This is a genomic window from Streptomyces sp. NPDC020884 (assembly GCF_044333935.1).
GTDB lineage: Bacteria > Actinomycetota > Actinomycetes > Streptomycetales > Streptomycetaceae > Streptomyces.
On record NZ_JBIRRY010000007.1, the window covers coordinates 211,525 to 268,738 of the forward strand.

The following is a 57,214-nucleotide window of genomic DNA, read 5'->3' on the forward strand; positions in this document are numbered from 1 at the left end:
CGGCTCGCGGCTCGCGGCTCGCGGCTCGCGGCTCGCGGCTCGCGGCTCGCGGCTCGCGGCTCGCGGCTCGCGGCTCGCGGCTCGCGGCTCGCGGCTCGCGGCGATGGTCGACTTATCGCATCTCAAGTTGTGCTGCAACCTTTTCGGGGCGAACGGGAGCGCAGGGCGGTCGTATTGTACGGGAATCATCACGGGTCGGACCGTGCGACGAAGCGGACGGGCGCCCGGAAACGGGCCTTGCGGGCGGCCCGGCGGAAGGTGGTGAGGACGGCGGGGCCCGCCAGCAGCACGCAGACGAAGTTCGTGACGGCGCGTCCGGTGTCCCAGCCGAGGGACGTGGCGACGTCGAACGCCAGGTAGCGCTGCCACTGCTCGGTGAAGGGGAGACCGGGGAGGTAGGCGATCGAGCTGTTCGGGTCCACCGCGAACGGCCAGAAGGACAGGTTCAGCAGAAAGCCGAAGAGGTAGCCGGAGAGCGAGCCGTAGACGGCGAGCATCAGGACCTCGCGGCGTCCCGTGGCCCGGGGCAGCAGGCCCGCGAGCATGCCGACGAACGCGCAGCCGAACATCTGGTACGGCATCCACGGGCCGACCCCGCCGGTGATCAGCGCGGACGCGAACAGCGAGGTGCAGCCGAGCGTGAAGCCGAAGCCCGGACCGTAGACGCGGCCCGCCAGGACGAGAACGAAGAACACCGTCTCGATGCCCGCCGTCCCCGCGCCGAGCGGGCGCAGCGCCGCGTTCACGGCGGAGAGCACCCCGAGCATCGCCAGGGCCTTGGAGTTGATGCCGCCCTCGGCGATCTCGGAGATCACGACGCACAGGACGAGGACCAGCAGCACGCCGAAGATCAGCGGCGGTGCGTAGTTCGCGCCCAGCCGGCCCGGGGCGACGACGAAGGGCCAGAAGAAGGCAATCAGGCCGAGGAAGGCCGCCATGGCGATCACGACTCCGGCGCGCGGCGCTATGCGGATGGCCCCGGCGGAGCGGTCTGCGAGCTCCTTCACGCGCCCGCCTCCTCGCGCGGGAGCACCGCGGCCACCTGGTCGACCGTCAGGTACGGCAGCGGCGACAGGATCTTCGCCACCTGTGGGGCGAAGACGGGGGAGGCGACGATCACCTCGGTGGTCGGGCCGTCCGCGACGATGTCGCCCTCGGCCAGCACCACGACCCGGTCGGCGGCCCGCGCCGCGAACTCGACGTCATGGGTGGAGATCACCACCGACCTTCCCTCGGCGGCCAGTTCGTCGACCATGGCGATCAGCTGGGTCTTCGCCCGGTAGTCGAGACCGCGCGTCGGCTCGTCCAGCAGCAGCACCCGGGGCGCGGCCGTCAGCTGGATCGCGAGGACCAGCGCCAGCTTCTGGCCCTCGGAGAGGTCGCGCGGATGCGTCGCACCGTCGATGCCCGGGGTCAGCCGGTCCAGGATCGCCCGAGCGGACGGCCCCGTGGCCCCGGTCGGGCCCCTGTCGTCGCCCCCGGTCGCGGACTCGGTGTCGGCCTGGTCGAGTTCCTGCTCGACGCTCTCCAGGTACAGCAGGTCGGTCGGGGTCTGCGGCACGAGTCCGACCAGCCGTCTGGCCTCCGCGGCGGACACGCTCTTCGGATCGCGGCCCTTCGCCGGACCCGGTTCACCGGACCCGTCCCGGCCCACCCCCACCGTCCCGGACGTGCGGGGCCCCGAGCCCTGGAGCGCCCACAGCAGCGACGACTTGCCCGAGCCGTTGCGGCCCATCAGAGCCGTGACCTCACCGGCCCGCAGATCGAGGTCCACCTCCCGCACCGCCGGTACGCCCCGGTAGGCGACCGTGACTCCCCGGGCCCTGAGCAGGTCCGGCCCCGGTGCGGCCGGAACCGGCCGCACCGGCGGGGGCGCCGTGGCCTCCAGCGCCGTCCGCAGCGGGCGGGCGGCGCGCCGGGCGTCGCGTACGGACAGGGGCAGGGGCGACCAGCCGGCCGCCCGGCCCAGCTCGACGATGGGCGGGGCGATCGACGACGCCGTGAAGATCTCCGACGGCGGGCCCGAGACCACCCGGCCGTCGCCGGGCAGATGGATGACGCGGTCGGCGTACTGCACCACCCGCTCCAGCCGGTGCTCGGCCAGCAGCACCGTCACTCCCAGGTCGTGGACCAGCCGGGTCACCGCGGCCAGCACCTCCTCGGCCGCCGTCGGGTCCAGCGCGGACGTCGGCTCGTCCAGCACCAGGACCCGGGGATGGGCGGTGAGCACGGAACCGATCGCGACACGCTGCTGCTGCCCGCCGGACAGCTCGTACAGCGCCCGATGGCGCAGATCCGCGAGCCCCAGCAGGTCGAGCGTCTCCTCGACGCGCTTGCGCATCACCGCCGGCGCGATGGCCAACTGCTCCATCGCGTACGCGAGTTCCTCCTCGACCGTGTCCGTCACGAAGCCGTCCAGCGGATCCTGTCCCACCACGCCCACGACATCGGCGAGTTCGCGCGGCGGGTGGCCCGCCGTGTCGCGACCGTCGACCGTGACCGTGCCGTACAGCGTGCCGCCGGTGAAGTGCGGGACCAGCCCGTTGACCGCGCCCAGCAGTGTCGATTTGCCGACCCCCGTATGGCCCACGACGAGGCAGAGTTCGCCCTCGTCGACCACCAGGTTCACGTCCCGCAGGACCGGCTCGTCGGCGCCGTCGTACTCGACGGACACCTGGTCGAAGGTGATCATGCGGCTTCCTCGGTGCGGGGCGCGGTGATGTGCGGGGTGGGCGGGCTCGGCGGCGGGGCCAGGAACCCGGCGGCCCCGGCGAGCAGAACGGCGGCGGCCGGGACGAGCGGCAGCGTCGGCCAGCTCAACGGATAGATGGACGGGTTGAGTTCGGCCGGGTCGTAGCCGACGTTGACGAACAGCAGCACCGCGGAGAGCACCCCGCAGGACGCCACCGCCCACTCCGCGAACCGCCACGGATCGGGCCGGTACGTCGTACGCGTCACCCGTCGCCCGCCCAGCCGCAGCCCGGCCAGGCAGAGCACCGACCCGGCCGCCAGCGCGGGCAGCCCCAGCAGCCCCGGCGCCGTCGCGTCGAGGAGACCGTACGCACCGGCGCACAGACCGCACATGCCGAGCAGCATCAGCGCCCCGGTCAGCCGCCGTGAGCGCGGCGTCGCCGATCCGGCCCGGCCGTAGCCGCGCGAGTCCATCGCCGCGGCCAGCCGCAATGACCGTTCCAGCGCGTCCTCCAGCACCGGGACGACGATCCCCCGCAGCGCCCCCAGCCCCTTCCTGCGACCGGTCCGCAGCCGGCGGGCACGGGCCACCCGCTGCACGCTCTGCACCAGTTGGGGGGCCACGCTGATCGACACGGCGACGGCGACGCCCAGTTCGTACAGCGCGCCCGGCAGCACGCGCAGCGCCCGCTTCGGGTTGGCGAGGGTGTTCGCCGCGCCGATGCAGCACAGCATGCACGCCAGGCGCAGACCGTCCGTGGCGGCCGACAGCAGCGCCTCCAGCGAGACCGGGCCGCCCAGTTGGATGCCCGCGTACCAGTCCGGCGTCGGGATGTGCGGGAGGGAGAAGAGGCGGTGGTCGTTCGGGGTGACGCCGGTGGCGAACACCGCCCGGAACACCACCCGGATCGCGACGACCGTCAGCGCCAGGTAGAGGTAGTACTTGAACCCGCGGGCCCAGGGGGCCTCGGTGCGCCGCACGGTGATCACATAGCCGAGCACCGCGAGGACCAGGAAGAGCAGCAGCGGGTTGTTGGTCCGGCTGACCGCCGTGGCCAGGGCCAGCGCCCAGATCCACCAGGCGACCGGGTGCAGGGTGCGCGGCAGCCGCCGGCCGCCGGTGTCCGGCCCGGCCCCCTCGCCCGTCCGGGCCACGCGCTGGTCGGTCGTACGGGCCACGCGCGGACTACTGCGCACGGCGGCGGCGCTTCGCGGCGAACACGGCGGCGCCGCCGATGGCCACCACGAGTGCGGTCGTCACCGCCACCGGCGCCATCGACCCGGAGTCGTGCTCCGCGCCGGCCGCCGGGGCCGCGTCCACCACCTTCGCCGACGCTCCCGGCGCGGCCGCCGCCGCACCCGTCGTCGCCGAACCGGAGGCGCTGGGCGGGGGTGTGGGAGAGGCGGACGGGGACGGGGTCGTGGACGCGGACGGCGACGCCGGATCCGAGGGCTTCCGCGAGGGGGCCGGGGGCGGCGGAGCCTGGTCGCCGCCGCCCGGCCGCTGGGTCGTCCGCGTCGCGTCGGGCTTCGGCTCCGGCGCCGGATCGCCGCCCGTGGGACGGGCGTTGTGGGCGCGCAGCTGGTCCGGCGTGACGGTGGGGCGGCCCTTCGTGCCCCCGATGTCCGTCCCGCCGAAGATCCACAGATCCACGCTGCCCGGCCGGGGCCGGTAGCTCATCGCGCCGAGCTGGCTGTACTCCCAGGTGCTCTCCCCGGGGTCGGCGTGCCAGTACGACCAGTAGGCCGAGGCGGGCGGCGTGAGGACGCAGTCCTCCTGCTGGGACGTCGGATACTGCCGGCCGCCCTGGTGTCCGCTGTAGCCGATCCGGCAGATGAACGCCGGGCCGTCGTGCCCGGTGCCGGTGGTCCGCCAGCCGCCCTGGTTGAGCAGCTCGTAGCCGGTCGCCGGCGTCGTGCCGCAGGAGCGGTAGACGGGGCCGCCCCAGTGGCTGAAGTCGACCGCCAGCACCACGCCCGACGAGGTGGTGCACCGGCCGATCGGCTGCGGGGCCGCCGAGGACGGACCGGCGGGCACGAGGAGCGCCGCGCCCGTCAGACCGATGGCGGCCAGGGCACGCCCGGCGGTGCGAAGCAGAGGGAAGCTCACCGCGAACCGCCTGCCGCCGTACGCCGGTTGCGGGCGGCTGCGACCGTGCGCCAGCCCGCCAGGACCAGCACCGCGGCGGCCGCCGCGAGGCCGAGCGCCTGCACGCCGGTCGACGCGAGGCCGCCCCCGCCGCCCGGACCGTCGGCGTTGACGACACCGCCGCCCGTGCCGTCCCCGGGGGTGACGATCGCCGGGGCGGACGAGGACGGGACCGGGTTGGGCGTGGTGCCCTCCAGGCTGCGGGTCAGCACACCGAAGGAGATGCCGGTGGCCCCGCCGACGGCCTGCGCCGAGGCACGGATGTCGGAACCCCGCTGCCCCTCCTCGGCCACGTTGAAGCCGCCGTCCGCGTTCTGCTGCGAGGCGAGGAACTTCAGCGCCTTCGTGATCTGCCGGTCGAACTTCTCCGCGTCCAGGGACAGCCCCTGCACGGCGAGCGCCGCCGAGTTGACCGAGTTGCCGGACGCGCCGGGGAAGCCGCCGTCCGGCAGCTGCTGTGCGGCGATCCAGGCCAGGGCCTTGTCCACGGCGGCCGTGTGCGCGCCGCCCGGGACCAGGTCCAGGGTCATCGCGGCCATCGCCGTCGAGTCCACCTCCGAGTCGCCCGTCGCCGGGATCAGGCTCGGGAACGCGCCGGACGAGTCGTGCTGGAGACGCGCCAGATACGCGATCGGGGCCTCGGCGGCCTTCGCCTCGCCGGCCCGCACCTGGGCGATGATCCCGAGCGCGTGCGCGAAGACGGACGGTGCGTAGGTGTACGCGCCCTGCGCGGCGCAGCTGCGGTCGGGCGCGGTGCTCGGCTTCTCGCAGACCGCGTCGGCCAGGCCGGCGATCAGGTCCTGGCCGCCGAAGTCGCGCGGATCGCGTTCGACGGCCTGGGCGAGGACGGCCGCCTTGCCCATCGAGCCGCCGAGTGCGTGCTTGCCGCCCACACCGGTCCAGTCGTTCAGGGTCCGGCCCTCGCCGTCCTTGCCACCCTGTTCCAGGAAGTCCACGATCGTGCGCAGCGCGTTGTCGTCATGACCGGTCGCCGCCAGCGCGAACGCTCCGTCGATGGTCAGGCCGAAGTCGGCGCGTCCGGTCTTCTCGTCGGCTTTGTAGTAGCGGCCCTGGTGGAGCTGGCCGGGGGCGGTGAGGTAGGCGACGCCCTTCTTCAGGTCGGGGCCCACGCCCGGCGGGCGCGTCGTCGGCGGGGCGGTGGGACCGGTCGTCGGGGGAGCAGTCGGCGGGACGGTCGGTTCGGGGACCTTGGTGGTGAGGGTGACCAGGCTGGTGTCCGCGCCGGCCAGCACGGTGGGGCCCGTCGCGTACAGCGCGCCGTCGGTGGCGCCCTCGTCGAATCCGAAGCCGCCGTCGTCGAGCTGCTGACGGGACAGCCAGGAGACCGCCGCGTCCGCCGGGCCGCCGTCGCCGAGCGCTCGCAGCGCCTGGGCCGCGTACGCGGTGGCCGCGATGGAGCCGGTGGTCGCACCGTTGTACGGAGGGAACGCGCCCGACTCCAGCTGGGCCTTCTTCAGGTACGCACGCATCCTGGCCACGGCGGCGTCCTGGCCGCCGGCCTCGGCCACCACCTGGGCGACCAGGCCGGTGGTCGCCGGGTCGCCGTCGCAGTACTCGCCGGGGCTGATGAGGATGCTGGTCACCGAGCCGTCCGCGCAGACCAGTTGGGTCAGCCGGGCCACGGTCCCGGCGGGCGGTTCGACCCCGCCGCGCAGCAGCGCCAGTACGGCGAGCGCCTGGCCGTCGGCGTACGTCGCGCCGTGGAAGTCGCCCTTGGCCGTGCAGCCGGGGGTGGGGTTGCCGGAGTCCGGCCCGGCCGGGCAGACGTGCTGCGCGAGGTCGCCGAGCAGGTCGTGGCCGCCGAAGGCGCGCGGGTCGCCCTCGGTGATCTCCGCGAGCAGCGCCAGTCGGGCCGCCGCCGTGGCGTCGGGTGCCTCGTCCGTGCCGGCCGGGTAGGCGTACGCCTCGGTCCGTCCGGCGAGGTGGGCCGTCACCTTGTCCAGGGCCGGTACCCTGCCGTTCGCCGCGGCCAGCGCGTACGCCGCCTCGGTGGTGAGGAGGTCGTCCGGCGTCCCGGATTCCTCGTGCGCGACATGGGTGCCGTCGCGCAGCTGACCGCTCACCCAGCGGGCGGCGGCCGGGAGGTCGATCTCCCCGGCGGGCACACCGGGGCCGCCGGTCGGGTCGTCGGTGGGGCCGGGCGTCGCGCCCCCGCCCGCGCGGACCTCGTCGGGGGTGAAGGTGGGCTTCCCGGTGGAGCCGCCGACGTCGGTGCCGCCGAACACCCAGGCGTCCACGTCACCCGCCTGCGGCCGGCGGTTCATCGCGCCGAGCGGACTGTAGGACCAGGTCTCCTGGCCGGGCGAGGCGATCCAGTACGACCAGTAGGCGGTGGCCTGCGGGGTCAGCACACAGTCCTCGGTCGCCGGAGTCGGGTACTGCGTACCGGAGTCGAAGGAGCCCACGCCGATCCTGCAGATGAAGCCGTCGCCGTCGTGCTGGGTCCCCTCGGTGCTGAACCCGCCCTCGTGGAGGAGGTCGTAGCCGGTGGTCGGGGTGGTGTCGCAGCCGCGCACCACGCCGCCGTCGAACGGGCCGAAGTCCACCGCGACGACGGCGCCCTTCGTGGCCGTGCACTCCTCGACGGGGTCGGCCGCCGCCGGGCCCGCGCCGGTGACGAACGCCACGCTCGCGGCGAAGGTCATCGCCGCGGCCGTGATCAGCGGGAGAAGTCTCTTCTTCCCCACGCGCCGGTCCTGTTGCTGTGCGGTCCCCACCACGGCCCCCTCGTGTCGTCCGGGCGGGCCCCGCGTGGCAGACGGCACCCCGGCAGGGCACGGCCGCGAAGGGGCCGCCCACAGGGAGCTGTTCGAACCACGCCGTAGTCCGCGACGGCGTTTCTCGCTGAAATTCCTGGCCCCAGGCATTCCGGCTCGCCCGCACGACGGCGGGCCTACGGTTGCGGGTCAGCGCCGGATTTCGACCGGCTTCCCCTGGGGCTGAGTGCTTATCAGGCGGATTGGAACACGCTGTCGAAGAGACCGTCAAGGTGGCCTGTGTCTCCTTCGTGACGGCCCCTCGGGGCGGCGGGGCCCTCTCTGGCGCGCCCCCGCCGCCTCGGGTAGCGTCCTGGCCTGCCGTGTGGGGGAACCCGGTGCGAATCCGGGGCTGACGCGCAGCGGTGTGGGACGGCAGGGGGCCGCTCCCGAGCCCGAATGCCCAGCCGGCAGTCGATCCAGGAAAGAAGCCGTACCCACGCGTCCGGGCGTCGGCCACCTTCAGCCTGCCCTGCGCCGTGCGGCCCGGGAGGTGCTGCGGTGCCGTGCGCCCCTCATCCCAGGAGCAGGCACATGCCCCGTTCTGTCACCTCCCGTACGTCCCGTCGCCTCGCCCTCGTGGCGCCCGCCGCCCTCGGGGCGTTCGTCCTCACGGCGCTTCCCGCCGCCGCGACGTCCACGCCCGCGCAGATCGCCACCTCGAAGACCAACGGTGTGGCGTACGTCAAGTCCCTCCAGGCCGCGGACGGTTCGTACGCCGGCTCCGGACTCTCCAACGAATGGGCGTTCAGCGCCTTCGCCGCAGCCGGGACGGCCGCGGTCGACGTGACACCGGGCGGCGACGCCACCAAGAACGCCCGCACCGTCTACCGCAACCTCCTGGCCACCCCCGGCTGGCCCTCCGCCACCCCCGTCGTCACCGACTACCAGCGCGGCACGCTCAACGCGTACGCCGCCGGAATCGACCCCGCCCGGGTCTCCGCATCGCGCAACCTGATCGCCGACATCTACGGCTACTGGCAGAACGCGGAGGCCGGCTACTTCGGCCCGTCCGCCAACTACAACGGCACCGTCTTCGCCGCCCTCGCCCTGGGCGGCGCGAGAACCCAGGCGGGCGGCGGACGGGTCCCGCAGGCGCTCGTCGACAAGATCGTCACCCGCCTCCGGGCCAACCAGCACAACGACGGCGGCTGGACCTACGCCAAGGCCGAGGGCAACGCCACCGAGCTGGCCAAGCCGGGCGACGTCGACATGACCGGGGCCTCGATGGCCGCACTCTGCGTCTCCGGCGTGCCGAACACCGACCCCGACATCCTCCAGGCCAAGGCGTTCCTCAAGAGCAAGCTGATCAACGCCTCCGGCGCGTTCAACGCCCTGTACGGCATCAACTCCAGCTCCAACGGCTGGGCCGTCTCCGGGCTCAACGCCTGCGGCATCAACCCGCAGACCGGCGACTTCCTCACCCCGACGGGCAAGACCCCGATCGACTTCCTGATCGCCCAGCAGTTCACCCCGGGCGGCGGCTTCAAGTACCAGCCCTCCGACACCTCACCGTCCGCCTACTCCTCCCTGGACGCCCTGCGCGCCGTGGCCGGCGGCGGCTTCACCGCGGCCCCGCCCACCCCGGTCACCCCGGGCGCGCCCCGGTGGGTCGCGGCGGGCGGCTTCACGGCCGGTACGGCGACGAAGCTGGCGCTCACCGTGGACGACGGCACCGGCACCCTGAAGGTCTGCTCGGTCGCCTTCACCCCGACCGGCACGAGCACCACCCTCGGCGACGTCCTGACCGCGGCGACGAGCGCCGCCACCCCGGCGGGCTGCGTCGCCTCGGTGGTCCCTGCCTCCGGCAGCGGCACCATCACCTCCGTCAACGGCAAGGCCAACGCCGGCGCGGCGACCTGGAAGGTGTCCGTGGACGGTTCGGCCTTCGCCGGGGCCGCCCGCGACAAGGTGATCGGCGTCGGCGACACCATCGCGCTGCGCTACTCCTGACCCGGTCCGGTGACGGGGACGCGCACCGCCTACGCGGACGGCGTCCCCTTCACCGGGTACGGCACGAACGTGCTGCTGTTCTCGTCGATCGCCAGCGGCTGCCCCAGCGGCGGGACCGCGCGCTGCGGGCAGTCCAGGCGCTCGCAGATCCGGCAGCCCATCCCGATCGGCGTCGCGGCCGAGGCGTTGTCCAGGTCGAGGCCGTCGGAGTAGACCAGCCGCCCGGCATGCCGGATCTCGCAGCCCAGCCCGATCGCGAACGTCTTGCCGGGCTCGCCCCAGCCGCCCCGGTGCCGGGTCACGGCCCGCGCGGTCCACAGATAGCGCTGCCCGTCCGGCATCGCCGCGATCTGCACATGGATCCTGCCGGGCGCGGCGAACGCCTCGTACACGTTCCACAGGGGGCAGGTGCCGCCCGCGCGGGAGAAGTGGAAGCCGGTCGCGGACTGCCGCTTCGACATGTTCCCCGCCCGGTCGACCCGGACGAAGGAGAACGGCACCCCGCGCAGCCGTGGCCGCTGGAGCGTCGACAGCCGGTGGCAGACCGTCGCCCGGGTCCAGATCTGGCAGTGGCTCAAGCACGGGGCGGTCGACCGGGAGACGGTCCTCGGGCTCCTCGACGAAGAGCTGGCCGCGCTCGGAGCCGCCTACCCCTGGGCCCGGCTCGACCAGGTCCGCGACCTGTTCGAACGCACCGGGCTCGGCAGGGAACTGCCCGCCTTCTTCACCGCCGAGGCGTACACCCGGGGTCTCCGCCTCGCTGGAGCGGGCCGTCCGGCGCGGCAAGCTCGACCGCCTCGCCGCCGAGGACGCTCTCGGCAGGCTGCTCTTCACCGGCCGCCTCGACGACCTGGCCGACCGCCGGCTCGTCATCGAGGCCGTCGTCGAGAACGCTGCCGCCAAGACGGAGGTCTTCACCGCCCTCGACAAGATCGTCGAGGACCCCGAAGCGATCCTGGCGACCAACACCTCCGCCCTCCCGGTCATGCGGCTCGGCATGGCGACCCACCGCGCCGACCGCGTCCTCGGCCCGCACTTCTTCAACCCCGTGCCGGTGCTTCCGCTCGTGGAGGTGGTTGGCCGGGCTGCTCGGCCGGAAGAGCGGCCGCGGGTTCCACACGTACGACCGGGGCTGAGGGGCCCGGGTCCGGGGCGCGGCTGACGGACCGTTTGGTCCAGACCTCTTGACCGCAGGTCTGGACCATTCTACGTTTTGGCAGGGTCACGACATGGGGTGGGCGGTGCGAACCCTTCGCACCGGCGCGGCAGACCCGGGCAGGAAGGACACGCGTCATGGGCAGGACATCACGGCTGCTGGGCACCGCACTGGCCGCGGCACTCGTCGTACCGATGCTGATCGGGGCGGCGCCGCCGAAGGCCGCCGCCGACGAGACCTGTCCGGTCAAGTCGAAGCCCGCGGGCAAGGTCCTCCAGGGGTACTGGGAGAACTGGGACGGCGCGGCCAACGGCGTGCACCCGCCGCTCGGCTGGATCCCGATCACCGACTCCCGCATCACCCAGCACGGCTACAACGTCATCAACGCCGCCTTCCCCGTCATCCGCTCCGACGGCACCGTCCTCTGGGAGGACGGCATGGACAGCACCGTCAAGGTCGCTACCCCCGCCGAGATGTGCGAGGCCAAGGCCTCCGGCCTCACCACCCTCATGTCGATCGGCGGAGCCACGGCCGGGATCGACCTCAACTCCACCGCCGTGGCCGACCGGTTCGTCGAGACCATCGTCCCGATCCTGAAGAAGTACAACTTCGACGGCATCGACATCGACATCGAGACCGGCCTCACCGGCTCCGGGAACATCAATGAGCTGTCCCCCTCCCAGGCCAACCTGATCCGCATCATCGACGGCGTCCTCGCCGCGATGCCCGACAACTTCGGCCTCACCATGGCCCCCGAGACGGCGTACGTCACCGGCGGCAGCGTCACCTACGGCTCCATCTGGGGCTCCTACCTGCCGATCATCAAGAAGTACGCCGACAACGGCCGCCTGTGGTGGCTGAACATGCAGTACTACAACGGCAGCATGTACGGCTGCTCCGGCGACTCCTACTCCGCCGGCACCGTCGAGGGCTTCACCGCCCAGACCGACTGCCTCGACCGCGGGCTCGTCATCCAGGGCACCACCATCAAGGTGCCCTACGACAAGCAGGTCCCCGGCCTCCCCGCCCAGGTCGGGGCGGGCGGCGGCCATATGGACACCGGTCTCGTCGCGCAGGCCTGGAACCACTACAACGGCTCCCTCAAGGGGCTGATGACCTGGTCCCTGAACTGGGACGGCTCAAAGGGCTGGACCTTCGGCGACAACGTGAAGGCCCTCCAGGGGCGTTGAGCCCCTGCCCGTTCGGCCGCCGCGCCCCCGGTCCGCTCCGGACCGGGGGCGCGGCGCTGCTCCGGCCGGGGCGCAACACGAGGAAGGCGTGAACCGATCGCGCACCGGGGCGGTCGAGAGAGCAGAATCGGGTACGGACCGGGGTGATCGTTTCCCCGGTGCGCCGGTCCCGTCTCCCCGCGGGCCCGCCGACGACGAAGACGTACGAGGAGAACCGATGGCGCACGAACGGGCCGGGCAGCCGGCGCTCGCCGCAGACCTGGTCGACGTGGCACGGCTGGTGACGGCCTACTACGCCCTCCACCCCGATCCGGCCGAGCCCGCCCAGCGGGTCGCCTTCGGGACCTCCGGCCACCGCGGCTCCGCGTTCGCCGCAGCGTTCAACGAGGACCACATCGCCGCCACCACCCAGGCGATCTGCGACTACCGCACCCGCCAGGGCACCGACGGGCCGCTGTTCCTCGGCGCGGACACCCACGCGCTGTCCGAACCCGCCCGGGTCACCGCACTGGAGGTGCTCGCCGCCAACGGGGCCACCGTCCTCATCGACAGCGAGGACGGCTACACCCCGACCCCCGCCGTCTCGCACGCCATCCTCACGTACAACCGGGGGCGCACCGAGCACCTGGCCGACGGCATCGTGGTCACCCCGTCGCACAACCCGCCCGCCGACGGCGGCTTCAAGTACAACCCGCCGAACGGCGGCCCGGCCGCGTCGGACGCCACCTCCTGGATCCAGGACCGGGCCAACGCCCTGATCGAGGCCGGACTCGGGGAGGTCCGCCGGATCCCGTACGCCCGTGCCCTGGCCGCCGACACCACCCGCCGGCACGACTTCCTGACCGCGTACGTCGACGACCTGCCCGCCGTCCTCGATCTCGACGCCGTACGGGACGCGGGGATCCGCATCGGCGCCGACCCGCTCGGCGGCGCGTCCGTCGCCTACTGGGGGCGGATCGCGGAACGGCACCGTTTCGACCTCACCGTCGTCAACCCGCTCGCCGACCCCACCTGGCGGTTCATGACGCTGGACTGGGACGGCAGGATCCGGATGGACTGCTCGTCGCCGCACGCCATGGCCTCGCTGATCGCCCAGCGCGACGCGTACGCCATCGCCACCGGGAACGACGCGGACGCCGACCGGCACGGCATCGTCACCCCCGACGGCGGTCTGATGAACCCCAACCACTACCTGGCCGTGGCCATCGACTACCTCTACACCCACCGGGAGAACTGGTCCGCCGGGACGGGCATCGGCAAGACCCTGGTCTCCTCGTCGATGATCGACCGGGTCGCGCAGGACCTCGGCCGCACCCTGGTGGAGGTCCCGGTCGGCTTCAAGTGGTTCGTCGACGGCCTCTACGACGGCAGCCTCGGCTTCGGTGGCGAGGAGTCCGCCGGGGCCTCCTTCCTGCGCCGCGACGGCCGGGTCTGGACCACGGACAAGGACGGCATCCTGCTGGCCCTCCTCGCCTCCGAGATCACCGCCGTCACCGGCTCCACCCCCTCCCAGCGCTACGCGCAGCTCACCGGCCGCTTCGGCGACCCGGCCTACGCCCGCATCGACGCGCCCGCCACCCGCGAGGAGAAGGCGGTCCTGGCGAAGCTCTCCCCGCAGCAGGTCAAGGCCGACACCCTGGCCGGGGAACCCGTCACCGCCGTCCTCACCGAGGCCCCCGGCAACGGCGCGGCGATCGGCGGCCTCAAGGTCTGCACCGACAGCGCCTGGTTCGCCGCCCGCCCCTCGGGCACCGAGGACGTCTACAAGGTGTACGCGGAGAGCTTCCAGGGCCCCGGCCACCTGGCCCGGGTCCAGGAGGAGGCCAGGGCGCTCGTCTCCGAAGCGCTGGGCGGGGCATAGGAGTTCGACGGTCGGTGAGCGGCGGCGGACCCGGGCGGGTGGTGCGGGCGCTCAGGAGCCCGGCACCGTCGGACGCACCTGACGCAGGAAGGCCGCGTTGTCCGGTGTGCGCCGGACCCTGTCGAGCAGCGTCTGCAGGGCCCCCTGGGCGTCCCGGGTGTTCAGGGCGCGGCGCAGGGCTCGTACCGCCGCCAACTCGCCGGGAGCGAAGAGGAGTTCCTCCCGGCGGGTGCCGGAGCGGGTGATGTCGACGGCCGGGAAGATCCGCGACTCGGCGGCGGAGCGGTCCAGGCGCAGTTCCATGTTGCCGGTGCCCTTCAGCTCCTCGAAGAAGAACTCGTCGGCCCGCGAGCCCGTCTCCACGAGGGCCGTCGCCAGGATGGTCAGCGAACCGCCCTCCTCGGCACAACGGGCCGCGCCGAACAGCTTCTTGGGGCCGGTCAGGGCCCCCGCGTCGACGCCGCCGCTCAAGGTCCGCCCGCCCGCGCGGGCCGCGTTGTTGTGGGCCCGGCACAGCCGGGTGAGGGAGTCCAGCAGGACCACCACGTCCCGGCCCTGCTCGACGAGGCGCTGAGCGCGCTCGAGAGCGAGTTCGGCCAGGGCGATGTGCTCCTTCGCGGGCCGGTCGAAGGTCGACGCGTACACCTCGCCGCGCACCGAGCGGCGCATGTCCGTGACCTCCTCGGGGCGTTCGTCGAGCAGCACCACCATCAGGTGCGCCTCGGGGTGGTTGGTCGCGACGGCCGCGGCCAGTTGCTGGAGCAGCACCGTCTTCCCCGTCCGGGGCGGTGCGACGATGAGGCCGCGCTGCCCCTTGCCGACAGGGGAGACGAGGTCGACGACGCGGGGCGCGGGCCCGCCGCGCGGCGTCTCGAGACGCAGCCGCTCGTGGGGGTGGACCGGCGTCAGGTCGCGGAAGCGGGCACGGCCCCGCAGGGCTTCCGGGGCGAGTCCGCCCACGCGGTCGACCGAGGACAGGACGCGCGGCCGGTCGCAGCCGCCCTCGACGGCATCGCCCTTGCGCAGCCCGTGGCGGCGGATCAGGGCGGACGACACCTGGATGTCGTCGGGGGAGGGGTGGCCGCCGTGGACCCGGAGCATGCCGTGTCCGGTGTCCGTGGTGTCGAGGAGGCCGGCGACCCGGACAGGGTGCTGCTCCCGGGCTGCGGGGCGTTCGAGTGTGGTGGTCATGGGAGGGGGTCCTTTCGCGGACAGGCGAATGAGGGGACCGGCGTACGGAGGGGCGGTTCGATCACGCCACGCACCGGGGGCACGGAAGCCCTGGGCCGGAGAGACAGCGAATACGCTGGGAAGATGCTGGATCGCCGGTCGGAAAGGACGGGCGCAACAGCGGTGGAGAGGAATCAGCACCGGTGCCCGATGAGAAGGGGCATGCACATGTGCTGATCGCACTGTACCACTGTGCGCCGAGATCATGCGGAGATCGCGCCGGGACCGCGGCCGGGACCGCGCCCGAAGAGTGCCGGAACAGCGCCGGAAAGGGCTCGAGGGCGGTGGGAACCCCGAGGCTTCGGGGTTCCCACCGCCCTCGGTGGCCGTGGACGGACCGCAGGTCAGCCGGTCACGCCCAGCAGGGGAGCCCAGGACTCCAGTGCGGGCTTCTCGGCGAGGTCGGCGAAGGCCACCTCGATGCCGTGGTCGCGGCGCCAGGCGGCGGCCAGCGACATCAGGCGGACCGAGTCGAGACCGTAGTCGACGAGGTTCTCGTCGAGGGGGATCTCCTCGGGGTCCTCGCCGAGGACGTCGGCGACATCGGCACGGAGCTGTACGAGCGTGAGCGTCACGGGGGTCACTTTCCTTCGAAGACGGTCCGGGTGGTGGTGACGACGGCGCACTTGCCCGCGGCCCACCGCAGCGCCATCGCGTGGTCCTCGGCCGAGAAGTCCGCCACCGCGTCGGCCACCACGAACGCCTGGATGTCCTGCATCCAGGCATCGCACGCGGTCATCAGCACGCCGATATGGGCGTAGACGCCGGTGATGACGATCTGGTCGCGGCCCTGCTCGCGCAGCCTCTCCAGCAGATCCGTGCGGACGAAGCCGCTGTACTTCCACTTGGTGAGGACGGTGTCTCCCGCGTCGGGCGCGACCTCGTCCGCGATGGCCGCCAGGTTCTCGTCGGCCGGGAGACCGGGACCCCAGAAGTCCTGCTGGAGGCCGCGTTCCTCGGCGCTCTGGCCGCCGGGCTGCGCGGTGTAGAGCACCGGGACGCCCAGCCGCGCCGCGTCCTTCTTCAACTCGGCCACATGGGCGAGGAGTTCGGGCACGGGCGCGGCCCGGCGGTCGTACGCCGACAGGAAGTGGTTCTGCAGATCGTGGACGAGGAGCACCGCACGCGCGGGGTCGACGCTCCAGCCGACCCGGTTGGCGGGCAGTTCGTCGGCGGTCGGCAGGGGGTAGGGGGCGATGGCGGGCAGGGCCATGGTGGAGAGGGTTCCGTTCGGAGAGTTGTTCAGCGGGACGGGGCCGGCGACGGTGCCGGGGAGGGGACCGGAGCCAGGGCGGGAGAGGAAGCCGGGGCGGGAGAGGGAGCCGGGGCCGGCGAGGCGATGCGGGCGGCGGCGTTGCGCAGGTCCTTCTTGGAGACCTTGCCCACGCCGGTCTGCGGGAACGCGGCGACGAACTCGACCCGGTCCGGCACCTTGTAGGCGGCCAGGCCCCGCTCGCGGACGAACCGCTTGACGGCCACCGCCTTGAGCGGACCCGCGCCCGAGCGCAGGATCACGTAGGCGCAGACGCGTTCGCCCAGATACGGGTCGGGCTCGGCCACCACGTTGGCGTCGTGCACGGCCGGGTGGGCGAGGAGGTGGTTCTCGACCTCCTCGGCGGCGATCTTCTCGCCGCCCCGGTTGATCTGGTCCTTGGCGCGCCCCTCGACGACGAGGTGCCCGGTCGCGGTGGTCCGCACGATGTCGCCGGTGCGGTAGAAGCCGTCCTCGGTGAAGGAACGGGCGTTGTGCTCGGGGGCGTTCCAGTAGCCCCGGATGGTGTAGGGGCCCCGGGTCAGCAGGTGGCCGGTCTCGCCCGGGGCCACCTCCCGGTCCTCGTCGTCGACGACGAGGATCTCGTCGTCGGGCGAGATGGGCCGCCCCTGTGTGGTGACGATCGTCTCGACCGGGTCGTCCAGCCGGGTGTAGTTGACCAGGCCCTCGGCCATGCCGAAGACCTGCTGGAGCGTGCAGCCGAGCGCGGGCCGCACCCGGCGGGCCGCCTCCTCGCTGAACTTGGCGCCGCCCACCAGCAGAACGTCCAGGCTGCCGATGTCGTGCGCGGTGCCGGGCGCGGCCTCCGTCCAGAGCAGGGCCAGCGGCGGCACGAGCCCGGTGATGGTGACGCCCTCGCGCTCGATCAGCGGGAAGGCCACCTCCGGCGAGGGCCCCGGGCACAGCACGACACGGCCCCCGGCGTACAGGGCGCCGAGCGAACCGGGGGAGGAGAGCGGGAAGTTGTGGGCCGCCGGAAGGACGCAGAGGTAGACGCTGTTCTCGTCGACCGCGCAGATCTCGTTGGAGCCCCGCAGCGAGTAGATGTAGTCGTCGTGGGTGCGCGGGATCAGTTTCGGTATGCCGGTGCTGCCGCCGGAGAGCTGGAGGAAGGCCAGGTCGTCCGGGCGCGGGCCGCCGTAGCCCACCGGCTCCTCGGCGACCTCGGCCAACGCCTCGAACGCGCCGGGATCCCCCTGGGCGACGAACACATGGCGCAGCGTGCCCACGTCCGCGAGGGTCTTCGACGCCAGCTCACGGTAGTCGTAGCCGCCGTGCTCGGCCGCGATGACGTACGCCACCGCCTCGGTGAACTCGCAGAAGTAGGTGATCTCGCTCTCGCGGTGCGCGGGCAGCGCGAAGACCGGCAGCGCGCCGATCCGGAACAGCGCGAAGATCACCTCGAAGAACTCGGCGATGTTGGGGAGTTGCACCACCACCTTGTCGCCCTTGGCGATGCCGCGGGCCAGGAAGCCCGCCGCCAGCCGGTCGGCGCGCCGGTCGAGATCGGCGTACGTCCACCGGCTGCCCGCCGCCGGGTCGACGATCGCGACCCGGTCCGGGTGCGCCTCGGCACGCTGCCGGAGCATCTCCCCGAAGGTCTCCCCGCGCCACCAGCCGGCCGCCCGGTACTTCTCCGCGCATTCGGCGGGCCAGGTCGGCGCCGCCGCGTCCGTACTCACAGCTCGGCTCCCACGGCGCTCAGGAAGGTGCGGAACTTCGCCGCGGTCTCGGCGGTCTCCGCCTCGGGTTCGGAGGCGGCGACGATGCCCGCCCCCGCGAAGAGCCGCAGCAGGCGCTCCTCGGCCTCGGCACAGCGGATCGTGACGACCCAGTCGCCGTCGCCCTCGGCGTTGCCCCAGCCGATCATGCCGGTGAAGAATCCGCGGTCGAACGGTTCGGTCTCCGCGATGACCTGACGGGCCGTACGCGTCGGCGTCCCGCACACGGCGGGCGTCGGGTGCAGCGCGCAGGCCAGCTCCAGCGCCGAGGCGTCGGGGGAGACGAGGGTGCCGGTGACCGTGGTGGACAGGTGCCACATGGTGGCGGTGCGGATGAGCGTCGGGCGGGCCGGGACGGTCAGGTCCGTGCAGTACGGGGCGAGCGCCTGGTGGACGGCGTCCACGACGACGGCGTGCTCGTGGAGGTCCTTGACGGACTCCAGCAGCGTCGCCGCCCGGCGCACGTCCTCGGCGAGGTCGGCGCTGCGCGGGGTCGAACCGGCGAGCGGATTGGCGACGACCTGCCTGCCGTGGCGGGAGACGAGCAGCTCGGGGCTGGCCCCGACGAGGGTGCGCCCGGGGCCGGTCGGCAGGGCGAAGGTGTAGCCGGAGGGATCACGGCGGGCGAGGCGCTGGAGCATCGCGGGCAGGTCGAGGGGGCGCTCGGAGGTGAGTTCGAGGGTGCGGGCCAGGACGACCTTGCTGAACTCGCCGCGCCACATGCGCTCCACGGCGGAGGCGACGCCCTTGCCGTAGATCTCCGGTTCGGGCACCGGGCGGATCTGCCAGTTCCCCGCCGCGGGGGCGCTCGCGGGCAGGGCGATGAGCGGGTCGGAGGCGAGCGGCGGCGCGGTGCGCACCTGCTCCGGGACGCTCAGGGCGGCCGGGGCGGTGTGGTCGAAGGGGATGGCGCCGAGCACCACCGGCGACTCCTGGCCGGCGGCGACCGCTGCGGCGAGCGTGGCGTCCACCCGCGCGGTCAACGGTCTCTCGTCATGGGGGACATGGCGTCCCGGTCCCCGTGCGAGCAGGGTGCGTCCGGGGGTGGCGAGAAAGTGGTCGCCCGGTGTGTAGGCGTCCAGCAGCGAAGTGGCCGCTCCTACGGCCGGGTGGGCCGGATCGGCCGGGGCGGTGTGCGTGGCGACCTGGGGTGCCGTCGACACGGGGACTCCATTCTCGATGGTCCCGTCAGCGGGGTGCGGGGGGCTGGATGGGAGGTGAGGAAAAGGGGAAGAGGCGGGCGGGCGGTCAGCGCAGGGTCGCGCCGCCGTCGACGTACAGCTCCTGCATGGTGATGTGGCGGGCGCGGTCCGAGGCGAGGAACGCCACCGTCTCCGCGATGTCCCCGGGGTCGGCGATCCGGCCCAGCGGAATGCCGGTGCGGTACGTCGAGGAGTCCCCGTCGATGACGCGCTGTTCGGCGCCCGGGTCGGTCCACAGCGCGCGTTGCATCGGCGTGTCGGTGGAGCCGGGAGCGACGACGTTGCAGCGCACGCCGCTGCGGGCGAGTTCGAGGCCCAGACACTTGGTGAACATGGCGGCGGCCGCCTTGGAGGCGGCGTAGGCGGCCATGCCGGTGCGGGGGATCCCGGCGGCGTTGGATCCGACGGTGACGACCGCGCCGGATCCGCGGGCCGCCATGAGCGGTGCGACGGCCTGGGAGACATGGAAGACGCCGGTGGCGTTCACCGCGAAGGTGTCCGCCCAGTCCTGCGCGGAGAGCACGGCCGCCGGGCCGGTGCGCAGGATGCCCGCCACGTTCACCAGGACGTCGACCGGACCGAGTTGGCGCTCGACGCGGGCCACGGTGCTCTCCACCGAGCTCCGGTCGGTGATGTCCATCACATACGGGTCCAGGCTGCCCGCCGAGCGCTCGTCACCGGGCAGTTTCTCCTGCGTCCGGGTCCACTCGGTGGCCAGCGCCTCGATGCCGGGCAGGACGCGGTCGGTGGCGGCCACGCGGGCGCCGAGCGTGGCGAGCAGGTCGGCCACGGCCGCGCCGATGCCTTGTGCGGCACCGGTGACCAGAGCAGTGCGGCCGAGGAACTCGCCACTTCTGCCCGGTATGTGCTCAGGCATGAGCAACCTCCTCCGGTTGTTAGGTAAGGGTAACCTAAATTAGATCGACTACCGAGAAGGGTGTCGGATCGTCGATATCTACTTAGGCTAGCCTCACCTTATGCAAACGCCGCGCACGGGGACCACGGCCTCGGCTCCCGAACATGACTCCTCGACTGTTCAGTTGGACGGGGGCGAAGCCGACCGGGCGACGAAGGCCCCGCCCGCCGGACGCGAGGAGGCATCCCCGGCCGGCACCGGGGGAACGCCGTCGGCCCGCCCCACGACGGGCCCGCGCGGCCGGACCGTGGCGATCGCCGTCGGGGGACTGGCCCTCGCCGTGCTGCTGTTGACGGCCCTGTCCCTCTCGATCGGCGCGGGCGAGGTCGGACCCGGCGGCGTCCTGGACTATCTGCTCGGCCGGGACGGCGCGCGCGACAACGCCCGGCTCTCCCTCGTCGTCGGCGACCTGCGCCTGCCGCGCACCCTCACCGCGCTGCTCGTCGGAGCCGCCCTCGGCGTCGCCGGATGCCTCCTCCAGGCGGTCACCCGCAACCCGCTCGCCGAGACCGGACTCCTCGGGGTCAACGCGGGCGCCTCGCTCGGCGTCGTCGCGGGCATCGCGCTCCTGGGCTTCGATTCCGGTTACGCCTACCTGGTCTGCGCGTTCGTCGGCGCGGTGGTCGCCAGCGGCCTGGTCCTCCTCATATCCGGCAGACGCGGCGGCGGCTCCCCCATGCGCCTGGTCCTCGCGGGCGCGGCCCTCGGCGCGACCTTCGGCGGGCTCACCAGCGTCATCGTCGTCAACTCCGCCGAAACCTACGACCGATTCCGCTTCTGGGTCCTCGGCTCCCTCGCCGGGGTCGAGGGCTTCGGCGAACTCGGCCGCCTCGCCCCCGTCCTCGCCCTCGGCTTCCTCGTCGCGCTTCTCGTCGCGCGCCCGCTCTCCGCCCTGGCGCTCGGCGACGACCTGGCCCGCAGCCTCGGCCACCGGCCCCCCGTGATCCGTACGGTGGTCGCCATCGGCGTCACCCTCCTGACCGCCGCCGCCGTCGCGCTCGCCGGACCCATCTCCTTCCTCGGCCTGCTCGCCGGCTTCCTCGCCCGCGCGCTCGCCGGCACCCGGCTGGCGGCCCGGATCCTGCTCGCCGGGCTCATCGGCGCCTGCGTCCTGACCATCTCCGACATCGCCGCCCGCGTCGTCTCCCGGCCCTTCGAGGCGCCCGTCTCCGTCATCGTCGCCCTCATCGGCGCCCCCGTCCTCATCGCCATCGTCCGCTCCCGGCAACTGGCCTCGATGGGCATGACGGAACCGGCCACCGAGGAACGCGCCCCCGATCGCCCCCGCCGCCTCCGGATCGCCCTGCCCCGCCCGGCCCGCCGCACGCCGAAGACCCTCCGGGCCCGCCCGGCCGACACCCTGGTCCTGCGCCGCGGCCCCCTGTCCCTCCTCGTCACCCGGCGCGCCGCCCTCGCCGCCCTCGCCCTGACCGGGGCCCTCCTGCTCGCCGTGGTCCTCTCCGCGTACGCGGGCCAGAGCGACATGGGCGTCGGCCGCACCTTCCGCGCGGTGCTCGGCCAGGGCGACCGCTTCGACGTCCTGCTCGTCCAGAAGTTCCGCCTCGGCCGCATCGTCGCCGGACTGACCGCGGGCGCGGCCCTCGGCCTCGCGGGCTGCCTCACCCAGACCCTGGCCCGCAACCGCCTGGCCACCCCCGAACTCCTCGGCGTCAACGACGGGGCCACCGCCGCCGTCCTGCTCTCCGTCACCCTCAGCGCCACCGGATCCTTCGGCGCCTGGTGGGCCGGGCCGATCGGCGCGCTGGCCGCCGTCATCGTCGTCACCACCGTCTCCGGCGGCCTCGGTCAACGCGGCTACCGCGTCCTCGTCGTCGGCCTCGCCATGTCCGCGCTGGCCTCCGCGATCACCCAGGTCGTCCTGTCCCGCCGATCCCTCTCCTCCGCGAGCTCGCTGTACGTATGGACCTCGGGCAGCCTCAACGGGCGCAGCTACTCCGTCGCCGTCCCCGTCCTCATCGGCCTCGCGGTCCTCGTCCCCCTCAGCCTCGCCGTCGCCCGCCACCTGGGCGTCCTGCGCTTCGACGACGCCACCGCCTCCTCGCTCGGCTCCGCCCCCGGCCGGGTCCGCGCCCTCTCCCTGCTCCTGGCCGTCGCCCTCGCGGGCCTCGCCGTCGGCATCTGCGGACCCGTCGGCTTCGTGGCGCTGGCCTCCCCGGTCATCGCCTCCCGGCTCGCCGGCCCGCTGCGCGTCCCGCTCGTCGGCTCGATGCTGACCGGGGCCGTCCTCGTGGTCGCCGCCGACACCCTCGGCCGGATCGTCTTCGACGGCGTCGAACTCCCCGTCGGCATCGTCACCACCGTCCTCGGCGGCCCCTTCCTGCTCTGGGTGCTGCTCGGCCGCTCCGCGGCCACCCGCGTATGAAAGGCGATGCGACCGTGACCTACCCGCCGCGCACCAACCCGCCGGCCTCTCCCGCGTCCGGGGGGCCGACCGGACCCGGGGCGACCGCCGTGCGAAGCCCCCTGCTGCGTACGCTCCTTGACGACGTGGGTGCGGGCAAGCCCGACGCCGAGGAGGCGTTCTGGCGCCACGTGGCCACCGCCGGAGCCCCGCTCGTCGAACCCGACCCCGAGGGCGACCCCGGCCACCGGCTCGTCACCTTCGTCCGTCGCGAGGACCCCGAGCGCCCCGCCACCCACGTCCTGGCCCTGGTCCACACGGTGACCGACAAGGACCGGCACGCGGGCGACCTCGCCCCGCACCTGATGGAACGGATCGACGGCACCGGGGTGTGGGCGATCAGCCACCGGCTGCGCGCCGACCACCGAGCCTCGTACCAGTTCCACACCACCGATGGCACGCGCGAGGACGCCCTGCGCGCCGACCGGGCCTCCTGGCTCCAGGTCCTGGACCACGCCGGGCCCGACCCGCTCAACGACCGGGCCCCGCTGCCCTCCCGGGACGGCCGCAACCCCGCCTCCGTACTCGAACTCCCCGAAGCCCCCGCGCAGTCGCGCACCCGCCGGCGCGAGGACGTGGACCGGGGGCGGACGCTCGACGCCGAGGTCGACGGCCGCCGGATCACCGTCCACCTGCCGCCCGGCCACCGCCCGGACGGCGGCCCGTACGCACGCGCCGTGCTCCTGGACGGCGAGATGTGGGGGCCGGTCCTCGGCGTCGGCGACATCCTCGACAACCTGCACGCCGACGGGGACCTGCCGCCCACCGTGGCGGTCCTGGTCGACACCATGGGCCGCCGCATGGAGGACCTCGCCTGCAAAGCCCCGTTCGTCGACTGGCTCGCCGACACCCTGCTCCCCTGGACGGAACGGGAGTACGGGGCCGGGGCCGACGCCACGCGGACCGTCGTCGCCGGGCAGAGCGCGGGCGGCCTCACCGCCGCGTTCGCCGCCTTCCGGCGGCCCGACCGCTTCGGCCTCGCCCTCTCCCAGTCCGGCTCCTTCTGGTGGCCCGACGACGAACGCGGCAGCGAGTGGCTCACCGGCCAGTACGCCTGGGCCGAGCGCCGGCCGGTGACCCTCCACCTGGAGGTCGGCCTCCAGGAGTGGATGCTTCTCGCGGAGAACCGCAGGTTCCGCAATGTGCTGCGCGCCCGCGGCTACGACGTGCGCTACCGCGAGTTCAACGGCGGCCACGACTACGCCTGCTGGCGCGGCGGCCTGGCGGACGGGCTGGCGGAACTGCTCGGCGAGGGCTGAACGGCCGGAGGCCCGGGGCGGCATCCCCCCTCCGGATGCCGCCCCGCACCTCGTGCGTGTACCCGCTCAGCCCTTGACGGCCCGGACCTCGTCGGCCGCGAGCTCCGCACCGGGCGGCGGCGCGTCCTCGTCGTCGAACGGCGGCTGCTGCGGGGCCTCGCGCGGCAGGCGCAGCGCGATCAGCGCGCCCACCGCGACGAGCGCCGCCGTCACCCGGACCGCCGTACGGTACGGGCCCGGATCGACCGTCTCCGTGATGTGGCCGCCCCCGATCACCGCCGCACAGGCGGCGATCCCCAGCGCACCGCCCAGCGTGCGGACGATCTGGAACAGCCCCATCGCCTGACCCATGTCGGCGGGCGCGATCGACGCGAACCCGGAGATCTGCACGGTCAGCACCGCCGTCCCCAGCACCAGGCCGATCAGGAACATCAGCCCGCGCACGCTCCACGCGTTCTCCGCGACACCCGGTAGCGCGAGCGTCGCGAAGACCGCCGCCGCGACCAGCAGCGCCGGCACGGTCAGCAGCCGGGGGCCGAGCCTCGGCAGCAGCCGGTCCACCACCTGCGAGGCCAGCATCAGCCCGACCGCCTCCGGGAACACGCTCAGCCCGGCGTCCAGCGCCGAGGCCCCCAGGCTCGCCTGGTAGAGCAGCGGGAAGACGAACAGCACACCCATCAGCCCGGCCGCGGTCACCCCGGCCAGCGCGGAGGCCGACCCGTACACCCGGTCGGCGAGCAGCCGCAGCCTCAGCAACGGTGTCCTCGCCCGCACCTGGTGCAGGACCGCCGCCACCAGCAGGACGGAACCCAGGACCGCGCTCACGGCGACGGCGGGCCGGGTCCAGCCCTGCGAGGGGCCGAAGCCGAGCGCGTACGTCAGCAGACCCAGCGCCGGGGTCGCCAGCCAGAAGCCGACGGTGTCGAACCGCCCCTCGGGGCCCTCGACATGCTCGCGCAGACCGAAGAAGCCCAGCAGCACCGCCGCCGCTCCGATCGGCACGTTGACGAAGAACAGCCAGTGCCAGGAGAGGTGTTCGGTGAGCAGCCCGCCCAGCGGCGGCCCGAGCGCGGGCATCAGCGCCGTCGGCACGATCAGCACCTTGGCCAGCTTCATCCGCTCGTGCGGCGGGAAGGCCCGGAACAGCAGCGTCATCCCGACCGGCGTCAACAGCCCGCCCGCCAGACCCTGTACGGCTCTGGCCACCACCAGGGTCCTCAGGTCGGGCGCCAGGCCACAGACCGCCGAGGCGATCGTGAACGCGGTCAGCGCGCCGAGGAACACCCGCTTCGTCCCGAACCGGTCGCCCAGCCAGCCCGCCACCGGCAGTCCCACCGCGAGCGCGACCAGGAAGGCCGTCTCCACGGTGTTCGCCGCCGACAGCGGACGGCCGAAGTCGCCCGCGATCGTGTAGAGCGCCGGGTTCACGATCGTCGAGTCCAGGCCGTTCATGCACATCGCGGCCGTGTAGACGAGGACGACCGCGACCCGGGGGCGTATCCGGGGCCGGATCAGCAGCCCGCTCACCGAGCGGTGGCGGCGAGGGGGCCGTCCCAGTGCGCGGTGATCCAGTCCAGCGCGTACTGCCGGGCGCACGGACCGTGAGCCGTCGACCAGCCCTCCGGCACCGCCGCGAACAGCGGCCACAGTGAGTGCTGACCTTCCGTGTTGGTCAGGACGAGGAACTCCCCGTCCGCGTCGAAGGGGTTGGCGGATGCGTCGCTCATCGGTGTCACTTCTCCAGCTCGGTCAGTCGGTCGGCGACCACGCGCGCGATGTGCGCGATCGGCTCGGGCAGGGTCATGTCCTTGTGCGAGCAGGCGACGTTCGTGTTGTCGATGCGCCCGCTCACGTACGGGGTCCACGTCTCCGGCGTCAGGGTGTCGTCGATGGTGTCCACCGTGGCCCGGAAGAACAGCGCATCGCCCCGGAACACCCGGTGGTCGTAGGCGCGTACGAGGTCGTTGGTGTTGAGGTACACCTCGCCGAGCGCCTCGATCCTCGCGGCGGAGAGCGTGGCCAGCGGGGAGCCCTCGCGGCGCAGCACCTCCACCACGTTCGCCGTGTTCAGCTCCTTGTCCCCGAGGCTCTCGGGGCCGTAACCGCCCATGGTGAGCAGCGATTCGAGGGCCTCGGCCCGGTCGGGCACCGGCAGCTCGCGGAACCCCTCGGCCGGGTAGGCGTCCAGGATCGCCAGCAACTCCACCTCCTGGCCCGCCTCCTGGAGGACCGCCGCGACCGCGTGCGCGATGATCCCGCCGGTCGACCAGCCGAGCAGCCGGTAGGGCCCCTCCGGCTGGACCTCGCGGATCCGGGACGCGTAGTGCGCGGCCAGCTCCTCCAGCGTGGTCGGCAGCGGCTCGTCCGCCGTCGCCTCGCCCACCCCCTGGGCCTGGAGCCCGTAGATCGGCACATCGGCCGGCAGATGGCGGATCAGGCCGGCGTAGCACCAGCTCAGACCGCCCGCCGGGTGCACGCAGTGGACCGGGGCGCGGTCGCCGGGACGGGCGGGCCGCAGCGGCAGCAGCACATCCAGCGGATCCTCCTCGCGCGAGACGTCCAGCGCCGAGTCCAGCGCGGCGGGCGTCGGGGCCTGGAACACCGTGCCGATCGACACCTCGATGCCGAACGCCGCCCTGATCCGCCCGGCCAGGCGCACCGCGAGCAGCGAATGGCCGCCCAGGTCGAAGAAGTTGTCCTCCACCCCGACCGACGGCAGCCCCAGCACCTCCGCGAAGACCGAGCAGAGCTGCTCCTCGCGGACCGTGCGCGGCGCGCGCCCACCGGCGTTGACCGGAACGCCCGGTGCGGGCAGCGCCTTGCGGTCCAGCTTGCCGTTGCCGGTGAGCGGCAGCCGGTCCAGCACCACCACGGCCGAGGGCACCATGTGCACCGGCAGCGTGGCGGCGGCGTGCTCGCGCAGCGCCGCCGGAACCGGCTCCGTGCCGGGCGCGGGGACGACGTAACCGACCAGCCGCTTGTCGCCGGGCGTGTCCTCGCGGACCACGACCGCCAGATCGGAGACCTCGGGGTGAGTGGCCAACACGGCCTCGATCTCGCCGAGTTCGATGCGGAAGCCGCGGATCTTGACCTGCTGGTCGCCCCGGCCGAAATACTCCAGCGTGCCGTCCACCCGCCGCCGGGCCAGGTCGCCCGAGCGGTACATCCGCTTTCCGCTCTCCCCGAAGAGATGCGCGAACGGGTCGGCGACGAAGCGGCCCGCCGTCAGGTCCGGGCGGCCCAGATAGCCGAGCGCCACCCCCTCGCCGGCGACGTACATCTCGCCGGTCACCCCGGGCGGCACCGGCTGGAGCCGCTCGTCCAGCACATAGACGCGCAGGTCGGGGATGTTCACGCCGATGGTGCTGGAGACCGCGGACGCGGCCGTCGCCCGGTCCAGCGCCAGATACGAGACATGGACCGTGGTCTCGGTGATGCCGTACATGTTGACCAGCGTCGGCGCGTTCTCGTGGTGGCGGGTGTACCAGTCCGCGAGCCGCCCCAGCTCCAGCGCCTCACCGCCGAACACCACGTACCGCAGGGCCAGTTCGTGCCTGGGGGCCTCCCGGTCGGCGGCGGCCAGCTGGTAGAAGGCGGACGGCGTCTGGTTGAGGACGGTCACCCGCTCGTCCGCCAGCAGCCGGAGGAAGGCGTGCGGGTCGCGGCTGGTCGCGTACGGGACGACGACGACCCGGCCGCCGTACAGCAGCGCGCCCCACAGCTCCCACACCGAGAAGTCGAACGCGTAGGAGTGGAACAGCGTCCACACGTCGTCCGGGCCGAAGGAGAACCACTGCTCGGTCGACGTCAGCAGCCGCGTCACATGGTGCTGGGCGACCACGACGCCCTTCGGGCGGCCGGTGGAACCCGAGGTGTAGATGACGTACGCCGGGTCCCCCGGGCTCAGCGGCCGGGTGCGGTCCGCCTGGCCGATGGGCCCGTCCGGGAACCCCGCCGCCTCGTCCACGGTGATCATCGGCAGATCGTGCGCGGGCAACCGCCCGGCCGTGGCCGCGTCCGTGATCAGTGCGGCCGGGCGGGCGTCGTCCAGCATGTACGTGAGCCGGTCCGCCGGGTAGTCCGGGTCCATCGGCAGATACGCGGCGCCCGCCAGCGACACCGCGAGCAGCCCGGCCACCAGGTCCGGGGAGCGCGGCAGGGCGAGCGCGACGATCGAGCCGGGGCCGATCCCCCGGGCGGCCAGCAGCCGGGCCAGCGACTGGGCCCGGGAGGACAGTTCGGCGTACGTCAGGGAATCGCCCGCGCAGCTGACCGCCACCCGCTCCGGATGCCGGCGCGCCGCGACCCCGTAGACCTCGGCGAGGGTGAGGGGCACCGGCCGGTCGTGGTTGACGCCGTTGGCCTCGACCAGGGCGCGGTGGACCTCGTCCTCGCCCAGGACCGGCAGCAGGCCGACCGGTGTTCCGGGGCGCTCGGCCGCCGCGCTGAGCAGCCGGGACAGCCGGTCCGCGAGGGCCTGGGCGGTCGACCGGTCGAAGAGGTCGGTGCGGAACTCCAGGAAGCCCCCGATCCCGCCGCCGGGCAGTTCGCCCGCGTTCAGGGTCAGGTCGAACTTCGCGGTGCCGGACGGCACGGCGGTCAGCCGCGCGGTGGTGTCCGGGCCGAGGGAGACGGGCCCGTCCGCGATCGACTGCCAGGCGAGCATGGTCTGGAACAGCGGGTGCCGGGCCAGCGAGCGCGGCGGGTTGAGCGCCTCGACGAGGTGGTCGAAGGGCAGCGCGTCGTGCTCGTAGGCGGCGAGCGTGGTGGCCCGCACCCGGTCCAGCAGCTCGCCGAAGGCGGGGTCGCCGGAGGTGTCGGTGCGCAGGACCACGGTGTTGGTGAAGAAGCCGACGAGCCCGGCTGTGGCGTCGTCGTCGCGGCCCGCCACGGGGGTGCCGAGGGGGATGTCGGTGCCGCAGCCGTGCCGGGTCAGCAGGGCGGCGAGCCCGGCCTGCACGGTCATGAACACGGTCGCCCCGTGGGCCCGCGCGAGCCGGCGCAGCGCCTCGTGCGCGGTGGCGTCCAGGGTGAAGGGCACGGTGTCGCCCGCCGAGGTGGCGACGGGCGGCCGGGGCCGGTCGGTGGGCAGCTCCAGCTGGTCCGGCAGCCCGGCGAGCGCCTCGCGCCAGTGGGCGAGCTGGGCCTCGGCGAGCGCGGTCGGCTCGGCCGGGGTGCCCAGGAGCCGCTGGAGCCGGGCCGCGTGGTCCACGTACTGGCCGCCCAGCGGCGCGAACTCCGGTACGCGGCCCTCGGCGCGGGCGGTGTAGGCGATGGCCAGGTCCTGGGCCAGGGGCGTGGTGGAGGCCCCGTCGCCCGCTATGTGGTGCAGCAGGAGGAGCAGGGTGTGGTGGTCCGGCGACTCACTGAACAGGACCGTGCGCAGCGGGGGTTCGGTGGCCAGGTCGAAGCAGTGGCGCACCGCCTCGGTGAGATCGCTGCCCGGCTCCGCCAGCCGCAGCAACGGGCGGCCCGCCGGGTCGTCGGGGGCGAGGATCCGCTGGCGGGGGGTGTCGTCGGGGACGCCACCCGGATCACCGTCGACGGCACGTCCGGAGGCGTTGTCAGTGGGCGGATATACCGTTCGTAGGGTCTCGTGACGCTCCGCCAGGTCGTGCAGGGCGCGCTGGAGCGCGTCGCGGTCGAGCGGGCCGTTGACGTCCAGGACGAGCGGGATGTTGTAGGTGGGGCTGGGGCCTTCGAGGCGGTGGAGGAACCACAGCCGCTGCTGGGCCGGGGACAGCGGGAGGGGACCGGTGCGCGGTACGGGGGAGAGCGGGACGGACGCGGTGGCCGCGCCGCTGCGGGTGCGGACCAGCGCGGCCAGCGCCGCGGGCGTGGTGTGGCGGAAGACGTCGGCGATGCTCATCGGCACGCCGAAGTGCTCGCGGAGCCGGGCGGCCAGCCGGGCGGCGAGCAGCGAGTGCCCGCCGAGGTCGAGGAAGCCCGCGTCGGCGGCCGGGGGTTCGGCGATACCGAGCACGTCGGCGAAGAGCCCGCGCACGATCTCGGTGTGCGGCCCGCCGCCCGCGCCGTCCGGGCCGCCTCCGGCGAGGGGGAGCGGTTCGGGGGCGGGCAGGGCGCGGTGGTCGAGCTTGTCGTTGGCGGTACGGGGCAGCGCCTCCAGGAGCGTCACGGTCGCGGGGACCATGTGCTCGGGCAGGGCAGCGGCCAGGTGGGCACGCAGGGCCCCGGGGGTGGGCGGCCCGGTGTCGGCGGCCTGGTCCTCGCCCTCGGGCCGCGCCGGGAGGGCGTTGCGTTCCCGCACCGGGACCGCGTAGGCCAGCAGCCGCTTGCCCCGGCCGTCGTCCCGCGCGATGACGGCGGCCGCCGCGACCTGCGGGTGGGCCGCCAGCCGGGCCTGGATCTCGCCGAGTTCGATCCGGAAGCCGCGGATCTTCACCTGGTCGTCGCTGCGCCCCAGGAACTCCAGCGTGTGGTCGTCGCGGCGGCGCACCAGGTCCCCGGTGCGGTACATCCGGCTCCCCCGGTCGCCGTGCAGAGCGCCGAACGGGTCCGCCACGAACCGCTCGGCCGTCAGGTCGGGGCGGCCCAGATAGCCGAGGGCCAGGCAGGCGCCGGCGACGTACAGCTCACCGGTCGCACCGGCGGGCGCCGGGCGCAGGGAGGAGTCCAGGACATAGACGCGCGAGCCGCGCACGGGGCGGCCGTCGGGCCGGGCGGGAGTGTCTCCCGGCACCCAGGAGTAGGCGTCGACCGTCGTCTCGGTCGGCCCGTAGAGGTTGACCGGGTGCACGGCCCCGGCCTCGGTCAGCCGCTCCCACAGGGCCGGGGGGACGGTCTCCCCGCCGACCACGAGGTGGGCCGGGTGGTGGCGGCCCTCGTCCAGCAGGCCTTCGGCGATGAGCGCTTCGGCGTAGGAGGGGGTGACGTCCAGATAGTCGATCAGGTGCGTGCCGATGTACGCGGTGAGCGCCGCCGGGTCCCGGTAGGCGGCGTCGTCCAGCAGGTGCAGCTCGTGCCCGTGGACCATCCACAGCAGCGGGTCCCAGGACGCGTCGAAGGCGAACGAGGCGCTGTGCGCGACCCGCAGGCGCTCCCGGCCGGTCCGGGCGACGGCCGGGGCGATGTGGTCCGTGCCGTGCCCGGCGCAGAGGTTGGCGAGCGAGGCGTGGCTGACGAGGACGCCCTTGGGGCGTCCGGTGGAACCGGAGGTGTGGATGAGATAGGCGGGGTCCGCGAGCGCGGGTCCGGCGGGCAGCGGCCCGTCGGGGCAGCCGGCGAGGGCCTCGGCCGTGGCGGGCGCGTCGAGCGCGACCGTCGCCAGCCCGTGGTCGGGCAGCGCGGCGAGCGTCGCCGCCGTGCCGATCACGCACAGCGGCCGCGCGTCCGCCAGGACGGCCAGGGTCCGGGCGGCCGGGTGGCCGAGGTCGAGTGGCTGGCAGACCCGGCCCGCCTTCAGCACGGCCAGCAGGGCGACGACCATGTCGGCGGTCCTGGGCAGCGCCAGCGCCACCGTGCCGCCGGTGCCGCCTGCCCCGGCCGTGTCGTCCGCGCTGTCCGCGCCGAGTCCGGTCAGCAGGTGGGCCAGCCGGTCGGATGCGGCGTCCAGTTCGGCGAACGTGAGCCGGGCCCCGGTCCCGGCGGCGGCCTCCGAGCCGCTCGCGGGGGTGTCCGCGTCCGCTTCGAAGGCCCCTGCGGGCTTCGCTCCCCGGAAGGTGCCCGCGATCGTGGAGCGCACGGCGACGGCCTCGGGCGTCCGGGCCGCCCGCGCGGTGAACGACCGGGGGAGGGTGAGCGCGGCGGCGGGCTCGGTGCGCCCGGCGGTGGCCTCGCGCACCCGGTCGTCGGTGAGCAGGTCCAGGGTGCCGATCGGCCGCTCGGGGTCGGTCAGCAGCAGCTCGGTCAGGCCGTCCAGATAGCGCAGCCAGGTGTCCTCGTGGGCGGCGAGGTCCGCGGGCCCGTAGGCGGCGGGGTCGGCGTCCAGGGTGAGCCGCAGGCCCCCGTCCGGGCCGGGGCCCGCGCCGACCGCGAGCCTTTCCACGGGGCCGGCCGCGAGATTGCGCACGGTGCCGGTGACCCCGGCGAAGTCCAGGGCGCCGTCGAAGGGCTTGACGTTGACCAGCGGACCGGTCAGCGGGGCGTCGGCCGACTCCAGGGCCAGATCGCGGCGCAGGTCGGCCTGCGGATAGCGCTGGTGGCGGCGGACCTCGCGGATCTCCAGCACCACCCGGCGTAGCAGTTCGGCACCGGTGTCCCCCGGACGCACGGCGATCCGCAGCGGCAGCACGTTCACGGTCATGGCCGGGGTCCGCAGGGCCGCGGGCCCCCGCCGGTTGGTCAGCGGCAGGCCCAGCACCAAGTCCTCGGAGCCGGTGAGCCGGTGCAGATGACCGGCGGTCGCGGCCACCACCAGCTCGGCCCAGGTCGCCTTGGCCGCGCGCGCCGCCCCGGACAGCCGCTCCAGCGTCCGGGTCGGGAGGTCGGCGGTCCGGTGCAGGGGGCCGCCGGCGGGCGTGTCCGGGAGGGCGGGGGAGCGGTCGGACGTGGTGACGGAGGCCCCCGCCATGCGCGCGGACCAGAAGGCGCGGTCCGCCGCGTACTCCTCACCGGTCAGGTACGCCGACTCCTGCTCGGTCAGCTCGCTCAGCGGGGCGAACCGGCTCTCGGGCAGGGGCTCTCCGGCGACCAGCGCCCGGTAGAGCTCGGCGACGCGCCCGCCGATGAGGGAGAGGGCGTAGGCGTCGACGGCTATGTGGTGCACGCGCTGGTACCACCGGTGGCGGCCCTCGCCGACCCGGATCAGCGCCTGCGTCATCAGCGACCCGTCGGCGCCGAGGTCCACCGGCCGGGCCAGGTCCTCGCGCATCCACGCCTCGGCGGCGGCCTCCGTCAGATCCAGCCGGTGCACCACGGGTTCGGCGGCGGGCACGACCCGCTGCACCGGTACGCCGTCGGCCTCGGACACGCGCAGGGCGAGGGTCTCCGCCTCGCCCACGGCCCGTCTCAGCGCCTCCACGAACAGGTCCGCGTCCAGCGGCCCGTCGATCTCCACGCAGTCGGCCGTGTTCAGCTCCGTGCCGAGGGGAGCCAGCTGGTGCGCGTAGTAGATGCCCGACTGAGCGGTGAGGAGGGGGAGTCCCGGGGAGGGCGCGGCGGCGGAGTGCGCTGCCGACGAGCTGGTCGGGCGGTTCGAACGCTCATGCATGTGGGTGACGACTCCCCTGAAGGACAACGGACACCGGACCACGAGGCTCCCGGCGCACACTTAGGTAAGGCTAAGTTAACCTATTTCCGACAGCGCAGGCGACCGCCCCGGAGCGGTCCGGAACGCAAGGAGAGCCCATGACCGTCCCCGCAGCCCCCCGCCCCGAGACACGGGCCGACGAGGCGGCCGACGGCGCGGCCGGCGAGCGGATCCACGCGCTCAGGACCGCCGTGCGGGAGACGGTCGGCCGCCACGCCCCGGCCCTGCTCGAACTGAGCCGGCGTCTGCACGCCGAGCCCGAGACCGCCTTCCAGGAGCACAGGGCCGCAGCCCGGTGCTCCGAACTCCTGGCCGAGCACGGCTTCGAGGTCACCGCCCCCGCCCACGGCCTGGACACGGCGTTCCGCGCCACGATCGGCGCCGGGCCCGTCACCGTCGCCATCGTCTGCGAGTACGACGCGCTGCCCGGCCTCGGCCACGCCTGCGGGCACAACCTCATCGCCGCCGCCGGCGTCGGCGCTGCTCTCGGCCTCGCCCCCCACGCGGACGAACTCGGCCTGACCGTACGGGTCATCGGCACACCCGCCGAGGAGCGCGGGGCGGGCAAGGCGCTGCTGCTGGACGCCGGGGCGTTCGACGGGGTCGACGCCGCGATGATGGTGCACCCCTGCCCCTTCGAGATCGCCGACTTCCGCTCCTTCGCGCTCGGCACCCTCGACGTCGCCTACACGGGCCGCGCCGCGCACCCCAGCCTCAATCCGCACGAGGGCCGCAACGCCGCCGACGCGCTGACCGTCGCCCAGGTCGCCCTCGGCCTCCTGCGCCAGCAACTGCCCCCGCAGTGGCGGGTGCACGGCATCACCACCGCCGCGGGGACCGCCCCCAACGCGATACCCGACCGGGCCACCGCCACGTACGAGATACGGGCGCTGGCCGCCGAGGACCTGCGCGAACTGCGCCAGCGGGTCGAGGACTGCTTCCGTGCCGGGGCGCTCGCCACCGGCTGCGAGGTGACCCTGGAGCGCCCCGAGCCCGACTACCTCGACTTCCGGGGCGACCCGGAGCTGATCCGGCTCTGGACCGCCAACGCCCGTGAGCTCGGCCGCGCCGAACCCGTCGAGCGCCCGCCGTTCGCCTGCACCGACATGGGCAACGTCTCGCACGTGGTGCCGTCCATCCACCCGGTGCTCGACATCAGCGGGGGAGCCTGCGGCCCGCACGAGGCCGCGTTCGCCGAGGCCGCGCTCTCCCCGGCGGCCGAACAGGCCCTGCTCGACGGGGCGGTGGGCATGGCGTGGACGGCGGCCGACTTCGCGGCCGCCAGGACTGCCGCGCCGGCCGGGGAGCGCCCGTCCGCCTGACCGCGTGCACCGACCGAAGCCGTGCGGCCCGGCCGGGAGTTCCCGGTCCGGGCCGCACGGCATGAAGGTCACCCGAAGGTCACTTCGCCGAGAGCGCCTCGATGTAGTCGTCCAGGACGACGTCCGCCGCGAGCGGTCCGCCGCGCGTGGACCACACCGAGCCGTCGACGGTCACCGCGTGGCCGTCCCTGACGGCGCCCAGCTCCTTGTAGGCGGGCTTGGACTGGACGTCCTTGAGCGCCTTCGCGCCGTCCGAGGTCAGCGTCGACAGGAACAGCCAGTCACCGTCGATCTCGTTGATCTTCTCCAGGCTGAGCGACGGCGTGTGCGCGTTGCCGTCCTTGTTCTGGGACTTGGGCCGCTTCAGCCCCATCTCCAGGGCGACGCCGCTGGCGAACTGCTTGTTCTCCATCCAGCTCGGCCCGTCCGGGTTCCAGCGGACGATCGAGACCTCGGCGCCCTTGTTGGCGCCGAGCTTCTCCCCGGCGGCCTTGGCCGCGGCCTCGTGGTCGGTGATGAAGGTGTTGGCGTCGTCGAGCTTGTTGACGGCGTTGCCGATCCCCCGGAAGAACAGCTTCCAGTCGTCGGTGGGCGCCATCGTCACCAGCGTGGCCGGGGTGATCTCCCGCAACTGCTCGAGCACCTGCTCGTCCTGCATGTCGCCGGCGAGGATCAGGTCGGGCTTCGCGGCGACGACCTTGTCCATGACCGGCTGGAGGAGGTTGCCCACGACCTCGATGCCCTCGACCTTGCCGGCGAGATAGGCCGGCGGCTTGTCCAGGCCCTGCCCGTTGGTGATGCCGACCGGCTCGATGTCCAGCGCCAGCACCGCGTCCAGGTCCTCCTGGGTGAGGGTGACGATGCGCTTCGGCTCCGCGGGTATCTCCACGGCCTTGCCGGTGGCGTCCTTGACCGTACGGGTCGCGGAGGAGGCGGTGTCTGCCTTGCCGGCCTTGTCCCCGGAGTCCTTGCCCGAGTCGGTGTCCGTTCCGCAGGCCGTCAGGAGGAGGGCCGCGGCCCCGAGCGTGGCGACGGCTCGCGCCGCTCTTCGGGCGGCGGTGCGGGCGGGGCGGTGGTGCAGGTTCATCAAGGACTCCGGGTTCAACGGGACATGGAGCGGGGACGGCCGCACGGCCACAGGGGTGCGGCCGTCGGCTCGTGAGCGAGCTAAGGTTAGCCTTACTTTAGCGGCATCGGGCAAGGTGGTGCCCATATCCTTCGGAAAGGCCGGTCCTCGTGGAAATCCGTGTCGAACAGCTCACCGCTGGATACGCCGGTCATACCGCCGTGGACCAGGTCGACCTGACGGTCCCCTCCGGGCAGGTCGTGGCGATCGTCGGCCCCAACGGCTGCGGCAAATCGACGCTCCTGCGCGCCATGGCCCGCCTTCACCGGCCCAGCTCCGGCGCGGTGTTCGTCGGCGACGCCGACGTCTGGCAGCTGCGCCAGCGCGACGCCGCCCACCGCATCGCCCTGCTGCCCCAGGCCCCGCAGGCCCCCGAGGCGGTCACCGTCGCCGGACTCGTCCGCTACGGACGCCATCCGCACCAGGGGCTGTTCCGCCAGTGGTCGCGGGAGGACGAGGAGGCCGTCACCCACGCCCTGGAGGCCACCGGCACCGCCGCTCTGGCCGGACGCCGCCTCGACCAGCTCTCCGGCGGCCAGCGCCAGCGCTGCTGGCTGGCCATGGCCCTCGCCCAGGAGACCCCCGTCGTCCTGCTCGACGAGCCCACCAGCGCCCTGGACATCGGCCACGCCGTGGAGGTGCTGGACCTGGTCCGCGAAGTCGCCGCGCAGGGCCGCACCATCGTCATGGTCGTCCACGACCTCGCCGCCGCCGCACGGTACGCCGACACCCTCGTCGCCCTGCGCGACGGGCGGATCGTCGCCTCCGGGCCGCCCCGCGATACCGTGGACGCCGCACTGGTCCGGGAGCTCTACGGTATCGAGGCGGAGATCCTCACCGCGACCTCCGACGGAGCGCCCGTCGTCGTACCGACCGTGCGCGCGCCCGCCGTCGGCGTCTGAACGCGCCGCGCCCGGCGCGGGCGGCCGAGAACGCCGAGGGGCCCCTCCGTCCGGGGGCCCCTCGGTTCATGTCCGGCAGGCCGCGGCGCCGCAGCGCCACGGCGGACGGCTCAGCCGGGCCTCCCCGCGCCGCCTCCGCGAAACACGCCGAGGATCTCCTCGGCGGCCAGCGTCGCCGTCAACGTGCCCTCGCGGACCCGCCGTTCGAGCTCCGGTGCGAGCTCCCGCACCGCCGGGTGGCTGTGCAGACTGTCCAGCAGCTCGTCCCGGACCATCGTCCACGTCCAGTCCACCTGCTGGTCGCGGCGCTTGGCCGCCAGCCGCCCCGTGGACTCCAGGACCGTGCGGTGCTGCTCCAGCCGGTCCCACAAGGTGTCCAGCCCGAGCGACTCGCGCGCGCTGCAGGTGAGCACCGGGGGCGTCCAGGCCGCGTCCGCCGGATGCATCAGCCGCAGCGCACCCGCCAGTTCGCGCGCGGCCGAGCGGGCGTCGCGTTCGTGCGGGCCGTCGGCCTTGTTCACCGCGATGGCGTCCGCCAGCTCCAGAACGCCCTTCTTGATGCCCTGCAACTGGTCGCCGGTACGGGCCAGCGTCAGCAGCAGGAACGTGTCGACCATGTTGGCCACCGCCGTCTCCGACTGCCCGACGCCCACCGTCTCCACCAGCACCACGTCGTAACCCGCCGCCTCCATCACCACGATGGACTCCCGGGTCGCCTTCGCCACCCCGCCCAGCGTGCCCGCCGTGGGGGAGGGGCGGACGAAGGCGGCCGGGTCCACCGCGAGGCGTTCCATCCGGGTCTTGTCGCCCAGGATGGAACCGCCCGTACGGCTGGAGGACGGGTCGACCGCCAGCACCGCCACCCGGTGACCGAGCCCCGTGAGCATCGTGCCGAGCGCGTCGATGAACGTGGACTTGCCCACGCCCGGCACACCGCTGATGCCGATCCGCCGGGCCGCCCCGGCGTGCGGCAGCAACCGGCTCAGCAACTGCTGGGCCAGCACCCGGTGTTCGGCCCGCGTCGACTCGACGAGCGTGATCGCGCGCGCCACCGTCGCCCGCCTGCCGTCGAGCACTCCCTGCACATAACCGTCGATGTCGATCTTCGCAGCCATCCGGTCAGCGGCTCACAGCTCGTGGCCGAGCGCGGCGCCGAGCCGCGTCACCAGATCGTGGGCCGCGTCCGGGATCACCGTCCCCGGCGGGAAGACCGAGGCGGCGCCCGCCTCGTGCAGCGCCTCGATGTCCTGCGGCGGAATCACCCCGCCCACCACGATCATGATGTCCTCGCGCCCCTCGGCGGCGAGCTCCTCGCGCAGCGCCGGCACCAGCGTGAGGTGCCCCGCCGCCAGCGAGGAGACGCCCACGATGTGCACGTCCGCCTCGACGGCCTGCCGCGCCACCTCGCCCGGCGTCTGGAACAGCGGGCCGACGTCCACGTCGAAACCCAGGTCGGCGAAGGCCGTGGCGATCACCTTCTGGCCCCGGTCGTGACCGTCCTGGCCCATCTTGGCGACCAGGATGCGCGGACGACGGCCCTCCGCCTCCTCGAACGCCTCGACCAGCGCGCGGGTGCGGTCCACCGAAGGGGAATCCCCTGCCTCTTTGCGGTACACACCGGAGATCGTACGGATCTGCCCGGCGTGCCGCCCGTACACCTTCTCCAGCGCGTCCGAGATCTCCCCGACCGTGGCCATCGCCCGCGCCGCGTCCACCGCCAGCGCCAGCAGGTTGCCCTCCAGGCCCGGACCCGGGTCGCGCTCGGCCGCGGCCGTCAGCGCGCGCAGCGCCTCCTGGCACGCCACCTCGTCGCGCTCCTCGCGCAGCCGCCGCAGCTTCTCGATCTGCTGGGTGCGCACCGAGGAGTTGTCGACCTTGAGGACGTCGATCTTCTCGTCGGTCTCCACCCGGTACTTGTTCACCCCGATCACCGGCTGCCGCCCTGAGTCGATCCGCGCCTGCGTCCTGGCGGCCGCCTCCTCCACCCGGAGCTTGGGGATGCCCGCGTCGATGGCCTGCGCCATCCCGCCGGCCGCCTCCACCTCCTCGATGTGCTGCCAGGCCCGGTCCGCCAGGTCGCGCGTCAGCTTCTCCACGTACGCGCTGCCGCCCCACGGGTCGATGACCCGGCAGGTGCCGGACTCCTGCTGGAGCAGGAGCTGGGTGTTACGGGCGATCCGCGCCGAGAAGTCGGTGGGCAGCGCCAGCGCCTCGTCCAGCGCGTTGGTGTGCAGCGACTGGGTGTGTCCCTGCGTCGCGGCCATCGCCTCCACACACGTACGCGTCACGTTGTTGAACACGTCCTGCGCGGTCAGCGACCAGCCCGAGGTCTGCGAATGCGTGCGCAGAGAGAGCGACTTGGGGTTCTTCGGGTCGAACTGCCGGACCAGGCGCGCCCACAGCAGCCGCGCGGCACGGAGCTTGGCGACCTCCATGAAGAAGTTCATGCCGATCGCCCAGAAGAACGACAGCCGCGGCGCGAACGCGTCGACGTCCAGGCCGGCTTCCTGCCCGGCGCGCAGATACTCCACCCCGTCGGCCAGCGTGTAGGCCAGCTCCAGATCGGCCGTCGCCCCGGCCTCCTGGATGTGATAGCCGGAGATCGAGATGGAGTTGTAGCGCGGCATCTTCTTCGAGGTGAACGCGAAGATGTCGGAGATGATCCGCATCGAGGGGGTCGGCGGATAGATGTAGGTGTTGCGGACCATGAACTCCTTCAGAATGTCGTTCTGAATGGTCCCGGCCAGCTTCTCCGGCGGTACGCCCTGCTCCTCGGCGGCCACGATGTACAGGGCCAGCACGGGCAGCACCGCGCCGTTCATCGTCATCGACACCGACATCCGGTCCAGCGGAATGCCGTCGAACAGCTGGCGCATGTCGTAGATCGAGTCGATCGCCACCCCGGCCATGCCGACATCGCCGGTGACCCGGGGGTGGTCGCTGTCGTACCCCCGGTGGGTCGGCAGGTCGAAGGCGACGGAGAGGCCCTTCTGCCCGGCCGCGAGGTTACGGCGGTAGAAGGCGTTGGACTCCTCGGCCGTGGAGAACCCGGCGTACTGACGGATCGTCCAGGGCTGGTTGACGTACATCGTCGGGTAGGGCCCGCGCAGATACGGGGCGATGCCCGGGTACGAGTGCAGCGCGTCCAGGCCCTCCAGGTCCTCGCCCGTGTAGAGGGGCTTGACCGTGATGCCCTCGGGCGTCTCCCAGAGCGGTGCGGCCCCGGCCCCGTCGGCCGCCTTCGCCGCGGCCGCCTGCCACTCATCGGCGGACCCGGCGGGCGGTGCGGCGGCCTCCAACGGCACGTCGGAGAAGTCGGGGACGGAGGATGTCCGGTCCGTGGGCGGTGTCGGCATCACGCCACTCCCATGCGGTCGAGTACGGAGGTGAGAACGGCGACCGCGTCGCAGCCCGCGAAGACCTGGGCGTCGACACCGGCGTACGCGCCGGGCCTGCCCGCCAGGAACACCTGGGAAGCTCCCGCCGACTTCAGCGCCCCGGCCACCTGCTCCGCCTGCTCGGCGTACAGGGCGTCCGACGAACAGAGACAGGCCACGCCCGTCCCGGAGGCGGTGAAGGCCCCGGCGGCCGTCGTCGCGTCCACCGACACCGGATCGTGCACCGCCTCGATCCCGCCCGCCCCGAAGAGGTTGACCGCGAACGAGACCCGCGCGGTGTGCGCGGCGGCCGGACCCAGCGCGGCGATGAACACCTTCGGGCGGCTCCCGGTCGCCGCGAGGTGCGCGTCCGACCGGGCGCGCAGAGCCTCGAACGCCTCGTCCCGGCGGACCCGGGGCAGACCGCCCGGGGCCCCGGCGTACGCGTCGGGCGCGGGCTCGCGCTCCACCGGACGCTCGCCGGGCATCGGGAACTCGCTCACCCCGGTGATCGGCTCCTTGCGGCGGGCCAGCTTCGCCCTGCGCGCCGCCCAGGTGCTGGCGAGCCGCTCCGCTACCAGTCCGGAGCGCAAGGCCGCGGGCAGGCCGCCCGCCCGCTCGGTCTCCTGGAAGAACGCCCAGGCGGCCGCTGCGAGTTCGTCGGTCAGCCGCTCCACGTACCAGGAGCCGCCCGCCGGGTCGATGACCCGCGCCAGATGCGACTCCTCCATGAGGATCGTCGAGGTGTTGCGGGCGATCCGCCGTGCGAACGCGTCGGGCAGGCCCAGGGCGTGATCGAACGGCAGCACCGTCACGGAGTCGGCGCCGCCGACGCCCGCGCCCAGCGTGGCCAGCGTGGTCCGCAGCATGTTCACCCACGGGTCGCGGCGCGACATCATCACCGGCGAGGTGACGGCGTGCTGCCGCTGGGCCCCGGCCCCGGGCGCGCCCGAGGCCTCGGCGACCCGCGCCCACAGCCGGCGCGCCGCGCGCAGCTTGGCGATCGTCAGGAACTGGTCGGCGGTGGCCGCGTAACGGAACTCCAGCTGCCCGCAGGCCGCGTCCACGCTCATCCCGGCATCCGTCAGGGCACGCAGATAGGCGACGCCCGTGGCCAGCGAGAGCCCCAGCTCCTCACCGGCCGAACCGCCCGCCTCGTGGTACGGCAGCGCGTCCACGGCGACGGCCCGCAGTCCCGGGTACTCCGCGTCGCACACGCGCGCCCAGCGCACGGCGGCGGTGAGGTCCGCCTCGACGCCCGTCCGGGCCTCGTGGCCGAGCGGGTCGGCGCCCAGCGTGCCGCGCGCCTCGCTCTGGGCGACGCCGCGTTCCGCGTACAGCCGCAGCAGCTCCGTCGCCGCGGCGTCCAGGTCGGCCGGGGCGTCGAGGGCGATGGGCGCGAGGTCGAGGTAGACGCCCTCCAGCGCGCGGGCGAGCGTGTCGGCGGGGACCCCCGCCGGGCCGCCGACCGTGAGCCAGAGCGAGGTGACCCCGTTCTCCAGATCCCCGAGCAGTGCCTCGTTCAGCCGGGCGGGGTCGGTCAGGGTGTGGCGCTGGCGCACGTCCCAGCCGCCCGCCGCGTTCCCCTCGGCCCTGCTGCCCCGGGTGAAGGGGGCGAAGCCGGGGAAGCCGGTGTCCGGCGACTCGTCGTGCGCGGTGTAGAGGGGGTGGGTGGTGAGCCCGTCCTCCAGTGTGGTGGACAGCGCTTCCTCGGCGGCCGAGCCCGAGACTTCCTTGCCCGACTTGCGCAGTACGCCTTCGACGAGGCTCTGCCACTGGTCATGGGAGGGGTCGGGGAACGCGGCGGCCGGAGAGAGCCCGTCAGCAGGCTGGACCGTCATGCTCAGATGCTAGGCCAGTGCGTGGAATGAGCAGCAGGGGCACGTGCTGTGACCTTGCCCTCTCGGGTATGCACTTGATCCTTTACGTAGGGTCGCGTAACCGGCGTGACGGTCGGGCGACGGGCAACACGACGGCACTCGACATCGGGATGAATCGGGACAGTGATGCATATTATGTGCGAAGTTTCCTGATTTGTTATGTCATCCCTGGAATGCCGTATCCACCCCGGCGCCCCTGCGGCCGCCGGGATACGGAGAGGACGCGACCGTGGCCGTCGGACCTGTGGAGTACCTCGTCATCGCCTTCCCCGGCAGTCGCTTCGCCGGGTCGGTCGCCCCCGCCCTCGCCGACGCCGTGTCGTCCGGAGCCGTGCGCGCCGGTGACCTGACCTTCGTCCGCCGGGCCGAGGGCGGTGCGCTGACCCCGGTGGGGCTGGGGGAGCTGGACGCCGGGGGAGTGGTGCCCGTCGACGCGGCGGGCGGCGGGGCGGCGGTGGCGCTCAGTGCGGAGGACGTCGAAGCGCTCGACCGGAGCGTGCCGGGCGGCGACGTCGCCGCGATCGTCGTCCGGGAGGACCTGTGGACCACGGAGCCCGCCCGTGCGGTCCGGGCGGCGGGCGGCACGTTCGTCGCCCACGAGCGCCTCGGCGCCGGAGGTGCGGGCGGCCCCGGCGACGCGGGCGGGGAGGACGCCGCGGGGGACGACATCATCGACCGCCTCGAGCGGCTCGCCGAACTGTGGCGGCGGGAGGTCCTCACCGACGCCGAGTTCGTGGAGCAGAAGACGAAGCTCCTGTCGGACTGATGTCCGGTCGGCGTTCCCGGGTGCCGGTCGGCGTTTTCCGGTGCCGCTTTCCTTGCTGCATGCGACGTTGATCCTGATATGTGGAATTCCTGGAATTCATCGGGGAAAGAGGCAGTTCATCGTGCAGACCGCCCGGACCGTTCCGGCCGCCACCGTTGTCAATCTGCGCGACCTGGGCGGCATCGCCCTGGGCCGTGACCGCCGGGTGCGGCAAGGCGTCCTGTTCCGCTCGGGGCAGCTGAGCGAGCTCGACCCGGAAGGCGACCCGGCGGTGTCCGCGCTCGGCATCCGCACCGTCGTGGACCTGCGCACCGCCGACGAGCGCCAGTGGGCCCCGGACCGGCTGCCGGACCGGGCCAGGCTCTTCGTCGCCGATGTGCTGGGCGACCACCCGGGCGTGGCGCCCGCCCGGCTGCGGTCCCTGCTCGCCGACCCGGTCGAGGCGGAGCGGGCGCTGGGGGGCGGCCGGGCCGAGGAACTGTTCGCCGAGACCTACCGCAAGATGGTCCTCTCGCCCGGCGCCGCGGCCGCCTACCGGGCCTTCCTGGAGACCGCGGCCGACCCCGGTGCGCGCCCGGTGCTCTTCCACTGCACGGCGGGCAAGGACCGTACCGGCTGGGGGGCGGCTGTCCTGCTGATGATCCTGGGAGCGGCCCGCGCGACGGTGCGCTCGGACTTCCTCGCGGTCAATCCCGCGGTACGGGCCGCCTTCGCCCCGTACCTGGCGAAGTTCCTGGACGGCGGGGGCGACCCCACCGTCGCGGCGGCGATCATCGAGGTCCGCCCCCGCTACCTGGACGTGGCACTGGACGCCATGGACGAGCGCTGGGGCGGCCTCGACGGCTATGTGCGCGACGGGCTGCGGGTACCCGACGCCGTACTGGAGCGGCTACGCGAGGGCCTGGTGATCCGCGGCTGAACCGACCCGGAGGGCCGGGCCGGCCGGGAGACCCCCGGCCGGCCCGGCCCTCCGGTGACGAGGTCCTAGAGGCGTACGAGGCGTTCCGTGAGGTCGCGGTAGTGCTGGAGCGCGATCCGCAGGTCCTCGGTCTCCGCCCCGGTGGGCGACGGGCTCTCGCCCTTCCCGGCGCGCAGCCGCCTCCCGCGTTCCTCCAGCGCCGCCCCGAGGCCCACGACGACCTCGTCGAAGGTGGCGTCCGCCTCCCGCACCGCCCGGTGCGGATCCTCCACGAACGAGGTCACCGCCTGCTGGATCCGGGCGGCGAACGCCTCCCGCTCCTCGGGGGCGAACAGAGGCCTTCCGGGGTGCGGCCCGCTCTCGGCGGACCCGGGCTCCTTGCCCGGGACCGTCCCGGGAGCCGCTGCCGGCGCAGCCGCCTCGATCCGTTCGGCGCCTTCGGCGTCTTGGGCCACGCCGGGAGCGGGTGTCTTCTCGTTCGGGGTCCAGGTCATGATGTGCCGCGTCCCTTCACCAGATGCCGGTTGCCGTGTGCACGCCCCGACGGACCGTCCGCGAGCAGGGCATCGAAGAGCGCGCGGGCCGCGAGCAGCGCCTCGCGCATGTCCTCGGTGCTCGCGTCGCCGCTTCGCGCGGAGTGCACCCGGCGGTAGCCGTCGACGTGCGCGGCGTGGTGGACGGAGAGCGCGTCCGTACGGTCCTCGAAGTCCTCGCCGTCCGGGAAGCCGCGCTCGCGGGACAGATCGGCCAGCAGCGCGTCGGCTTCGGTGAGCGCGCGCGCCGGCGACTCGACGAACAGTTCCTGGGCGCTCGCCCAGCGGGCGGCGTAGCCTGCGCGCGCCTCTTCGGTCAGCGGACGCTCCTTGCGGTGCCCGTGCCGCTTCACCCGATCGCCGAGCTCCTGCTCGGCCGCCTTGGTGTCGCCGCCGTGCCGGGCGACCACACGGTCGTACTCCGGTCCGAAGCGGCTGCGCAGCCCCCGGCCGCCGACCGGGCGTCCGCGCAGCAGGAAGAACGCGGCGACGGCCGCCAGGACGACCACGGCGATGATGATGATCGCTGTCGTCACGGCTACCGCCCCCCACGTTCATCGGCCGGTACGTAGCTCTGTTGTCGCACGGTGGTCAACCCCTTTCGGTCCGGGCCCGGCGGCAATCGTCGGGCGGTGTGCGGGAGTTCGTGTACCCCCGGATCCCCGTTCGAGGCAGCCGGCCTCCGGCGGAGGGCTTCGCGCGACGCTCTGGGTAGGGTGAAAGGCGTCGGATCGGCGGCAGGTCGGAAGGACAGGCGATGACGGAGCGGAAACCACCGGGAGTCGACTTCCGGTCCTGGGTCGACCGGCAGATCCACGAGGCCGAGCAGCGCGGCGACTTCTCCCGGCTCCCGGGCTTCGGCAAGCCGATCGCCGGCCTGGAGCGCCCCTACGACGAGGCCTGGTGGATCAAGCAGAAGATGCAGCGGGAGGGCGTGTCGATGCTGCCGCCCGCGCTGGCGCTGCGCAAGGAGGCGGAGGACGTCCCCGGCGCGGTGTCCGCGGCCCGCACCGAGGCCGAGGTGCGGCGCATCCTGACCGAGGTCAACGAGAAGATCGAACGGGCCGTCCGGATGCCTCCCGAGGGCCCGCCGCTGCACCTCAAGCCCTTCGACGTGGACGCCATGGTCCGCCGCTGGCGCGAGGAACGCCGCCCGGCCTGAAGCCGCCCCGGTGCGTCATACTCGCCGTATGGGATCGGACGGTGCGGGGCGGCGGCGCGGGCGCGCCCCACGGCGTCCCGATGTGGCCGTCCGCCGGGCCGCGGCGCGCGACGCGGGCCGCCTGACCCGGCTGGTCCGCACATCAGGGGCCTACGAAGGCCCGTACGCGCCGATGGTCGAGGGCTACCGGATCGGGCCGGACTACATCGAGACGCACCGGGTCTTCGTCGCGACGGACAACGGCACGGGTCGGATCCTCGGCTTCTACGCGCTGCTCCTGGACCCGCCCGAACTGGACCTGATGTTCGTCGCCGACCAGGCCCAGGGGCTCGGTGTCGGCCGGCTGCTCGTCGCCCATCTGCACGAGGAGGCCCGGAGCGCCGGGCTCACGGGGGTCCGGATCGTTTCCCACCCGCCCGCCGAGGGCTTCTACCGGAGCGTCGGCGCCGAGCCCGTCGGCACGGTCCTGGCCACTCCGCCCGCCGTGATGTGGGACCGCCCCGAACTCCTGCTCCGTATCGGCTGAGGCTCGCCCCGCCTCCTGCGGCAAAGGCCCGGCCGCGAATCGCGGCCGGGCCCCTGCTCAGGACAGGACGGTCCCGGTGGTGATCAGCCGCCGTACGGGCGGGTGATCAGCTCCAGACCATGACCGCTCGGATCGGGGAAGTACACGCCCCGCCCGCCGTCGTTGTGGTTGATCTCGCCGGGAATCTTCTGATGGGGATCGGCGAAGTAGTCGATTCCCAGGGCCTGGATCCTCGCGAACGCGGTGTCGAACTCCGCCTCCGAAATGAGGAAGGCGTAGTGCTGCGGGGTGATCGACGCGGCGGGGATCGTGGCGAAATCCAGCGTGACGCTGTTCGCGAGAACGACCGGAATGAACGGACCCCACTCCGCTCCGACCTCCAGGTCCAGCAGATCCGCCAGGAATGCGGCGGACTCGCGGTTGTCCCGGCAATGAACGATGGTGTGGTTCAACTCGACTGACACGGTGGAATGCCTCCAACGGGCATCTCACGGGCTACCTCCACGCCTCACCCGGCCGGTGACCGACGCGCGATGCCCTGCGGGGATCATAGGCGGGCCCCGCGTACCGGTCCACGGGGTTGGTCCCGCGGCCCGGGGGAACCCGTGAGATCCGGCCATCGGCGCGCCGTCACCCCCCGACGGGGCCGCCGCAGGAGGAAGGGAGGCCGCATGACGTCCAGCAGAGGCCGTCAGGAGACCCAGGAGGAGCGGGCTGACCGGCAGTGGTCCGAACTCCTCCAGGAACTGCGCGTCGCGCAGACCGGGGTGCAGATCCTCTTCGGCTTCCTGCTCGCGGTGGTCTTCCAGTCGCGGTTCGAGGACCTGGGCGACACCGACCGGACCATCTACGTCATCACGGTCATGCTGGGCTCGGCGACTGCGGCGGCGCTCATCGGCCCCGTGTCCTACCACCGGCTCCTCACCGGCCGCCGGATGAAGCCCGAGACGGTCATCTGGGCCTCCCGGATGACCGTTCTCGGCCTGGTGCTGCTCTTCTGCACGATGTGCTCGACGCTCCTGCTGATCCTGCGCGTCGCCCTGCACAACCAGCTCGCCCTGTGGCTGGTCGGGGCGATGGCCCTGTGGTTCCTGGCCTGCTGGTTCGTGTTCCCGCTGTGGGCCCTGGCCAGAGCGAAGGCGGGCCCGCGCGAGGACGAGTCGACCGACCGGGGGAGCGACGCTCCCTAGAGTGTGTCAGGCCGGGCTGCGCACATCGGTCACCGCGAACAGCGCGCCGTCCGGGTCCCGCAGGGTCACCTCGGTGCCCCCGATGGCGGTGCGCTCCTCGACCAGTGCGCCGCCGTGCCGCCCGGCCGACGCGACCGTCGCGGCGAGGTCCGCCACCGGGAACTGCACCTGCCAGTGCGGGCGCACCACCGGGTCGACCGCGGACTCCACCGCTCCGGAGCTGATCCGGGCCAGCGGATGTCCCTCGCACCGCACGATGACCTCGTCGCCCTCGTAGGCGACATCGCAGCACCCCGGCCGGCCGCTCGCCCAGTCGAGTACCTCGCCGTAGAAGATCGCCGCGTCGAAGGCGTTCCGGGTCCGCAGCCGCAGCCAGGCGTGCGCGTGGCCGGCCGGGGCGGGCGACGAGGTGGAGGGCTCGGTGCGCTCCCAGAGGCCGAAGGACGCCCCGTCCCGGTCCGAGGCCAGCACCCCGCGCCCCTTGCCGAGCGTCAGCGGCCCCACCGCCACGGTCCCGCTGCGCTCGCGGATCCGGGCGGCGGCCAGGTTCGCGTCCGCCACCGCGAAGTACGGCGTCCAGGCCACCGCGACCTGGTACGCGGAGGAGACGGCGAAGACGCCCGCCACCGGGACCTCGCCGCGGTAGGCCACCGAGAAGTCCGCCCCGAGCCGTCCGGGGCGGAACGACCAGCCCAGGACCTGGGTGTAGAACCGCTGGGCGGTTTCCATGCCCCGGGTCATGAGGGTGACCCAGCACGGTGCGGCCGGCCCCGTCAGCGGGGCGGCCGAGGATGCCGTGCGGGGGTCGCTTCCGGTCATGGTCCCTTGCCTTCCTCGGGGAGCGGCGTCGTGCCCGGCCGCTGCGGTCCAGCAACCAGCCTCGACCGGCCCGCCCGGTCCCGCAACGCGGGCCCCGGGTCGCGGCCCGGGGCGCGGCGGTGCGGTCAGCCGTGCGGCCGCTCCTCGTCGGGCGGCAGCGGTCCGTTGCCGTGGTCCTTGAGCTCGTACGGCGACAGGGCGTGACCGTCCTCCGGGAACCGGTCGGACGCATGGGGGTCGTGCTGGTCGATGTGGGTGCGCCCTTCCGGCTTCTCCGGCTGTTCATGGGGCTGGGGCGGCGGCAGCTCGGCGTCACGCTTGCGCTTGCCGAGGATGAAGCCGCCGATCAGCAGGGCGACGACGGCCAGCGCCGCGATGGGCATGACGACCCCGAGGGGCCCCGCGCCGTCCGCGAGCGGGACCGCGACGGAATCCTTGACTCCATTCAGAACATCCATACAACCCGCATACCCCGGGGGAAGGGCATCAGTCGGCTATTCACATCAATTCATGTTTTATGGGTATCTCGGGGGAAACGTGTTTCCCGGTGCGCATCGACCGCACGAACACGACGGGGCAAGGGCCCTCCTGCCCGCCCCTCGCCGGCTCCGCACCTCTTTCGGGCGCTTCCCGTGTCGCCGTCGGCCGGATGCGGGGTCAGCCTGGAGTGGTCCCCACGGCCGGCACCCCAGCGGAAGGAACCACGGTGAATACCACCCCCGAGCAGAGCGGCGAGGATCCTCCGGCGGGCCGGGAGGTGGTGGTCTCGCTCAGCCGCTGCGACACACAGGACGCGCGGACCGTGTTCGACGTGCTCGCCACCGGCTTCGCCTCGGACCACCCGATGGGCGAGACCCCCGCACCGGCCTCCGGCCCCCGCCCCACCGCCTGGGTCACCACCGTCGACGTGTCCGAGCCGGTGGCGGCCGCCACCCCCGCCCGCCTCACCGCCCCGGTCACGGTGGACGCCCAGGGCGGCTACTGGGCCGTCGACCGGCTCCGGGCCCACCTCACCGGGGCCTTCGCGGTGAGCGTCGTCGGCACGGCCGCCGGGGACCAGGAGCAGGAGGTCCGGCTGCGGCTGGAGAGCCGCTGACGGCCCCGGCCGCCCGACGGCAGCCGGCGGCCGCACCCGAACGAGAACACCACCGGGGCGACCGCCCGGCAGCGAAGCGAAAGGCACGCGCATGGATTCCCTCGCTCTCGGAGCGGACCTCGAACCGGAACCGGTCGTGGACGAACGCTCCACCGTGACCCTGCACGTCAACGGCGAGGCGACGACGCTGACCGTCGACCACCGCACCACGGTCCTGGAGACGCTGCGGGAGAGCTTCGGCCTCACCGGGGCCAAGAAGGGCTGCGACCACGGCCAGTGCGGAGCCTGCACGGTCCTCGTCGAGGGGCGGCGGGTCACCAGCTGTCTGCTGCTCGCCGTCGCCCAGGACGGCGCCACGATCACCACGGTGGAAGGGCTCGCCGACGGCGAGAGCCTGCACCCGGTGCAGCAGGCGTTCGTCGAACGCGACGCCCTCCAGTGCGGCTTCTGCACCCCGGGCCAGATCTGCTCCGCCGTCGGCATGCTCCGCGAGGCCGCCGACGGCCACCCCTCGCACGCCACCGAACCGGGCACCCCCTTCGCCGGACCGGCCGCGCTCGGCCCCGACGAGATCCGCGAACGGATGAGCGGCAACCTGTGCCGGTGCGGGGCCTACCCCCGGATCGTCGAAGCCATCGAGGACGTGATCGAGTGAAACCGTTCGGCTATGTGCGCCCCGCCTCCACCGACGAGGCCGTCCGGCTGTGCGCGGCCGGCCCCGGCGCCCGCTTCCTGGGCGGCGGCACCAATCTGGTGGACCTGATGAAGCTCGGTGTGGAGACGCCCCGGGTCCTCATCGACGTCGCCGGGCTGCCACTGGACCGGGTGACCCGAACGGCCGACGGCGGCCTGAGCATCGGCGCCACCGTGCGCAACAGCGACCTCGCCGCCCACCCCGACGTGACGCGGAGCTACCCCGCGCTGTCCCAGGCGCTGCTGGCCGGGGCCTCCGGCCAGCTCCGCAACACCGCCACCACCGGCGGCAACCTGCTCCAGCGCACCCGGTGCCGCTACTTCCAGGACGTCTCCAAGCCCTGCAACAAACGGCTGCCCGGCTCCGGTTGCCCCGCGCGCGAGGGGACCCACCGCGACCTCGCGATCCTCGGGCACTCGGCGGAGTGCGTGGCCACCAACCCGTCCGACATGGCCGTGGCCCTCGCCGCGCTCGACGCGACCGTGGTGCTCCTGGGCCCCGAGGGCGAACGGACCGTCCCCGTCACCGCGTTCCACCGCCTGCCGGGGGAGAACCCCGACCAGGACACCGTGATCAGGCCCGGCGAGCTGATCACCGAGGTGGTGCTCCCGGCGCCGGCGCCCGGGACCGCCTCCCGCTACCGCAAGGCCCGCGACCGCGCCAGCTTCGCCTTCGCCCTCGTCTCCGTCGCCGCCACCCTCCGGGTGGACGCCGGCCGCGTCGAGCACACCACGCTCGCGTTCGGCGGCGTCGCCCACCGGCCGTGGCGGGCCCGCAGGGCCGAGAGCGAACTCCGTGGCGCCCCCGCCACGCCCGCCGCCTTCCAGCACGCCCTGATCGCCGAACTGGCCGAGGCGCGGCCGCTGCGCGACAACGCGTTCAAGGTGGACCTCGTCCGCCGGCTCGCCCTCGACGTCCTGGGCGAACTCGCCGGCCGGCAGCCCGCCCGAACCGGCTGAACCCGCCCCCGGCCCCCGGCGTCTGCCCACCGCCCTCCCGCACCACCGACCCCCGAGGACCCACCGCCATGACCACCCGAGCCCCGCAGTTCCCCGGTGCGCCCGTCGTCCGCAGAGAGGCCCGGGACAAGGTCACCGGCACCGCCCGCTACGCGGCCGACCGCACGCCCGCCGGCTGCCTGTACGCCTGGACCGTCCCGGCCACCGTCGCGGCCGGCCGCGTCACCGCCGTACGGGCCGTCGACGCCCTCGCCGTACCGGGCGTCCACTCCGTCCTCACCCACGACAACGCGCCCAGGCTCCAGGAGCCCGACGACCCGATCCTCGCGGTGCTCCAGGACGACCGGGTCCCGCACCACGGCTGGCCCATCGCCCTCGTGCTCGCGGAGTCCCTGGAGGCCGCCCGCACCGGAGCCGGAGAGCTCCATGTCGAGTACGAACGCGACGCGCACGACGTGACCCTCACCGACGACCACCCCGGCCTCTACACACCCGAGGAGGCCAACGGGGGCCACCCCGCCGTCCGGGTGCGCGGCGATGTGGAACGGGCCCTGGCCGGAGCGCGCGTCCAGGTCGACGCGACGTACCGGACGGGCGCGCTGCACAACCACCCCATGGAGCCGCACGCCGCCACCGCCGTGTGGTCCGGCGGGCACCTCACCGTCCACGACTCCAGCCAGGGCTCCGGCAAGGTGCGCGAGAGCCTCGCCCAGGCGCTCGGCCTGGCCCCGGACCGGATCACCGTGGTCTCCGAGCATGTCGGCGGCGGCTTCGGCTCGAAGGGCACCACCCGCCCCCAGGCGGTCCTGGCCGCGATGGCCGCCCGGCACACCGGACAGCCGGTGAAGGTGGTCCTCCCCCGGGCCCAGCTGGCGGAGGTCGTCGGCCACCGGGCCCCCACGATCCAGCGGGTCCGGCTCGGCGCGGGCCTGGACGGGGTGCTCACGGCGGTCAGCCACGAGGTCGTCACCCAGACCTCCACCGTCAAGGAGTTCGTCGAGCAGGCCGCCGTGCCCGCCCGCGTCATGTACGCCTCGCCGCACAGCCGGACCACGCACCGGGTGACCGCCCTCGACGTCCCGAGCCCCTCCTGGATGCGCGCCCCGGGGGAGGCCTCGGGGATGTACGCGCTGGAGTGCGCCATGGACGAACTCGCCTCCGCGCTCGGTCTCGACCCGGTCGAGCTGCGGCTGCGCAACGAACCGGAGACCGAACCGGACAGCGAGCGTCCCTTCAGCAGCCGCGGCCTCGCCGCCTGCCTGCGCGACGGCGCGCTGCGGTTCGGCTGGCACGACCGCGACCCCCGGCCCGCCGCCCGCCAGGAAGGCCGCTGGCTCCTCGGTACGGGCGTGGCCTCCGCGACGTACCCCGTCCTCGTCTCCCGCTCCACCGCGCGCGCCCACGCCGCGCGGGACGGCGCCCTGCGCATCGAGGTCAACGCCACCGACATCGGCACCGGGGCCCGCACGGTCCTGGCCCAGATCGCCGCCGACGCGCTCGGCGTCGCCCCGGAGGCCGTGCGCGTCGACATCGGCTCCACCGACCTGCCCACCGCCCCGCTGGCCGGCGGCTCCTCCGGCACCGCCTCCTGGGGCTGGGCCGTGCACAAGGCGGCCGCCGACCTGGCCGCCCGCCTCGCGGAGCGCTCCGGCCCGCTGCCCGCCGAGGGGATCACCGCCACCGCCGACACCGAACAGGAGACCGGCGAGGAGTCCCCGTACGCCCGGCACGCCTTCGGAGCCCACTTCGCCGAGGCGGCCGTCGACGCCGTCACCGGCGAGGTGCGGGTACGCCGTCTGCTCGGCGTGTACGCCGCCGGGCGGATCCTCAACGCCCGCACCGCACGCTCCCAGTTCACCGGCGGCATGGTGATGGGCATCGGCATGGCGCTCACCGAGGGCTCCGGCCTGGACCCGGCCTTCGGCGACTTCACCGCCAAGGACCTCGCCTCCTACCACGTGCCCGTCTGCGCCGACACGGCCGACATCCAGGCGCACTGGATCGAGGAGGACGACCGCCATCTCAACCCCATGGGCAGCAAGGGCATCGGCGAGATCGGGATCGTCGGCACCGCCGCGGCCATCGGGAACGCGGTCCGCCACGCCACCGGCGCCCGGTTGCGCGAACTGCCCCTCACCCCGGACACCTTGCTGCCCTACCTGCTGTGACCGGACACCCGCTCCCACCAGCACGGACGGTCCCCCTGTTGCGCGTCCGGCGTACCGGGGTCACCCTGATGAGTGACCCAGAAGTGATCAGTGCTCACGCTTCGTGTCCGGGGGTCGTTCGTACGACGGGGTGAGTACGACGGGGTGAAGCACGTGGGCCTCGTGGTGAGGAGCCTCGACGATGACCGTTCCACTCGACCGGTACTACTCGGTCGAACTGCAGGTGTCGGCAGAGCGCGTTTCCCAGCTGCGGCGGATCGTCGCCGCACACCTTCGTCACTGGAGTCTCGACCTGCACGTCCGGCCGGTGTGCCGGGCCCTGGACGAACTCCTGACCAATGTCCACCGGCATGTCGGCGACGGCAACAGCTGCGTCCTCGAACTCCGCTGGACCGGACGGCACGTGACCGTGTCCGTCGCGGACAACAGTGCCCGGATGCCCCGGCTGCTGCCGGCCGGCGGCGGGCTGAGCCGGGTCATGGCCCTGAGCGACAGCTGGGGCACCTGCCGGACCACGGACGGCAAAGTGGTCTGGTTCACCCGCTACGCCGAGGCGCCGCGGACGGCGGGACTGCTCCCGTACGCCCCGCTGCCCGGCGTGCGCACCGCCCGCCGCGTTCCCCTCGCGGCGCTCGGGTAACGCCCGCAAGGGCCGCCCGCACACCCGGCCGACGCGGAACGTGCCTCCCGGCACGCATGATCCGCGTCGGCCGGGTACGTGCGGGGGCGGGGGAGAGGAGGGCCGCGTTGCGCGGACCGGTGCGGCGCGGCACGGTCGGAGTACCGATGAAGGAGGCCACTGCCATGCCCATCGCGACGGTCAACCCCGCGAACGGCGAACTGATCAGGTCCTTCGACGCCCTCGGCGAGGAGGAGACCGAACGCAGGATCGCCGCCGCCGCCGGCACCTTCCGCCAGTACCGCACGACCGCCTTCGAGCAGCGGGCGGCCTGGCTGACGCGCGCCGCCGACCTCCTCGACGAGGACCGCGACACCATCGCCCGCACGATGACCCTCGAGATGGGCAAGCCGATCACGGCGGCCCGCGCGGAGGCGGCCAAGTGCGCCAAGGCGATGCGCTGGTACGCCGCGCACGCCGAGGGCCTGCTCGCCGACGAGCACCCGGACCCCGACGACGTACGCGACGCGGGCGCCGTCCGTGCGCTGGTCCGCTACCGTCCGCTCGGCGTGGTCCTCGCCGTGATGCCGTGGAACTTCCCGCTCTGGCAGGTCGTGCGCTTCGCCGCCCCCGCGCTGATGGCGGGCAACGTCGGGCTCCTCAAGCACGCGTCGAACGTCCCGCAGACCGCCCTCTACCTGGAGGACCTCTTCCACCGGGCGGGATTCCCGGCGGGCTGCTTCCGTACGCTGCTGATCGGCGCGGGCGCCGTCGAGGCGGTCCTGCGCGACCCGCGGGTCGTCGCGGCCACCCTCACCGGCAGCGAGCCGGCGGGGCGCTCCGTCGCCGCGACCGCGGGCGACGAGGTCAAGAAGACCGTGCTGGAACTCGGCGGCAGCGACCCGTTCCTCGTCCTGCCGTCGGCGGAGGTGGAGAAGGCCGCCGCCACCGCCGTCACCGCACGCGTCCAGAACAACGGCCAGTCCTGCATCGCGGCCAAGCGCTTCATCGTGCACGCCGACGTCTACGACGCGTTCGCCGAACGCTTCACCGAGGGCATGCGCGCCCTGACCGTCGGCGACCCGCTGGAGGACGCCACCGACATCGGGCCGCTCTCCACCGAACAGGGCCGCGCCGACCTGGAGGAACTCGTCGACGACGCCGTCGAGCGGGGCGCCGGGGCGCTGTGCGGGGGCCGCCGGCCCGACACGCTCGGCGGCGGCCTGGAGAACGGCTGGTTCTACGAGCCCACCGTGCTCGTCGGCATCACCACCGCCATGCGCGTCCACCGCGAGGAGACCTTCGGCCCGGTCGCCACCCTCTACCGGGTCGCCGACCTCGACGAGGCGATCCACCTGGCCAACGACACCCCCTTCGGCCTCAGCTCCAACGTCTGGACCCGCGACGCGGACGAGCAGGAGCGCTGCGCCCGCGACCTGGAGGCCGGCGGGGTCTTCTTCAACGGGATGACCGCCTCGCACCCCGCCCTGCCCTTCGGCGGCGTCAAGCGCTCCGGTTACGGCCGTGAGCTCGCCGGACACGGCATCCGCGAGTTCTGCAACGCCACCACGCTCTGGTACGGCCCCGACGGGTCCTGACCCCTTCCCTCGCGCGGAACGGCCGATGCGCGATCATGGGCGTCGACCCGAACCCGTCGGAGAGGCCGCCATGGAACTGCGCTGCGCTGTGATCGACGACTTCCAGTCCGTGGCCACCACCGTCGTGGACTGGTCGCCGGTCACCGCGGACGTCGAGGTCGTGACGTTCCCCGAGCACCTCGCCTCCGAGGACGAGACCGTCGCCGCCCTCGCCGACTTCGACATCGTGGTCACCCTGCGCGAGAGGGTGCCGTTCCCGGCGGAGCTGTTCGCCCGGCTGCCCCGGCTGCGGCTGCTCGTCGCCTCCGGCATGCGCAACTCCGTCATCGACTTCGACGCCGCGAAGCGGCACGGCGTCGTCGTCTGCGGTACGGCCAGCTCCTCCACCCCGCCCGTCGAGCTCACCTGGGCGCTGCTCCTGGGCCTGGCGCGCGGGATCGTCCCCGAGGCGGAGGCCCTGCGCGCGGACGGGCCCTGGCAGTCCACCCTCGGGGCCGATCTGCACGGACGGCGGCTCGGTCTGCTGGGGCTCGGGAAGATCGGCGGCCGGGTGGCGCGGGTGGGCCTGGCCTTCGGCATGGACGTCCAGGCCTGGAGCCGGAACCTCACGAAGGAACGTGCCGACGAGGTCGGAGCCACCCTGGCCGCGTCCAAGGAAGAGCTGCTGGCCTCCAGTGACTTCGTCTCCGTCCACCTGGCGCTCGGCGAGCGGAGCCGGGGCCTCGTCGGCGCGGCCGAACTCGCCCTGATGCGCCCGACCGCGTATCTGATCAACACCTCCAGGGCGGCCATCGTCGACACGGACGCCCTGCTCGCCGCCCTGCACGCGGGCGCCATCGCCGGGGCCGCGACCGACGTGTTCGACATCGAGCCGCTCCCGGCGGGCCACCCGGTGCGCAGGGCCCCGCGCCTGCTGGCGACCCCGCACCTGGGCTATGTGTCACGCGCCAACTACGAGACCTTCTACGGCCAGGCCGTGGAGAACATCAGGGCGTTCCTCGACGGGAAGCCGGTCCGCCGCCTGGGCTGACGGCGGCGGCCCCCGCCGACGGCCGCGGTCAGTAGCGGAGCGCCGCCGCGATCCGGCCGTGGTCGGCCAGCGAGCCGTCCTCGACGAAGGCCACGTCGGCGCCGCTGTCCAGCGCCGCCTCGACCAGTTCGTCGACGATGTCCTCCCGGATCCGGCCGTCCGCGCTCTGCGTGCTCCCCTCGGGCGCCGGCTCCAGGTGCTCGTCGGTCACCTGAACGGCCGCCTGGAAGTGTTCCTCCACCGCCACCAGACCCGCCCGGCCCTCCCGGACGGCGGCCCACACCTCGTCGAGGCCCCCGGCGAAGGAGTGTGCGCCCCGGGCGTGGTCGAGCCGGGTCTCCACCTCCGCGGCCGCCTGACGAGCGCCTTCGTCGAGGGCGGGCCGCAGCTCCCTGAGGACCTCGGCCGGCAGCAGGTCGGCCGGCGCGCCCTTGGTGACCCTGCCGATGGCGGACCCGGAACTCGTACCGACCTCGTCCAGCAGGGCGAGGGCCGGCGCCAGGCCCATCAGGTGGAGCGGGCGCGGATCCGCGGCGAGCACCGCGCGCAGCTTCTCGTCGACGTCACGGAAGAAGTTCCGCGTCTCCTCGTCGCTGAAGGTGCTCGGGGTGTCCCCGATCCGCTCCTCGCGCTGCGGGTTCGGCGGCTCCTTCGGCGCGGTCAGCGGGAAGCCGCCCGTCTCCTCCGGCCGGATGCGGTCGCCCGTGCCGATCCACAGCGTGGCGTGGTCGGCGGCGACGGTCAGCGCCCGGAACGGCCGGGTCTGGGCCTTGGCCGCGACGAGGTTGCGGGTGAGGTAGGTGTCGCTGAGCACCACCCGTTCGGGCGCGGTGCGCGGAAGCTGCCAGATCCAGTACGCGTCGGTGGTGGCCAGAAGAACCAGGGAGTCCAGTGCCCCGCGCGGGTCGACCTCGGCCGCCGCCCGCTCCAGTTGTGCCTGGAGGGCGGCCCGGACCTCGCGGCTGACCTGCGGGTCGGCGTCGAGGCGGTGTCCGGCCTCGGCCACCAGGTTCCGCAGGCGGACCGGGTCCTGGGCGTTGTCCGGGGCCTTGCGATGGGTCGGCATGGTCAGGGACAGGGCCGGATAGGGCCGGGTCGCCCGCAGCTCCCGCAACAGGTCGGCGGTCAGGGCGTCCGTATCCATCGTTCCCTCCCGGGGCTCGAACCCGCTCCCGTGTGAAGCGGGTTCTTCAACGAGTCAATTCATACCTTTTGATCCTAATATGGGCGAATTGTTGGGCCTTGAGTGCGGCCTACTCCCTTCCGGCTCCCCTCCGGCTCTCTTCCGATTGGACGGACCGCCCGTGAAAGCGAACCTCCCTGTGCGCCGGGCACGCGGCCGCCGCGCCGCCCGCGCCCTGGCCCCCCTCGCGGCGGCGGCCCTGCTCCTCGCCGGCACGGCGGCCTGCGACTCCGACACCAGCGGCGAAGGCACCGACCGGGGCGTCCACACGCTCACCCCCGAGCCGGCGGAGTCGCCGTCCGAGTCCCCGAGCCCGCGCACCCAGCAGAGCTTCGCG

44 protein-coding genes, 3 pseudogenes and 2 riboswitches (1 of these 49 cut by a window edge) are annotated in these 57,214 nt (G+C 73.6%); of the genes and pseudogenes, 22 read left to right on the forward strand and 25 right to left on the reverse strand.

What is annotated here, in order from left to right; genetic code table 11:
- Positions 1-188 precede the first annotated feature (188 nt).
- From ACH4UK_RS22445 to ACH4UK_RS22465, 5 genes are all read right to left on the reverse strand, one after another.
- The gene (locus tag ACH4UK_RS22445; protein WP_398359249.1) at positions 189-938 is read right to left on the reverse strand and encodes an ECF transporter S component; all 750 of its coding nucleotides are present in this window, start codon (positions 936-938) and stop codon (positions 189-191) included.
- A 65-nt stretch (positions 939-1,003) separates the two neighbouring features.
- Positions 1,004-2,692, reverse strand: coding sequence for an ABC transporter ATP-binding protein (locus ACH4UK_RS22450; RefSeq protein WP_398358836.1), 1,689 nt, complete (start codon positions 2,690-2,692; stop codon positions 1,004-1,006).
- Positions 2,689-3,870 (reverse strand): energy-coupling factor transporter transmembrane component T, encoded by a 1,182-nt coding sequence (locus tag ACH4UK_RS22455; protein ID WP_398358838.1) that lies wholly within the window; start codon positions 3,868-3,870, stop codon positions 2,689-2,691. Before ACH4UK_RS22455 ends, ACH4UK_RS22450 begins: the two co-directional genes overlap by 4 nt.
- A 7-nt stretch (positions 3,871-3,877) precedes the next feature.
- Positions 3,878-4,801, reverse strand: a complete 924-nt coding sequence (locus ACH4UK_RS22460; RefSeq protein WP_398358840.1) for a hypothetical protein — start codon at positions 4,799-4,801, stop codon at positions 3,878-3,880.
- Positions 4,798-7,578 carry a prenyltransferase/squalene oxidase repeat-containing protein gene (locus tag ACH4UK_RS22465; protein WP_398358842.1) on the reverse strand — a complete coding sequence of 927 codons (2,781 nt, stop codon included), beginning with the start codon at positions 7,576-7,578 and terminating at the stop codon, positions 4,798-4,800. The genes ACH4UK_RS22460 and ACH4UK_RS22465 overlap by 4 nt, the downstream gene beginning before the upstream one ends.
- A 145-nt stretch (positions 7,579-7,723) precedes the next feature.
- A riboswitch (cobalamin riboswitch) is annotated at positions 7,724-7,794 on the reverse strand.
- 151 nt (positions 7,795-7,945) lie between these two features.
- Positions 7,946-8,022, forward strand: a riboswitch (cobalamin riboswitch).
- A gap of 129 nt (positions 8,023-8,151) precedes the next feature.
- Here ACH4UK_RS22465 and ACH4UK_RS22470 point away from each other — a divergent pair.
- Positions 8,152-9,570: a hypothetical protein gene (locus ACH4UK_RS22470; RefSeq protein WP_398358844.1), complete on the forward strand. Its 1,419-nt coding sequence runs from the start codon at positions 8,152-8,154 to the stop codon at positions 9,568-9,570.
- 29 nt (positions 9,571-9,599) lie between these two features.
- On the opposite strand, the pseudogene ACH4UK_RS22475 reads toward ACH4UK_RS22470, so the two are convergent.
- Positions 9,600-10,118, reverse strand: a pseudogene (locus ACH4UK_RS22475) (short-chain fatty acyl-CoA regulator family protein); the annotation flags it as partial.
- On the opposite strand from ACH4UK_RS22475, the pseudogene ACH4UK_RS22480 reads away from it, so the two are divergent.
- The 4 genes and pseudogenes from ACH4UK_RS22480 to pgm all read left to right on the forward strand — a co-directional run.
- Positions 10,117-10,341, forward strand: a pseudogene (locus tag ACH4UK_RS22480) (malate synthase A); the annotation flags it as partial. The pseudogenes ACH4UK_RS22475 and ACH4UK_RS22480 sit on opposite strands and share 2 nt — an antisense overlap.
- A pseudogene (locus tag ACH4UK_RS22485) lies at positions 10,319-10,648 on the forward strand (3-hydroxyacyl-CoA dehydrogenase NAD-binding domain-containing protein); the annotation flags it as partial. The pseudogenes ACH4UK_RS22480 and ACH4UK_RS22485, both read left to right, overlap by 23 nt.
- A gap of 215 nt (positions 10,649-10,863) precedes the next feature.
- Positions 10,864-11,916: a chitinase gene (locus ACH4UK_RS22490; RefSeq protein ID WP_398358846.1), complete on the forward strand. Its 1,053-nt coding sequence runs from the start codon at positions 10,864-10,866 to the stop codon at positions 11,914-11,916.
- A gap of 217 nt (positions 11,917-12,133) precedes the next feature.
- Positions 12,134-13,777, forward strand: coding sequence for a phosphoglucomutase (alpha-D-glucose-1,6-bisphosphate-dependent) (pgm, locus tag ACH4UK_RS22495; RefSeq protein ID WP_398358848.1), 1,644 nt, complete (start codon positions 12,134-12,136; stop codon positions 13,775-13,777).
- A 51-nt stretch (positions 13,778-13,828) separates the two neighbouring features.
- On the opposite strand, the gene rho is transcribed toward pgm, so the two are convergent.
- The 6 genes from rho to ACH4UK_RS22525 form a co-directional block, all read right to left on the reverse strand.
- Positions 13,829-14,968, reverse strand: coding sequence for a transcription termination factor Rho (gene rho / locus ACH4UK_RS22500; protein WP_398358850.1), 1,140 nt, complete (start codon positions 14,966-14,968; stop codon positions 13,829-13,831).
- 383 nt (positions 14,969-15,351) lie between these two features.
- Positions 15,352-15,591, reverse strand: a complete 240-nt coding sequence (locus ACH4UK_RS22505; protein ID WP_398358852.1) for a phosphopantetheine-binding protein — start codon at positions 15,589-15,591, stop codon at positions 15,352-15,354.
- Complete coding sequence (locus ACH4UK_RS22510) at positions 15,588-16,220, reverse strand: isochorismatase family protein (protein WP_398358854.1); 633 nt, start codon at positions 16,218-16,220, stop codon at positions 15,588-15,590. Before ACH4UK_RS22510 ends, ACH4UK_RS22505 begins: the two co-directional genes overlap by 4 nt.
- A gap of 29 nt (positions 16,221-16,249) precedes the next feature.
- Entirely contained in the window at positions 16,250-17,962 is a 1,713-nt protein-coding gene (locus tag ACH4UK_RS22515) for a (2,3-dihydroxybenzoyl)adenylate synthase (protein WP_398358856.1), read from the reverse strand.
- Entirely contained in the window at positions 17,959-19,164 is a 1,206-nt protein-coding gene (gene dhbC / locus ACH4UK_RS22520) for an isochorismate synthase DhbC (protein ID WP_398358857.1), read from the reverse strand. Before dhbC ends, ACH4UK_RS22515 begins: the two co-directional genes overlap by 4 nt.
- A gap of 85 nt (positions 19,165-19,249) precedes the next feature.
- Complete coding sequence (locus ACH4UK_RS22525) at positions 19,250-20,080, reverse strand: 2,3-dihydro-2,3-dihydroxybenzoate dehydrogenase (protein WP_398358859.1); 831 nt, start codon at positions 20,078-20,080, stop codon at positions 19,250-19,252.
- 100 nt (positions 20,081-20,180) lie between these two features.
- On the opposite strand from ACH4UK_RS22525, the gene fhuB reads away from it, so the two are divergent.
- Both fhuB and fes read left to right on the forward strand, forming a co-directional pair.
- Positions 20,181-22,502 carry a Fe(3+)-hydroxamate ABC transporter permease FhuB gene (fhuB, locus tag ACH4UK_RS22530; protein WP_398358861.1) on the forward strand — a complete coding sequence of 774 codons (2,322 nt, stop codon included), beginning with the start codon at positions 20,181-20,183 and terminating at the stop codon, positions 22,500-22,502.
- Positions 22,499-23,800, forward strand: a complete 1,302-nt coding sequence (gene fes, locus ACH4UK_RS22535; RefSeq protein WP_398358863.1) for an enterochelin esterase — start codon at positions 22,499-22,501, stop codon at positions 23,798-23,800. The genes fhuB and fes overlap by 4 nt, the downstream gene beginning before the upstream one ends.
- A gap of 66 nt (positions 23,801-23,866) precedes the next feature.
- On the opposite strand, the gene ACH4UK_RS22540 is transcribed toward fes, so the two are convergent.
- Genes ACH4UK_RS22540 through ACH4UK_RS22550 form a run of 3 tightly spaced genes read right to left on the reverse strand, consistent with a single transcriptional unit; the run spans position 23,867 to position 32,969 of the window.
- A complete protein-coding gene (locus ACH4UK_RS22540; RefSeq protein ID WP_398358865.1) occupies positions 23,867-25,327 on the reverse strand; it encodes a DHA2 family efflux MFS transporter permease subunit in 1,461 nt (486 codons plus the stop codon).
- Positions 25,324-25,527: an MbtH family protein gene (locus tag ACH4UK_RS22545; RefSeq protein ID WP_398358866.1), complete on the reverse strand. Its 204-nt coding sequence runs from the start codon at positions 25,525-25,527 to the stop codon at positions 25,324-25,326. The genes ACH4UK_RS22540 and ACH4UK_RS22545 overlap by 4 nt, the downstream gene beginning before the upstream one ends.
- Before the next feature lie 5 nt (positions 25,528-25,532).
- Positions 25,533-32,969 (reverse strand): amino acid adenylation domain-containing protein, encoded by a 7,437-nt coding sequence (locus tag ACH4UK_RS22550; protein ID WP_398358868.1) that lies wholly within the window; start codon positions 32,967-32,969, stop codon positions 25,533-25,535.
- Positions 32,970-33,106: 137 nt separating this feature from the next.
- Between ACH4UK_RS22550 and ACH4UK_RS22555 the strand changes: the two genes are divergently transcribed.
- On the forward strand, positions 33,107-34,330 hold the full coding sequence (locus ACH4UK_RS22555; protein ID WP_398358870.1) for a M20 family metallopeptidase: 1,224 nt from the start codon (positions 33,107-33,109) through the stop codon (positions 34,328-34,330).
- 79 nt (positions 34,331-34,409) lie between these two features.
- Here ACH4UK_RS22555 and ACH4UK_RS22560 read toward each other — a convergent pair whose 3' ends face one another.
- Entirely contained in the window at positions 34,410-35,417 is a 1,008-nt protein-coding gene (locus ACH4UK_RS22560) for an ABC transporter substrate-binding protein (RefSeq protein WP_398358872.1), read from the reverse strand.
- A 149-nt stretch (positions 35,418-35,566) separates the two neighbouring features.
- On the opposite strand from ACH4UK_RS22560, the gene ACH4UK_RS22565 reads away from it, so the two are divergent.
- Complete coding sequence (locus ACH4UK_RS22565; RefSeq protein WP_398358874.1) at positions 35,567-36,358, forward strand: ABC transporter ATP-binding protein; 792 nt, start codon at positions 35,567-35,569, stop codon at positions 36,356-36,358.
- A gap of 110 nt (positions 36,359-36,468) precedes the next feature.
- Here ACH4UK_RS22565 and meaB read toward each other — a convergent pair whose 3' ends face one another.
- From meaB to ACH4UK_RS22580, 3 genes are read right to left on the reverse strand one after another with little or no spacing between them, the layout of a single operon-like run.
- Positions 36,469-37,473 carry a methylmalonyl Co-A mutase-associated GTPase MeaB gene (meaB, locus tag ACH4UK_RS22570; protein ID WP_398358876.1) on the reverse strand — a complete coding sequence of 335 codons (1,005 nt, stop codon included), beginning with the start codon at positions 37,471-37,473 and terminating at the stop codon, positions 36,469-36,471.
- A gap of 12 nt (positions 37,474-37,485) precedes the next feature.
- Positions 37,486-39,714 (reverse strand): methylmalonyl-CoA mutase, encoded by a 2,229-nt coding sequence (scpA, locus tag ACH4UK_RS22575; RefSeq protein WP_398358878.1) that lies wholly within the window; start codon positions 39,712-39,714, stop codon positions 37,486-37,488.
- Positions 39,714-41,576, reverse strand: a complete 1,863-nt coding sequence (locus tag ACH4UK_RS22580; RefSeq protein WP_398358880.1) for a methylmalonyl-CoA mutase family protein — start codon at positions 41,574-41,576, stop codon at positions 39,714-39,716. Before ACH4UK_RS22580 ends, scpA begins: the two co-directional genes overlap by 1 nt.
- A 268-nt stretch (positions 41,577-41,844) precedes the next feature.
- On the opposite strand from ACH4UK_RS22580, the gene ACH4UK_RS22585 reads away from it, so the two are divergent.
- Together ACH4UK_RS22585 and ACH4UK_RS22590 are read left to right on the forward strand one after the other, a co-directional pair.
- Positions 41,845-42,381: a DUF6325 family protein gene (locus ACH4UK_RS22585; RefSeq protein WP_398358882.1), complete on the forward strand. Its 537-nt coding sequence runs from the start codon at positions 41,845-41,847 to the stop codon at positions 42,379-42,381.
- A 121-nt stretch (positions 42,382-42,502) separates the two neighbouring features.
- Positions 42,503-43,300: a tyrosine-protein phosphatase gene (locus tag ACH4UK_RS22590; RefSeq protein ID WP_398358884.1), complete on the forward strand. Its 798-nt coding sequence runs from the start codon at positions 42,503-42,505 to the stop codon at positions 43,298-43,300.
- Positions 43,301-43,365: 65 nt separating this feature from the next.
- Here ACH4UK_RS22590 and ACH4UK_RS22595 read toward each other — a convergent pair whose 3' ends face one another.
- A complete protein-coding gene (locus ACH4UK_RS22595) occupies positions 43,366-43,794 on the reverse strand; it encodes a hypothetical protein (RefSeq protein WP_398358886.1) in 429 nt (142 codons plus the stop codon).
- Entirely contained in the window at positions 43,791-44,369 is a 579-nt protein-coding gene (locus tag ACH4UK_RS22600) for a hypothetical protein (protein ID WP_398358888.1), read from the reverse strand. The genes ACH4UK_RS22595 and ACH4UK_RS22600 overlap by 4 nt, the downstream gene beginning before the upstream one ends.
- Positions 44,370-44,590: 221 nt before the next feature.
- Here ACH4UK_RS22600 and ACH4UK_RS22605 point away from each other — a divergent pair, with 221 nt between their 5' ends.
- Together ACH4UK_RS22605 and ACH4UK_RS22610 are read left to right on the forward strand one after the other, a co-directional pair.
- Positions 44,591-44,995, forward strand: coding sequence for a DUF1992 domain-containing protein (locus ACH4UK_RS22605; RefSeq protein ID WP_398358890.1), 405 nt, complete (start codon positions 44,591-44,593; stop codon positions 44,993-44,995).
- Positions 44,996-45,023: 28 nt separating this feature from the next.
- Positions 45,024-45,521, forward strand: coding sequence for a GNAT family N-acetyltransferase (locus tag ACH4UK_RS22610; RefSeq protein WP_398358892.1), 498 nt, complete (start codon positions 45,024-45,026; stop codon positions 45,519-45,521).
- An 83-nt stretch (positions 45,522-45,604) separates the two neighbouring features.
- Here ACH4UK_RS22610 and ACH4UK_RS22615 read toward each other — a convergent pair whose 3' ends face one another.
- Complete coding sequence (locus ACH4UK_RS22615) at positions 45,605-45,985, reverse strand: VOC family protein (protein WP_398358894.1); 381 nt, start codon at positions 45,983-45,985, stop codon at positions 45,605-45,607.
- A 207-nt stretch (positions 45,986-46,192) separates the two neighbouring features.
- Here ACH4UK_RS22615 and ACH4UK_RS22620 point away from each other — a divergent pair, with 207 nt between their 5' ends.
- Positions 46,193-46,711 (forward strand): DUF6328 family protein, encoded by a 519-nt coding sequence (locus ACH4UK_RS22620; RefSeq protein WP_398358896.1) that lies wholly within the window; start codon positions 46,193-46,195, stop codon positions 46,709-46,711.
- Positions 46,712-46,717: 6 nt separating this feature from the next.
- Here ACH4UK_RS22620 and ACH4UK_RS22625 read toward each other — a convergent pair whose 3' ends face one another.
- Both ACH4UK_RS22625 and ACH4UK_RS22630 read right to left on the reverse strand, forming a co-directional pair.
- The gene (locus tag ACH4UK_RS22625; protein WP_398358898.1) at positions 46,718-47,530 is read right to left on the reverse strand and encodes a VOC family protein; all 813 of its coding nucleotides are present in this window, start codon (positions 47,528-47,530) and stop codon (positions 46,718-46,720) included.
- 125 nt (positions 47,531-47,655) lie between these two features.
- On the reverse strand, positions 47,656-47,988 hold the full coding sequence (locus tag ACH4UK_RS22630; protein WP_398358899.1) for a DUF6479 family protein: 333 nt from the start codon (positions 47,986-47,988) through the stop codon (positions 47,656-47,658).
- A gap of 248 nt (positions 47,989-48,236) precedes the next feature.
- Between ACH4UK_RS22630 and ACH4UK_RS22635 the strand changes: the two genes are divergently transcribed.
- The 7 genes from ACH4UK_RS22635 to ACH4UK_RS22665 all read left to right on the forward strand — a co-directional run bounded on the left by ACH4UK_RS22635 (position 48,237) and on the right by ACH4UK_RS22665 (position 55,694).
- Positions 48,237-48,626, forward strand: a complete 390-nt coding sequence (locus ACH4UK_RS22635; protein ID WP_398358900.1) for a hypothetical protein — start codon at positions 48,237-48,239, stop codon at positions 48,624-48,626.
- A 91-nt stretch (positions 48,627-48,717) separates the two neighbouring features.
- Positions 48,718-49,281 (forward strand): 2Fe-2S iron-sulfur cluster-binding protein, encoded by a 564-nt coding sequence (locus ACH4UK_RS22640; RefSeq protein WP_398358902.1) that lies wholly within the window; start codon positions 48,718-48,720, stop codon positions 49,279-49,281.
- Positions 49,278-50,279, forward strand: coding sequence for an FAD binding domain-containing protein (locus ACH4UK_RS22645; RefSeq protein WP_398358904.1), 1,002 nt, complete (start codon positions 49,278-49,280; stop codon positions 50,277-50,279). The genes ACH4UK_RS22640 and ACH4UK_RS22645 overlap by 4 nt, the downstream gene beginning before the upstream one ends.
- 68 nt (positions 50,280-50,347) lie before the next feature.
- Entirely contained in the window at positions 50,348-52,447 is a 2,100-nt protein-coding gene (locus ACH4UK_RS22650; protein ID WP_398358906.1) for a xanthine dehydrogenase family protein molybdopterin-binding subunit, read from the forward strand.
- Between the two features lie 181 nt (positions 52,448-52,628).
- Positions 52,629-53,087 carry an ATP-binding protein gene (locus ACH4UK_RS22655; protein WP_398358907.1) on the forward strand — a complete coding sequence of 153 codons (459 nt, stop codon included), beginning with the start codon at positions 52,629-52,631 and terminating at the stop codon, positions 53,085-53,087.
- 164 nt (positions 53,088-53,251) lie between these two features.
- The gene (locus ACH4UK_RS22660) at positions 53,252-54,664 is read left to right on the forward strand and encodes an NADP-dependent succinic semialdehyde dehydrogenase (protein ID WP_398358909.1); all 1,413 of its coding nucleotides are present in this window, start codon (positions 53,252-53,254) and stop codon (positions 54,662-54,664) included.
- A gap of 70 nt (positions 54,665-54,734) precedes the next feature.
- Positions 54,735-55,694, forward strand: a complete 960-nt coding sequence (locus ACH4UK_RS22665; protein WP_398358911.1) for a D-2-hydroxyacid dehydrogenase family protein — start codon at positions 54,735-54,737, stop codon at positions 55,692-55,694.
- Between the two features lie 28 nt (positions 55,695-55,722).
- Here the strand turns inward: ACH4UK_RS22665 and ACH4UK_RS22670 are convergent, their stop codons facing one another.
- Positions 55,723-56,838 (reverse strand): chemotaxis protein, encoded by a 1,116-nt coding sequence (locus ACH4UK_RS22670; RefSeq protein ID WP_398358913.1) that lies wholly within the window; start codon positions 56,836-56,838, stop codon positions 55,723-55,725.
- A 160-nt stretch (positions 56,839-56,998) separates the two neighbouring features.
- Here ACH4UK_RS22670 and ACH4UK_RS22675 point away from each other — a divergent pair, with 160 nt between their 5' ends.
- A protein-coding gene (locus tag ACH4UK_RS22675) for a hypothetical protein (RefSeq protein ID WP_398358915.1) crosses the window boundary here: on the forward strand, positions 56,999-57,214 show its beginning. 348 nt of this gene lie beyond the right edge of the window; the window shows 216 of its 564 coding nt (coding positions 1-216); the start codon lies at positions 56,999-57,001; the stop codon falls past the right edge of the window.

Excerpts from the sequence above, each read along its gene's own strand:
- ACH4UK_RS22445 (WP_398359249.1), bottom strand. The coding sequence starts at position 938 with ATGGCGGCCTTCCTCGGCCTGATTGCCTTCTTCTGGCCCTTCGTCGTC.
- ACH4UK_RS22450 (WP_398358836.1), bottom strand. The coding sequence starts at position 2,692 with ATGATCACCTTCGACCAGGTGTCCGTCGAGTACGACGGCGCCGACGAG.
- ACH4UK_RS22470 (WP_398358844.1), top strand. The coding sequence starts at position 8,152 with ATGCCCCGTTCTGTCACCTCCCGTACGTCCCGTCGCCTCGCCCTCGTG.
- ACH4UK_RS22490 (WP_398358846.1), top strand. The coding sequence starts at position 10,864 with ATGGGCAGGACATCACGGCTGCTGGGCACCGCACTGGCCGCGGCACTC.
- pgm (WP_398358848.1), top strand. The coding sequence starts at position 12,134 with ATGGCGCACGAACGGGCCGGGCAGCCGGCGCTCGCCGCAGACCTGGTC.
- rho (WP_398358850.1), bottom strand. The coding sequence starts at position 14,968 with ATGACCACCACACTCGAACGCCCCGCAGCCCGGGAGCAGCACCCTGTC.
- ACH4UK_RS22510 (WP_398358854.1), bottom strand. The coding sequence starts at position 16,220 with ATGGCCCTGCCCGCCATCGCCCCCTACCCCCTGCCGACCGCCGACGAA.
- ACH4UK_RS22525 (WP_398358859.1), bottom strand. The coding sequence starts at position 20,080 with ATGCCTGAGCACATACCGGGCAGAAGTGGCGAGTTCCTCGGCCGCACT.
- fhuB (WP_398358861.1), top strand. The coding sequence starts at position 20,181 with ATGCAAACGCCGCGCACGGGGACCACGGCCTCGGCTCCCGAACATGAC.
- fes (WP_398358863.1), top strand. The coding sequence starts at position 22,499 with ATGAAAGGCGATGCGACCGTGACCTACCCGCCGCGCACCAACCCGCCG.
- ACH4UK_RS22545 (WP_398358866.1), bottom strand. The coding sequence starts at position 25,527 with ATGAGCGACGCATCCGCCAACCCCTTCGACGCGGACGGGGAGTTCCTC.
- ACH4UK_RS22550 (WP_398358868.1), bottom strand. The coding sequence starts at position 32,969 with ATGCATGAGCGTTCGAACCGCCCGACCAGCTCGTCGGCAGCGCACTCC.
- ACH4UK_RS22555 (WP_398358870.1), top strand. The coding sequence starts at position 33,107 with ATGACCGTCCCCGCAGCCCCCCGCCCCGAGACACGGGCCGACGAGGCG.
- ACH4UK_RS22560 (WP_398358872.1), bottom strand. The coding sequence starts at position 35,417 with ATGAACCTGCACCACCGCCCCGCCCGCACCGCCGCCCGAAGAGCGGCG.
- meaB (WP_398358876.1), bottom strand. The coding sequence starts at position 37,473 with ATGGCTGCGAAGATCGACATCGACGGTTATGTGCAGGGAGTGCTCGAC.
- scpA (WP_398358878.1), bottom strand. The coding sequence starts at position 39,714 with ATGCCGACACCGCCCACGGACCGGACATCCTCCGTCCCCGACTTCTCC.
- ACH4UK_RS22580 (WP_398358880.1), bottom strand. The coding sequence starts at position 41,576 with ATGACGGTCCAGCCTGCTGACGGGCTCTCTCCGGCCGCCGCGTTCCCC.
- ACH4UK_RS22595 (WP_398358886.1), bottom strand. The coding sequence starts at position 43,794 with ATGACCTGGACCCCGAACGAGAAGACACCCGCTCCCGGCGTGGCCCAA.
- ACH4UK_RS22605 (WP_398358890.1), top strand. The coding sequence starts at position 44,591 with ATGACGGAGCGGAAACCACCGGGAGTCGACTTCCGGTCCTGGGTCGAC.
- ACH4UK_RS22610 (WP_398358892.1), top strand. The coding sequence starts at position 45,024 with ATGGGATCGGACGGTGCGGGGCGGCGGCGCGGGCGCGCCCCACGGCGT.
- ACH4UK_RS22620 (WP_398358896.1), top strand. The coding sequence starts at position 46,193 with ATGACGTCCAGCAGAGGCCGTCAGGAGACCCAGGAGGAGCGGGCTGAC.
- ACH4UK_RS22625 (WP_398358898.1), bottom strand. The coding sequence starts at position 47,530 with ATGACCGGAAGCGACCCCCGCACGGCATCCTCGGCCGCCCCGCTGACG.
- ACH4UK_RS22630 (WP_398358899.1), bottom strand. The coding sequence starts at position 47,988 with ATGGATGTTCTGAATGGAGTCAAGGATTCCGTCGCGGTCCCGCTCGCG.
- ACH4UK_RS22640 (WP_398358902.1), top strand. The coding sequence starts at position 48,718 with ATGGATTCCCTCGCTCTCGGAGCGGACCTCGAACCGGAACCGGTCGTG.
- ACH4UK_RS22650 (WP_398358906.1), top strand. The coding sequence starts at position 50,348 with ATGACCACCCGAGCCCCGCAGTTCCCCGGTGCGCCCGTCGTCCGCAGA.
- ACH4UK_RS22655 (WP_398358907.1), top strand. The coding sequence starts at position 52,629 with ATGACCGTTCCACTCGACCGGTACTACTCGGTCGAACTGCAGGTGTCG.
- ACH4UK_RS22660 (WP_398358909.1), top strand. The coding sequence starts at position 53,252 with ATGCCCATCGCGACGGTCAACCCCGCGAACGGCGAACTGATCAGGTCC.
- ACH4UK_RS22665 (WP_398358911.1), top strand. The coding sequence starts at position 54,735 with ATGGAACTGCGCTGCGCTGTGATCGACGACTTCCAGTCCGTGGCCACC.
- ACH4UK_RS22670 (WP_398358913.1), bottom strand. The coding sequence starts at position 56,838 with ATGGATACGGACGCCCTGACCGCCGACCTGTTGCGGGAGCTGCGGGCG.